At 60.1% G+C, this 56,840-nt stretch carries 49 protein-coding genes and 1 tRNA gene (2 of these 50 cut by a window edge); 38 read left to right on the top strand and 12 right to left on the bottom strand.

Translation table 11 applies throughout. From position 1 onward, the window contains the following. Both JFN90_RS06990 and JFN90_RS06985 read left to right on the top strand, forming a co-directional pair. On the top strand, positions 1 to 1,961 hold the 3' portion of the coding sequence (locus JFN90_RS06990) for a chemotaxis protein CheA (RefSeq protein ID WP_199394397.1). Its footprint begins 148 nt before the window's first position; only the last 1,961 of its 2,109 coding nucleotides appear in the window; its start codon lies beyond the left edge, outside the window; its stop codon occupies positions 1,959 to 1,961. A gap of 159 nt (positions 1,962 to 2,120) precedes the next feature. After that, a complete protein-coding gene (locus JFN90_RS06985; RefSeq protein WP_328755402.1) occupies positions 2,121 to 5,984 on the top strand; it encodes a PocR ligand-binding domain-containing protein in 3,864 nt (1,287 codons plus the stop codon). An 81-nt stretch (positions 5,985 to 6,065) separates the two neighbouring features. Here JFN90_RS06985 and JFN90_RS06980 read toward each other — a convergent pair whose 3' ends face one another. Together JFN90_RS06980 and JFN90_RS06975 are read right to left on the bottom strand one after the other, a co-directional pair. Further along, a complete protein-coding gene (locus tag JFN90_RS06980) occupies positions 6,066 to 7,031 on the bottom strand; it encodes a Tim44 domain-containing protein (protein ID WP_199394396.1) in 966 nt (321 codons plus the stop codon). A gap of 26 nt (positions 7,032 to 7,057) precedes the next feature. Further along, a complete protein-coding gene (locus JFN90_RS06975; protein WP_199394395.1) occupies positions 7,058 to 7,336 on the bottom strand; it encodes a ribbon-helix-helix protein, CopG family in 279 nt (92 codons plus the stop codon). Between the two features lie 417 nt (positions 7,337 to 7,753). Here JFN90_RS06975 and JFN90_RS06970 point away from each other — a divergent pair, with 417 nt between their 5' ends. The 3 genes from JFN90_RS06970 (at position 7,754) to JFN90_RS06960 (ending at position 8,988) form a co-directional block, all read left to right on the top strand. Then, a complete protein-coding gene (locus tag JFN90_RS06970) occupies positions 7,754 to 8,296 on the top strand; it encodes a class I SAM-dependent methyltransferase (RefSeq protein ID WP_199394394.1) in 543 nt (180 codons plus the stop codon). A 91-nt stretch (positions 8,297 to 8,387) separates the two neighbouring features. Then, entirely contained in the window at positions 8,388 to 8,765 is a 378-nt protein-coding gene (locus tag JFN90_RS06965; RefSeq protein WP_199394393.1) for a response regulator, read from the top strand. A gap of 148 nt (positions 8,766 to 8,913) precedes the next feature. Next, positions 8,914 to 8,988: transfer RNA gene (locus JFN90_RS06960), tRNA-Gly, on the top strand. Positions 8,989 to 9,077: 89 nt separating this feature from the next. Here JFN90_RS06960 and JFN90_RS06955 read toward each other — a convergent pair. Together JFN90_RS06955 and JFN90_RS06950 are read right to left on the bottom strand one after the other, a co-directional pair. Further along, positions 9,078 to 10,349, bottom strand: a complete 1,272-nt coding sequence (locus JFN90_RS06955; RefSeq protein WP_199394392.1) for an Arm DNA-binding domain-containing protein — start codon at positions 10,347 to 10,349, stop codon at positions 9,078 to 9,080. 85 nt (positions 10,350 to 10,434) lie between these two features. Continuing rightward, positions 10,435 to 10,710 (bottom strand): hypothetical protein, encoded by a 276-nt coding sequence (locus JFN90_RS06950; protein ID WP_199394391.1) that lies wholly within the window; start codon positions 10,708 to 10,710, stop codon positions 10,435 to 10,437. Positions 10,711 to 11,462: 752 nt separating this feature from the next. Here JFN90_RS06950 and JFN90_RS06945 point away from each other — a divergent pair. The 7 genes from JFN90_RS06945 to JFN90_RS06915 all read left to right on the top strand — a co-directional run bounded on the left by JFN90_RS06945 (position 11,463) and on the right by JFN90_RS06915 (position 16,475). Beyond that, entirely contained in the window at positions 11,463 to 11,711 is a 249-nt protein-coding gene (locus JFN90_RS06945; RefSeq protein ID WP_199394390.1) for a hypothetical protein, read from the top strand. Between the two features lie 467 nt (positions 11,712 to 12,178). Then, on the top strand, positions 12,179 to 13,024 hold the full coding sequence (locus tag JFN90_RS06940) for a phage integrase N-terminal domain-containing protein (protein WP_199394389.1): 846 nt from the start codon (positions 12,179 to 12,181) through the stop codon (positions 13,022 to 13,024). A gap of 357 nt (positions 13,025 to 13,381) precedes the next feature. Then, positions 13,382 to 13,969 carry a DUF6988 family protein gene (locus tag JFN90_RS06935; RefSeq protein WP_199394388.1) on the top strand — a complete coding sequence of 196 codons (588 nt, stop codon included), beginning with the start codon at positions 13,382 to 13,384 and terminating at the stop codon, positions 13,967 to 13,969. A gap of 42 nt (positions 13,970 to 14,011) precedes the next feature. Further along, on the top strand, positions 14,012 to 14,311 hold the full coding sequence (locus tag JFN90_RS06930) for a hypothetical protein (protein ID WP_199394387.1): 300 nt from the start codon (positions 14,012 to 14,014) through the stop codon (positions 14,309 to 14,311). After that, complete coding sequence (locus tag JFN90_RS06925) at positions 14,298 to 14,990, top strand: DUF4124 domain-containing protein (RefSeq protein WP_199394386.1); 693 nt, start codon at positions 14,298 to 14,300, stop codon at positions 14,988 to 14,990. The genes JFN90_RS06930 and JFN90_RS06925 overlap by 14 nt, the downstream gene beginning before the upstream one ends. Before the next feature lie 94 nt (positions 14,991 to 15,084). Next, entirely contained in the window at positions 15,085 to 15,840 is a 756-nt protein-coding gene (locus JFN90_RS06920; protein ID WP_199394385.1) for an endonuclease domain-containing protein, read from the top strand. 296 nt (positions 15,841 to 16,136) lie between these two features. Continuing rightward, entirely contained in the window at positions 16,137 to 16,475 is a 339-nt protein-coding gene (locus tag JFN90_RS06915; protein ID WP_199394384.1) for a zinc ribbon domain-containing protein YjdM, read from the top strand. A 171-nt stretch (positions 16,476 to 16,646) separates the two neighbouring features. Here JFN90_RS06915 and JFN90_RS06910 read toward each other — a convergent pair whose 3' ends face one another. The 3 genes from JFN90_RS06910 to JFN90_RS06900 are packed head-to-tail and all read right to left on the bottom strand — an operon-like array spanning position 16,647 to position 20,595. Continuing rightward, a complete protein-coding gene (locus JFN90_RS06910; protein ID WP_199394383.1) occupies positions 16,647 to 19,262 on the bottom strand; it encodes a DUF1566 domain-containing protein in 2,616 nt (871 codons plus the stop codon). A 40-nt stretch (positions 19,263 to 19,302) separates the two neighbouring features. Beyond that, positions 19,303 to 19,905 (bottom strand): hypothetical protein, encoded by a 603-nt coding sequence (locus tag JFN90_RS06905; RefSeq protein ID WP_199394382.1) that lies wholly within the window; start codon positions 19,903 to 19,905, stop codon positions 19,303 to 19,305. 57 nt (positions 19,906 to 19,962) lie between these two features. Then, positions 19,963 to 20,595 carry an Lcl C-terminal domain-containing protein gene (locus tag JFN90_RS06900; protein WP_199394381.1) on the bottom strand — a complete coding sequence of 211 codons (633 nt, stop codon included), beginning with the start codon at positions 20,593 to 20,595 and terminating at the stop codon, positions 19,963 to 19,965. Between the two features lie 352 nt (positions 20,596 to 20,947). Here JFN90_RS06900 and JFN90_RS06895 point away from each other — a divergent pair, with 352 nt between their 5' ends. The 9 genes from JFN90_RS06895 to JFN90_RS06855 all read left to right on the top strand — a co-directional run bounded on the left by JFN90_RS06895 (position 20,948) and on the right by JFN90_RS06855 (position 30,881). Next, complete coding sequence (locus tag JFN90_RS06895) at positions 20,948 to 22,174, top strand: tetratricopeptide repeat protein (RefSeq protein WP_199394380.1); 1,227 nt, start codon at positions 20,948 to 20,950, stop codon at positions 22,172 to 22,174. A 63-nt stretch (positions 22,175 to 22,237) separates the two neighbouring features. Further along, entirely contained in the window at positions 22,238 to 23,119 is an 882-nt protein-coding gene (locus tag JFN90_RS06890) for a prolipoprotein diacylglyceryl transferase (protein ID WP_199394379.1), read from the top strand. A gap of 196 nt (positions 23,120 to 23,315) precedes the next feature. Further along, positions 23,316 to 24,956 (top strand): c-type heme family protein, encoded by a 1,641-nt coding sequence (locus tag JFN90_RS06885; RefSeq protein ID WP_236018904.1) that lies wholly within the window; start codon positions 23,316 to 23,318, stop codon positions 24,954 to 24,956. Then, positions 24,899 to 26,119, top strand: coding sequence for a diguanylate cyclase (locus JFN90_RS06880; protein WP_199394378.1), 1,221 nt, complete (start codon positions 24,899 to 24,901; stop codon positions 26,117 to 26,119). The genes JFN90_RS06885 and JFN90_RS06880 overlap by 58 nt, the downstream gene beginning before the upstream one ends. Positions 26,120 to 26,206: 87 nt before the next feature. Further along, positions 26,207 to 27,574 carry a sigma-54 interaction domain-containing protein gene (locus JFN90_RS06875; protein ID WP_199394377.1) on the top strand — a complete coding sequence of 456 codons (1,368 nt, stop codon included), beginning with the start codon at positions 26,207 to 26,209 and terminating at the stop codon, positions 27,572 to 27,574. A gap of 152 nt (positions 27,575 to 27,726) precedes the next feature. Beyond that, positions 27,727 to 29,178 carry an ammonia-forming cytochrome c nitrite reductase subunit c552 gene (locus JFN90_RS06870; RefSeq protein ID WP_199394376.1) on the top strand — a complete coding sequence of 484 codons (1,452 nt, stop codon included), beginning with the start codon at positions 27,727 to 27,729 and terminating at the stop codon, positions 29,176 to 29,178. 243 nt (positions 29,179 to 29,421) lie between these two features. Next, the gene (locus JFN90_RS06865; RefSeq protein WP_199394375.1) at positions 29,422 to 29,988 is read left to right on the top strand and encodes an HPP family protein; all 567 of its coding nucleotides are present in this window, start codon (positions 29,422 to 29,424) and stop codon (positions 29,986 to 29,988) included. 102 nt (positions 29,989 to 30,090) lie between these two features. Next, the gene (locus JFN90_RS06860) at positions 30,091 to 30,477 is read left to right on the top strand and encodes a DUF6982 domain-containing protein (RefSeq protein WP_199394374.1); all 387 of its coding nucleotides are present in this window, start codon (positions 30,091 to 30,093) and stop codon (positions 30,475 to 30,477) included. Between the two features lie 8 nt (positions 30,478 to 30,485). Further along, a complete protein-coding gene (locus JFN90_RS06855; RefSeq protein WP_236018903.1) occupies positions 30,486 to 30,881 on the top strand; it encodes an HIT family protein in 396 nt (131 codons plus the stop codon). On the opposite strand, the gene JFN90_RS06850 is transcribed toward JFN90_RS06855, so the two are convergent. After that, positions 30,878 to 33,106 carry a thioredoxin domain-containing protein gene (locus tag JFN90_RS06850; RefSeq protein ID WP_199394372.1) on the bottom strand — a complete coding sequence of 743 codons (2,229 nt, stop codon included), beginning with the start codon at positions 33,104 to 33,106 and terminating at the stop codon, positions 30,878 to 30,880. The genes JFN90_RS06855 and JFN90_RS06850 overlap by 4 nt on opposite strands. A gap of 193 nt (positions 33,107 to 33,299) precedes the next feature. Between JFN90_RS06850 and JFN90_RS06845 the strand changes: the two genes are divergently transcribed. Next, positions 33,300 to 33,803, top strand: coding sequence for a MarR family winged helix-turn-helix transcriptional regulator (locus tag JFN90_RS06845; RefSeq protein ID WP_199394371.1), 504 nt, complete (start codon positions 33,300 to 33,302; stop codon positions 33,801 to 33,803). A 15-nt stretch (positions 33,804 to 33,818) separates the two neighbouring features. After that, complete coding sequence (locus JFN90_RS06840; RefSeq protein ID WP_199394370.1) at positions 33,819 to 35,087, top strand: MFS transporter; 1,269 nt, start codon at positions 33,819 to 33,821, stop codon at positions 35,085 to 35,087. 86 nt (positions 35,088 to 35,173) lie between these two features. Here JFN90_RS06840 and JFN90_RS06835 read toward each other — a convergent pair whose 3' ends face one another. Next, positions 35,174 to 35,728 (bottom strand): ferritin, encoded by a 555-nt coding sequence (locus JFN90_RS06835; RefSeq protein ID WP_199394369.1) that lies wholly within the window; start codon positions 35,726 to 35,728, stop codon positions 35,174 to 35,176. A 246-nt stretch (positions 35,729 to 35,974) separates the two neighbouring features. Between JFN90_RS06835 and ylqF the strand changes: the two genes are divergently transcribed. The 4 genes from ylqF to JFN90_RS06815 all read left to right on the top strand — a co-directional run bounded on the left by ylqF (position 35,975) and on the right by JFN90_RS06815 (position 41,773). Next, positions 35,975 to 36,889 carry a ribosome biogenesis GTPase YlqF gene (ylqF, locus tag JFN90_RS06830; protein ID WP_199394368.1) on the top strand — a complete coding sequence of 305 codons (915 nt, stop codon included), beginning with the start codon at positions 35,975 to 35,977 and terminating at the stop codon, positions 36,887 to 36,889. Between the two features lie 4 nt (positions 36,890 to 36,893). After that, positions 36,894 to 38,702: a transporter substrate-binding domain-containing protein gene (locus tag JFN90_RS06825; protein ID WP_199394367.1), complete on the top strand. Its 1,809-nt coding sequence runs from the start codon at positions 36,894 to 36,896 to the stop codon at positions 38,700 to 38,702. Then, positions 38,699 to 40,114, top strand: coding sequence for a sigma-54-dependent transcriptional regulator (locus JFN90_RS06820; protein WP_199394366.1), 1,416 nt, complete (start codon positions 38,699 to 38,701; stop codon positions 40,112 to 40,114). The genes JFN90_RS06825 and JFN90_RS06820 overlap by 4 nt, the downstream gene beginning before the upstream one ends. Before the next feature lie 327 nt (positions 40,115 to 40,441). Further along, complete coding sequence (locus JFN90_RS06815; protein WP_199394365.1) at positions 40,442 to 41,773, top strand: anaerobic C4-dicarboxylate transporter; 1,332 nt, start codon at positions 40,442 to 40,444, stop codon at positions 41,771 to 41,773. A gap of 152 nt (positions 41,774 to 41,925) precedes the next feature. Here the strand turns inward: JFN90_RS06815 and JFN90_RS06810 are convergent, their stop codons facing one another. Further along, on the bottom strand, positions 41,926 to 42,798 hold the full coding sequence (locus JFN90_RS06810) for a bifunctional 5,10-methylenetetrahydrofolate dehydrogenase/5,10-methenyltetrahydrofolate cyclohydrolase (protein WP_199394364.1): 873 nt from the start codon (positions 42,796 to 42,798) through the stop codon (positions 41,926 to 41,928). Positions 42,799 to 43,224: 426 nt separating this feature from the next. Between JFN90_RS06810 and JFN90_RS06805 the strand changes: the two genes are divergently transcribed. From JFN90_RS06805 to JFN90_RS06775, 7 genes are all read left to right on the top strand, one after another. Further along, complete coding sequence (locus JFN90_RS06805) at positions 43,225 to 43,770, top strand: helix-turn-helix domain-containing protein (RefSeq protein ID WP_199394363.1); 546 nt, start codon at positions 43,225 to 43,227, stop codon at positions 43,768 to 43,770. A gap of 19 nt (positions 43,771 to 43,789) precedes the next feature. Continuing rightward, positions 43,790 to 44,986: a saccharopine dehydrogenase family protein gene (locus JFN90_RS06800; RefSeq protein ID WP_199394362.1), complete on the top strand. Its 1,197-nt coding sequence runs from the start codon at positions 43,790 to 43,792 to the stop codon at positions 44,984 to 44,986. A gap of 24 nt (positions 44,987 to 45,010) precedes the next feature. Then, the gene (gene nspC, locus JFN90_RS06795; protein ID WP_215906730.1) at positions 45,011 to 46,141 is read left to right on the top strand and encodes a carboxynorspermidine decarboxylase; all 1,131 of its coding nucleotides are present in this window, start codon (positions 45,011 to 45,013) and stop codon (positions 46,139 to 46,141) included. 42 nt (positions 46,142 to 46,183) lie between these two features. Beyond that, the gene (gene speA / locus JFN90_RS06790; protein ID WP_199394360.1) at positions 46,184 to 48,091 is read left to right on the top strand and encodes a biosynthetic arginine decarboxylase; all 1,908 of its coding nucleotides are present in this window, start codon (positions 46,184 to 46,186) and stop codon (positions 48,089 to 48,091) included. 238 nt (positions 48,092 to 48,329) lie between these two features. Further along, complete coding sequence (locus JFN90_RS06785) at positions 48,330 to 48,524, top strand: GSU3473 family protein (protein ID WP_199394359.1); 195 nt, start codon at positions 48,330 to 48,332, stop codon at positions 48,522 to 48,524. 239 nt (positions 48,525 to 48,763) lie between these two features. After that, positions 48,764 to 49,372 (top strand): YceI family protein, encoded by a 609-nt coding sequence (locus tag JFN90_RS06780; protein ID WP_199394358.1) that lies wholly within the window; start codon positions 48,764 to 48,766, stop codon positions 49,370 to 49,372. Positions 49,373 to 49,735: 363 nt separating this feature from the next. Continuing rightward, positions 49,736 to 49,963 carry a hypothetical protein gene (locus JFN90_RS06775; protein WP_199394357.1) on the top strand — a complete coding sequence of 76 codons (228 nt, stop codon included), beginning with the start codon at positions 49,736 to 49,738 and terminating at the stop codon, positions 49,961 to 49,963. 96 nt (positions 49,964 to 50,059) lie between these two features. Here the strand turns inward: JFN90_RS06775 and ldhH are convergent, their stop codons facing one another. Both ldhH and JFN90_RS06765 read right to left on the bottom strand, forming a co-directional pair. Further along, on the bottom strand, positions 50,060 to 52,195 hold the full coding sequence (gene ldhH, locus JFN90_RS06770; RefSeq protein WP_199394356.1) for an L-lactate dehydrogenase (quinone) large subunit LdhH: 2,136 nt from the start codon (positions 52,193 to 52,195) through the stop codon (positions 50,060 to 50,062). Beyond that, positions 52,192 to 52,743: a LutC/YkgG family protein gene (locus JFN90_RS06765; RefSeq protein ID WP_199394355.1), complete on the bottom strand. Its 552-nt coding sequence runs from the start codon at positions 52,741 to 52,743 to the stop codon at positions 52,192 to 52,194. Before JFN90_RS06765 ends, ldhH begins: the two co-directional genes overlap by 4 nt. Before the next feature lie 438 nt (positions 52,744 to 53,181). Between JFN90_RS06765 and JFN90_RS06760 the strand changes: the two genes are divergently transcribed. From JFN90_RS06760 to JFN90_RS06745, 4 genes are all read left to right on the top strand, one after another. Continuing rightward, on the top strand, positions 53,182 to 55,131 hold the full coding sequence (locus JFN90_RS06760; protein WP_199394354.1) for an L-lactate permease: 1,950 nt from the start codon (positions 53,182 to 53,184) through the stop codon (positions 55,129 to 55,131). Positions 55,132 to 55,272: 141 nt separating this feature from the next. After that, the gene (locus JFN90_RS06755; RefSeq protein WP_199394353.1) at positions 55,273 to 55,638 is read left to right on the top strand and encodes a CidA/LrgA family protein; all 366 of its coding nucleotides are present in this window, start codon (positions 55,273 to 55,275) and stop codon (positions 55,636 to 55,638) included. Further along, positions 55,635 to 56,327, top strand: a complete 693-nt coding sequence (locus JFN90_RS06750; RefSeq protein WP_199394352.1) for an LrgB family protein — start codon at positions 55,635 to 55,637, stop codon at positions 56,325 to 56,327. Before JFN90_RS06755 ends, JFN90_RS06750 begins: the two co-directional genes overlap by 4 nt. A gap of 52 nt (positions 56,328 to 56,379) precedes the next feature. Then, positions 56,380 to 56,840, top strand: the 5' portion of a protein-coding gene (locus tag JFN90_RS06745; protein WP_199394351.1) for an FAD-binding oxidoreductase. 913 nt of this gene lie beyond the right edge of the window; only the first 461 of its 1,374 coding nucleotides appear in the window; it begins with the start codon at positions 56,380 to 56,382; the stop codon falls past the right edge of the window.

The following is a 56,840-nucleotide window of genomic DNA, read 5'->3' as shown; positions in this document are numbered from 1 at the left end:
CGGGGGCCATGTTCGGTTTCGAGGACATCGCCTCCTTCACCCACAACGTGGAGACGGTGTACGACCTGGTGCGCAACGGCGAGCTTTCGGTCAGCAAGGAGCTGGTCAACCTGAGCCTCGCTGCCCGGGACCGTATCCTCGCCATGCTGGAGGCCTCGGAGAGCGGCCTCCCCGCCGACGCGGGGAGAAACGACGAGGTCATCAAGGGGTTCCGCGCCCTGGTGCCGGCCGCCAAGGAAGCCGCCAAGTCGGGAGCGCCGGACGCGCCGGAGCCGGAAGCCGCGGCGCCGGCGCAGGTGGTGACCTACCGGATCCGGTTCAAGCCCGAGCCCGGCATTTTCGCAAGCGGCGTGAACCCGTTGAGCCTCTTGCGCGAGCTGCAGGATCTCGGCCCCTGCCATGTCGTGGCCAACACCTGCGACATGCAGCCCCTGGACGCGCTCGACCCGGAGCTCTGCTACCTGTTCTGGGACGTCATCTTGAGCACCAGCGCGGGCAGGGACGCCATCGACGATGTCTTCATCTTCGTCGTGGACTCCTGCGAACTGAGCATCACGGTCATCGACGACGGCAGCAGCGACGAGGCCGGGGGCGGCTACAAAAAGCTGGGCGAGATCCTGATGGAGCGCGGCGACCTGACGCAGCAGCAGATGGATGAGCTGCTGGGGAAACAGAAGAAGTTCGGCGAGCTGGCCCTGGAGGCGGGACTCGTCAACGCGGCCACCATCACTTCGGCGCTAATGGAGCAGCAGCGCGTCAAGGAGATCCGGCAGGAGCGGCAGGTGCAGAGCCAGGGGCAGGAAGCCGCCTCAAGCATCCGGGTCAGCGCCGACAAACTGGACCTCCTGGTGAACCTGGTCGGGGAACTGGTCACGGTGCAGGCGCGCCTGAGCCTGGTGGCCCAGGAGCTGAAACGCCACGGCGAGCTGGTCTCGGTGGCCGAGGAGGTGGAGCGGCTCACCAACGATCTGCGGGACAACGCACTCGACATCAGGATGCTCCCCATCGGCGCCACCTTCTCCAAGTTCAAGCGGCTGGTCCGTGACCTCTCCGCGGAGCTTGGCAAGGAGATCGAACTGACTACCGAAGGGGCCGAGACCGAACTCGACAAGACGGTGATCGAGAAGCTGAACGATCCCCTGGTGCACATCATCCGCAACAGCATCGACCACGGCGTGGAGACCCCGGAAGAGCGCCTGGCCAAGGGCAAGTCCCGAAGCGGCAACATCCACCTGGCGGCGGTGCACTCCGGCGACAGCGTGCTGATCACCATTCGCGATGACGGCGCCGGTCTGAACGTGGACGCCATCAGGGCGAAGGCCCTGGAGCGAAAGATCATCCCGCAGGGGGCGGAACTCTCCGACCGCGAGATCTGGCAGCTCATCTTCGCCCCCGGCTTCTCCACCGCGAGCAAGGTGACCAGCGTGTCGGGGCGCGGCGTCGGCATGGACGTGGTCAAGCAGGCCATCGAGGGGCTGCGCGGCAGTATCGACGTGAAGAGCGAGCCGGGCCGGGGCACCTGCATCACGCTGAAGATACCGCTCACGCTCGCCATCATCGAGAGCCTCCTGGTGCAGATCGGCAAGGACCGCTTCGTGATGCCCCTGGCCATGGTGGACGAGTGCATCCTGCTCACCGAGAAGGAGATCGAACAGGGGCACGGCCGCGACCTGCTCCTCGTGCGCGAGAAGCTGGTTCCGTACGTCCCGCTCCGGAAGATGTTCCGCATCGAGGGGAAGGCCCCCGCGATCCAGCAGGTGGTCATCTGCCAGCTGGAAGGGAAACGGGTGGGACTCGTGGTGGACTGGGTAATCGGCGAGCACCAGACCGTGATCAAGTCCCTGGGGCGGATGTACCAGCAGGTCGAGGGGATGTCCGGCGCCACCATCCTGGGCGACGGCTCGGTGGCCCTCATCCTCGATATCCCGGCGATCTTCAACGCGGCCGAAGGGAAACCCTGACGCTGCCGTGGCCGTCGCTCCCGGCCCCGTGGCTTTTGAGCTTGGAGCAGCCGTTTTTGAGGTGTACGATGCCCATTGTTTCGAACCGCTCCCCCGGTGAAGGGAGGGGGGACGGGAAGGCAGACCCGTCTCCCTGCGACTGGTTTATCCGGAGTTTGTGTGCATCGCGTTAGCCGCCGCCTTTTCATCCTCCTTGCCGCGTGCCTCCTCGGCATGCTCGGCATCCACATCACCCCTGTCGCCGCCCAGCAGACGGTGCGGATCGGCGCGTTCAATTTCTACCCCGGCATCTTCCAGGCGAAAGACGGCAGCATCCAGGGCTTCTACGTCGACACCCTCGCCGAAATCGCGCGCCGAGAGGGGTGGCGCGTCGAGTACGTCTACGGCGACTGGGCCGACGGCATCTCCCGCGTCAAAAACGGGGAGGTCGATCTCATCACCAGCGTGGCCTGGACCAGCGAGCGCGCCCAGTTCCTCGATTACGGCAAGGTGCCGCTACTTACCGTCTGGGGGGAGCTCTACGTCCCGCGCAACTCCAACCTGAACAGCATCAAGGAGGTCGAGGGGAAACGGGTCGCCGTGATGAAGCGCGACTTCAACGGTGCGAGCTTCCGCAACATGGTGCAGAAATTCGGCATCAACTGCCGCTTCGTGGAATACGGCAACTTCGAGGAGATCTTCCAGGCGGTGGTCGCCGGCAAGGTCGACGCCGGCGTGGTGAACAACACCTTCGGCGCTGCCAAGCAGTACCAGTACGGCCTGGTCTCTTCCGGCATCATCTTCAACCCCTTCGACATCTTCCTCGCCTCCGGGAAGGGGAGCAACGCGCAACTGCTCGCCACCCTGGACCGTTACCTGGCAAGCTGGCGCGGCACCGAAGGCTCTCCCTATCATAAAGCGCTGGACCGCTGGTCCCACGGGGATGCCGCTTCCCTGCACGTGGTCCCCCCCTGGCTGGCTCCCACCCTGATCGGCCTAGTCATTTTCCTGGCCGGCGCCGGCATCTTCATCATCCTGCTCCGCCTCCAGGTGGGCAAGAAGACCACCGAGGTGGTCCGGCAGGCGGCGGACCGGAAGATGATCGAGGAGACCCTTTTTTTCATCAACGAGTCCGGCGCCAAGCAGCGCGGCGACGAACTTCTCTACGGCATCAACCGTTACCTCGCCAACACCCTCGACGTCGACTTCGCCTTCGTCGCCCAACTCCACCCGGATGGGCGCTCGGCCCAAACCCGCGGCTTCTACGACCGGTCGGGCGGCGGCAAGGACGTGAGCTACCGCCTGGCCGGCACTCCGTGCGAAACGGTGGTGGGGAAGAGCTTCTGCATCTATCCGGAGGGGGCGACCGGCTTGTTCCCCGGAGACGACTTGTTGAGGGACATGGCGGTGCAAGGTTACGCGGCGGTGCCGCTTTGGGACGCCCAGGGCAAAGGGACTGGCCTGCTCGGTATCATGAGCCGCTCGCCGCTGCAAAACCGCGCCCTGATCGAGACACTGCTCAGCATCGCCAGCTCCCGTACCGCGCAGGAGCTGGAGGCGATGAATCATCTCGAGGTATTGAACCTCAAGAAGTTCGCCATGGACAACATGAAGGACGCCGGGTACTGGATCCGTCGCGACGGCAGTATCAGCGAGGTGAACGGGGCGGCTACCGCGATGCTGGGATATTCCGAGGTCGAGTTCCGGTCCATGTGCATCGGCGACCTGCGCCCGGGGTGCGACGAGGAGCTGTGGCGGGAAACCTGGGAGTCGCTCAAGCGGCATGGGAGCCTCCAGTTCGAGGCGACGCACCTGGCCCGGGACGGCCGGCTGGTGCCAGTGGAGGTTACCGCCAACTACTTCAGCTACGCGGGGACCGGGTACGACTACGCTGTGGTGCGCGACATCACCGAGCGGAAGCGGATGGAAGAGGCGCTGGAGCATCGGCTGGCCGTGCTGACCGAGCCGATTGTGCACATCGACGCCATCACCATGGAGGACCTTTTCGACCTGGACGAGCTGCAGGCGATCCAGGACTCCTTCGCTGAGGCGATTGGCGTGGCCTCCATCATCACCGACGCCGAGGGGCGCCCTGTCACCCGCCCCAGTAACTTCAGCTCCCTGTGCCGCGATATGGTCAGAAAGAGCGAGCGCGGTCTCGCCAACTGCATCGCGTCCGACGCTAAGCTGGGGCAGGCAGCGCAGGTCGGCCTTCGGATGCAGCGCTGCCTGAGCGCCGGACTTTGGGACGGCTGCGCCACCATCAGCGTCGGGGGGCATCATGTCGGCAACTGGCTGGTGGGGCAGGTGCTGGACGAGGACGCCGACCTGGAACAGATGGCGGCCTATGCCGACCAGATAGGCGCCGACCGCAGCGCCTACCGCGAGGCGCTCTCCCGCGTGAAGCGGATGTCCCGGGACCAGTTCGGCAAGGTCTGCGACGCGCTCGACCAGATCGCCACCCAGCTCTCCCGCATGGCCGTGCAGAACGTGCAGCAGGCGCAGCATATCTCCGAGAGGAAGCGCTCCGAAGAGCTGCTGCTCGAGTACCTCAAGGTGATCGAATGCTCCCGGGATCTCATCTGCGTGCTGGACCGCGACTACCGCTACCGCATGGCCAACGGGGCTTTCCTGCGCTACCGCAACCTCACCACGGAACAGGTGGTGGGGCGGACCGTGCCCGAAGTCGTCGGTGAGGAGCATTTCGCCCAGATCAAGCACCACCTGGACGCCTGCCTGGCCGGGCAGTCGGTGCGCTTCGAGATGGAACAAGCCTTCCCGGAACGCGGCATGCGTGCGGTGACGGTGACCTACACCCCGGTCGAGGATCAGGGAGGTAACACCAGGATCGCCTGCGTGATCAGCGACCAGACCGAGAAGAAACACCTCGAGGAGCAGCTCAGGCAGTCCCAGAAGATGGAGGCGATCGGGCACCTGGCCGGCGGCATCGCCCATGATTTCAACAACATCCTGACCGTCATCGTGGGGTACGGCAACTTCCTCGGCATGGACGACTCGCTCGGTACCCACCAGCACGAGCAGGTGGACCAGATCATCGCGGCCGCCGAGCGCGGCTCCCAGCTCACCGGTGGGCTGCTCACCTTCAGCCGCAAGCAGGTCATCAACCCGCGTCCCCAGGACCTGAACCTGCTCGTGGGGCAGGTGCAAAAGTTCCTGCTGCGCATCATCGGGGAGGACGTCGATCTGCAGTTCATCCCCGCGCAGGAGCCGCTGGTTGTCTTCGCGGACGGAAGCCAGCTGGAGCAGGTCCTGATGAACCTGGCCACCAACGCCCGCGACGCCATGCCCGACGGCGGCACCCTGACCATCGAGACCTGCTGGCAGCAGGTGGACGAAGCCTACGCCCGGTCCCAGGGGTACGGCGCGCCGGGGCGCTACGCCTGCGTCATCGTCTCCGACTCCGGCAGCGGTATGGACCGGGGCACCCGCGAGAGGATCTTCGAACCCTTCTTCTCCACCAAGGCGGTGGGCAAGGGGACCGGCCTCGGCATGTCCATAGTCTATGGCATCGTCAAGCAGCACAAGGGGTTCATCAACGTCTACAGCGAGCCGGGGGAGGGGACCACCTTCAAGATCTACCTTCCCGAGGCCTCCACCGCAGCCGGCACGCTTGCCGCGGATCCCGATCCGGCCGCACCGGCGCCCGGGACCGAGACGATCCTCGTGGCCGAGGACGACGCCAGCGTCAGGGGGCTGGTCGAGTCGCTGCTGAAGAAGTACGGCTACCAGGTCGTGCTGGCGGTAGACGGCGGCGACTGCGTACAGAAGTTCCTGGAATACCGCGGCAAGATCGACCTGATCCTGATGGACGTGATCATGCCGGGTAAAAACGGCAGGGAAGCCTTCGACGAGATCAGGAGGATCGATCCCGCCGCCAAGGTGCTCTACTCCAGCGGCTATACCGCCGACTTCATGAAAACCCGCGGCGTTTTCGACGACAGCGTCGACCTGATCATGAAGCCGGTGCAGCCGATGACGCTGCTGCACAAGGTCCGGGAGGTGCTGGATAGAAGGGCAGGTTAAGGTTAAGGTAGGCACGAAAAAAGGGCACCCTGATCAATGGGGTGCCCTTCTTTTTATCGTGAGGTTATCTCGACCTCAACCTTAACCTTGTTTTTGGTTTATGGCCGCCAGGCGCCAGCCGTTGTTGCCCACCGGCCTGGTGAAGGTCCAGTACTCCTCGAACTTCACCGGCTCGCTCTTGCTCCCCTCGATCACGGCGCCGCGCTCGTCGGTGGTGTAGTCGAGCAGGTTGGCGTAGATGAGGGTGGTGAGGTAATCCTGACCCGCCTCCTGCCACACCTCGGCAAGCTCAACGCTGCGCACCGCGATGTTCTCCAACCGGTTCACCCGCCCCTCGCGCAAGAGGCGCTCGACGTCCTCGCGGAAGACCCCCTGCATCTCCGGGGTCAAAAGCGGCGAGAGCGCCTGCAGGTCGCGGTTCATCCACCCTCCCTGGATCCTGAAGAAATTGTCCATGACCAGGTCCTTGAAGCGGGCCTCGTCGAAGCCCGGGTCCATCTGGCGCAGGTGCGACAGCCCGGTCTGGACGTCGTTGCCCGACGGCTCCTCGACGCGGTAGGAAGCCGGGATGCTCTGCTGCTGGTAGCTGCCGTACCCCTCGGAGCCGTAGCCGGTCGAGACGCTCTGCAGCGGGGTCTCGCTGCGACGCCTACGCACCATGCGGTAGATCATGTAGCCGATCCCCGCCAGCAGGATGATCTCGAAGAGTCCGATGCCACTGCCGCCGAAGCCCATCCCGCCCGCGCCGGCGAGCCCCCTGAAGAGCATGCCGCCCAGAAGGCCGCCCGCGATGCCGCCGGCCATGCTGCGCAGGAAGCCGCCACCAGCCGGCTGCTGCATCTGCGGTTGCTGCATCGAGGGGGTCGGCTGCTGGTACGGGGTGGACTGGCGGTACGTGGTCCCCGGGGTCGAGTAGCTGCGGGAGCCGCGGCTGCCGATGGAGCGCCCGCCGGCGGCGCGGGCATGTGCGCTTGTTTCCATCACCGTGGCGCTCAGCATGAGGACTGCGGCGAAGAGTGCGAAACATTTTGCGAGATTGCGTTTCATGTAGTTTCTCCTGTGTGGTGGTTGGTTCAGTTGCCGGCCAGTTGCAGCGGCTGCATGGGGATCTTTCCGGTCGATCCGCCGCGGATGCGCCCATTGCGCATCCCCTTGGCGAGCCAGAAGCCGATCGCCTCGCGCACCAGGTCCGATACGTTGAGCGAGGTCGCCCTGGTGAGCCGCTCCAGGAGGCGCTTCTCCTGGTCGCTCACTCTGAGCGATACCACGTTCTTCAGTACCGGCTCCCTGGTTTCCTTTTTCTTTCTCGCCGATTTTCTCTTCACCGGGGTCATGTATTGTTTCTGTTCCATGTTTTCCTCTCTTTCCGGGTGGTTACACGTTGCAAAAGGGCGCCGTCACAGCACGGCGGCGCCTGTGACGGTAAAAAAAAAGACCTTTACCCGGGGCGACTGCTCGCTACAGGTAAAGGTCTTGCTGTTAGATGAATTATCCTCGGGTCCGGGTGTTGCCACCGTCTTGACGAACCAGAAGTCGGCCATTTCTCCGGCCGATAGCTACTCCCCTTTACAGGGCATGATAATAATAACGCCCCCGCCTGCTGTCAACCCATTTTTACAAAAAATCGTAAACGGCGCCGACGCCAGAAATTAAATTGGAACCGGTTAATCTTTTGCCGGATTGTTATACAATTGTCCGGGTGCAAAACCCCACATCCGGCCGCGCCTGCGCGACAGCGACAGCAGCGGCAACAAGCCCGGGGGGACGACATGATCAGACCAGCCAACAGCGTGATCCGCTATGCGGGCTTTTTCAGGCTCGCCAAGGTGCAAAGGGTGCTCGACTACGGCACCGGATTGTTGCGCAACGCGCTTTATCTCACCGAAGAGGGCTTCGAGGTTTACGCCGCCGATGTCCCGGAACAGGTCAAGACCCTGGCGGCCCATCCCCAGGCCTCGAGGTTGGCGGGATTGTTGACGGTCGGGGATCTGGCCGAGGCGGGGCTTTGCGTGGACCTGGTGCTTTGCACCTTCGTCTTCAACATACTGGCCACGAAGACCCTGAAAAAGCAGTACCTGGAGAACGTGGTTGCCAACCTGCGCCCTGGAGGTTTGTTCCTGGTGGAGGTCAACAGCAGGCACGACGACACGGTCTGTGGATCGGTGCTGCAACACTATTACAGCTGTGACGGCAACGCGAAGAGTTACAGCCATGACGAACTGGACAGGCAGTTGGCGCCCTTTGGTTTCCAGCGCATTTGCCATTATTACAGCAGTCATGCACTGGCAGCGCTGTATCGACTTACTGAATGAAAAAAAATGAAACAGCATTTTTGACTTTTAACGATAAAAAAAGTATAAGAGGGTGCTAAATAGAGAACCGAGATCGCGTGCGGAGGTCTGCATGGCTTTGAAGGACGTGAAAATACTGATTGTCGATGACGAGATTTTTTTCCGCCAGGTGTTGCGTGCCGTGCTGGAGAAGATCGGTTTCACGGTGGTCGGTGAGGCAGGCGACGGTGCCGAGGCCCTGGAGCGCTACCGCGCCCTGCGCCCGCACATCGTCATCATGGACATTTACATGCCGGACATGAACGGCATCGACGCCACCAAAAACCTGCTCGCCTTCGACCCCAATGCGCGGGTGCTGATGGCCAGCGCCTCCGATTTCGACAGCGATACCCAGGCCGCTCTCGACGCAGGAGCGAAGGGCATCCTGATGAAGCCCTTCGTCCCCAAGGAGATCTACGAAATGATCAGGAAACTGCTCACCGGCAAGTAGAGGATACCGCGAAGCGGCCATGAGAGCAGATCCGCGAAAGACACCGACGCGGCGATCTTTTCCCCTTCCATTAAAAAAATTACCAGCCCGGGCAGATTTTTGGGTTGACTGCTCAAACGGGTTTTGCTATAAAACGGATCTCTGCTGAGCGGGAATAACTCAGTGGTAGAGTGCAACCTTGCCAAGGTTGAAGTCGCGGGTTCGAACCCCGTTTCCCGCTCCATTTATCTACATAGAATCCTTACTGATTCTCCGAAATACGCCCCGACTTTCGCTAAAGCTTTCGCTTTTCAAGGTCGGGGCATTGTGTTACTACCCCACGAAGTCCTCACCAAAGAAGGCCAGGATTTCTTCCCGGTCTTGCTCAAGCTTCTCGACATAATTGCCGTACACCTCGTAAACCATCTGCTTGCTTGCGTGTCCCATGAGTTGGTAAAGCCGCAGTGGCTTCATGTCGATGATCAGACTCCAGGCGGCAAAGGTGTGGCGCAGGCAGTACGGCACCCGGTGTCTGACGCCGGCGGCTTTTTCCGCTTTCACCCACGCTTTGTAGAACCCACCGGCAGTGAGGAATTTTCCTGATTTGCTGGTGGCTAGACGCCGCCCCCCCGTCGTTCTTTGATGAAGGACGTTCAGCCGCTCCTGGATGGCACGGGTGATCCTAATGTCCCGCCTGCGGAAGGCCGTCTTGTTGCCAATCTTCTCTACCCCCCTCGATACCGAGCGCCTCACCAGAATGTACCCCTCTTTCAGGTGCTGGCGGGTGAGGCCTGCCATTTCGGAGGCGATCATGCCGGTGAGGATCATGAGTTCCGCGACCGGTTGATACCAGGGATCGAGTTTTTCCAGGATCAGCTGGAACTCTCCGTACCTCAATGGGTCCCGGTCGTTCCTGATCAGCTCGGTCTCGCCGCTCTCGATGATCTCGAACTCACCCCCGCTGCTCTTCGCTGGAAAGGCTTCGTGGATTTTTTCGAAGGGATCGGGGAGATCCCAGCGATGTTCGTCGCATGCATCCCGCCAGATGGCTCTCAATGGGTGGCATATGTTGTCCACCCTCTGGCGCGAGAGGGGCTGCCCCTTCTTTTTGCCGCGCAGATGGCAGAGTTGCTTCACGAACGACTTCACGACGGTTCTGTTGATCTGGAAAAAGGTCATCCCCCTGAAAAAGGGGATGATCTGCGACTCGATAGAGCATTTGTAGTCGGTCTTTTTCGGTTCCTGGTACTCCGTCCAAACGGTTGAGTACCAACGCGCTAGGTACTTATCGAATAGGACGTGTTGCGGCTTTGCAGTTACCGTCGTGCCTTCCAGTCGCGAAAAGAGTTCCAGTTTTTCGGGTGTTGCGTTCGGAAAAGCTTCCCCGAAACGGAATGAACCGTCCCGCATCTTGTCCATCTGCCGGTCCAGCCAGTACCGGGCCTTCCGCAGGTTTTCGGGGGTGTTCTTGAGGCCGCTGGAAATCTCTACCCTTTGGCCGAGATAGTAAAAGTCGAAGTATAGCCGCCTTGACCCTTTCTTTTCGACGATATTACCGTCGCCCCACTGTGCTTCTACCGCTGTTACCGCAGATTTTCTTGCCATGTACTACTCCTTTTGTCCACCTCCTTTCTGCTGGTCTTGAGTCCAGCGCAACAGTACCAGAAGGCTATGACAACTGCAACGGCGATTAATAATCCCAATCCGGTCCGGCGTTTTGGGCCGATACTCTTTCTTGCCTGGCAACATATCCGCTTTGTTGTGCGATACGCTGTGCATTGGCGGCAAGTTCCGCTGGCAGCCCTTCGCGCCAGAGGAAGTAAAGCTTTCGGCGTATCTTCAAGAAGTGTTTGCCCTCAAGAAGAATCCCAGCCTGCTGCCAGTTGTACCTTGTTGATTTTTTGATGTGCATCCGTTCCTCGAACTCTGTTTGTGTGATTAGTGAGACATGTTCCTGTGCGGCCATGGGCGATTCCTCCACGCGAGATAGTGGTGCTGTATGAGGGATGCCTATGCGGGCAGATAAAATTGGACAGTTTGCAGGGATGGGGCCGGGAGTGCGCAAAAAAGAAAGCCGTTGTCAACGGCGCGAGGCGGCGAGGACAACGGCTTTTCTGAGATATTAATCACGAATAGAAGGTTCGGCACGCTGATGAGGAAATCAGGACTGTGTCTGTATCGGTCTGAATTGCTTCAACGCAGTGCGTGCCCGTCGGAGACCATATTCTGATTGCCTTAATGCCAGCGGCAGGTCTTAAACCGCGAGCGCTTTATACACACTTCTATGAGATTCAAATTCTGATTCCAGTTTTCCTGAAAATATCCGATATAGAATATTATTCTTCCCCTTGGGGTATTTCTTTAGCCAACGGCTAGAGATTCGCCGGTTCGTTCCGGACACAGATGGAGTTGAATTATACCTAACGCTTGGTCCGTGTTTTGGCGCTCGTTCAACTTCAGAAACGACCCAGAGCGATGGCAAAAAACTCCACTTGCGTCTTCTCGACTTAAACGATGGCGCTGGAGATGTTCGACAGCATTTAATTGGCTACTGTGTGTCTATCCTGGCCAAAGTTACCTCCTCATCCCCTCACCAAATCCCCGACGAAATTTTTTAAGCTGCTGTCGGAAAATTTCTTTAGTTCTCTCCCCACAAAATTGTCTGCCCTATATGGCATCCCTTAAAAAGCAGGCAATCTAACAACCGGAGGAGAACATATGAATTCAATGTACATGGATTTCAAAGGCACGTTGCCGACACGCGTAGAGGAACGGGCTCTAGCCGTTTCGTTGGTGATAGGGCTGCAGCCTGGTACTGTGGATGTGGTTTTAAGATTCCTAACGGTACTTTTAAATGACGATCCTTTGGCGTTAGTTCCGGTTTTGGCGGTATTGACGGCTGAAGAGTTTGAGGACATCAGCAACATGCTGATGGAAATTCTGGCGCACACCCAGAATAACGGATAAAGCCGCTGTCTGAATGGGTACAGGTAGGTGCCTCCAGCAATTAGTGTGGAGGCACCATTTTTATGCGGAAGGTTTACGCCGCTGTCTAGCGTGCGAGCGCGTCTCTTGCTGGTCCGCTCAGGACCACCAGCAAGAGACGCGCTCGTAACTCCACGAATTTATTCGTGTAAAAATAGCTTTAGCAAGAGATTGTCTGGAGACGGAATTCGCTAAGCACCCCATCCTGCCTAAAACTCCCTCCCACGTACTTCGCCCCACCGCATCCGGGAAGCTGCGGCTTCCGGTACCGTCACTCAATCGTTGCCGTCATAGACGCAAGCGAAATCCCTTGGGATTTTGCAGCTGATTGATGTTTGCACGAGATTCGGCACCTCGGGCCGTCGTCTCCGCAAACGCCCGTCACGGGCATGACACCTACACTCAACGCAGAATTGGCCGCATGCGGCGGCAATAAAGGGGGAAGCACTATGGGAAAAATGAGTTTAGAAAGGCAGGCATTGGAGCGCATTGGTAAAAACTGGTCGAAGGCGAGCGAAACCCGCGAGAAGTTGCTGAACAATGTGTCGCAGTTTACACGATTCATTGAGAATCGCTACCACCTAGAGCGTATCGAAAATCTGAAACCGGGCATGATAACCGCCTATGCAGCCGACATGGCTGTGCAGGGATTGTCAGCGTCTACGATGGCAAACAGGATGACAGCAGTTCGCCAAATCTGCGGTGCCATTGGCAAACAGGGAATCTGCTCCAAAGAGAATTTTGCGTATGGCATTGAGCGCGTCCGGGTTAATCCGCAGTCGGTGAATGTGGGAAAACTGGAAGAGATCCGTAGCGTGCTCGCAGAGCGCGCCGCATGCGGAAATCGGGTGGCTCAAATGATGGTCGCCGCGGATAGTCTCCGGTGTAACTTTGGGCTGCGCGCAAAAGAGAGTTTACTGACAACAAAGGTCATTGAACAGGACGGAAAGCCTTTTCTGAAGGTTGAAGGTGCCAAAGGAGGGCGAGTGCGCCTTTTGCCAGTAGACTCCCCTATAAAAGAAGCAGCAGTGAAGTTGGTGCAAGAAACAGCAATACAGCTCGGAAGTGGAACAGGCCGAATAATTCCGCCGGAGATGTCGCTAAAGGCGGCGTACGATGCCCAGCGCAATTTGTGGCGGGCATTAGGTGGAACGAAGGCGAGCAGCGCCAACATCCACGGTGAAAGACACCTTCATGCGAGAGAAATGCATGCCGATGGTGCTACACGAAAAGAGATAATGGTCGATCTCGGCCACGGTGAAAGTCGTTCACCTGCAGCCTATGGGGTGACATGATGTGAGAATGCAGATGTGCCGGGGGCGGGCGCATCTGCATTTTTTTTGAGCGAATGGTGGTACATGAAGGTGCGCAAGCTGAGGGCCGGTTTTAGATCGCCGGCGGGGGACAGGGTACTCTAGCAGCATATTACATGCTCAACAAGATGCAGGAGTGATTCCTCTTTGCCGGGATGAACTCTGTACTGACGAAAACACCGGTCTTCGGATTGGGATGCTGGAAATATGTTTGCAGTGTTTGTCAGTTCACCTTTGACATTGATTAGGACGCGATATATATTGCCGTTTAATGATTGTGTGGCGTATCGGTCGCCGATAGTACGGTTAAAAACCGAAAGTTCCGAGAGCTAGACTCCAATGTCAAATCTTATTCAAAAATCGAAAAGTATATCTGCTTTCATCGATGACTCGATTCATGGAGCAAGAATCTCAACCGGTAAACGGGACCTCATAGCCGGGGGGTGCTTCGATGTGGTCTTGGAGCACCAAAAGTCGATAACGTTGCTGGTTGAGGCACATCTCTTTGGCTCAGGCTTTGCGTTATTACGTGCGGTTTTTGAGGGCTACGTTAGAGGACTCTGGATTCTGTACGCTGCAAGTGATGAGGATGTCATCAAGTTCTTCGAAGATAAAGTTGACATCAGTGTCGCCCAAATGATCAATAAAATTGAAGAACTCCCTAGTTTTGACGTTCATGTACTATCCACAATAAAGGGATCCTCTTTTTCATCTATGTGCAGCTATACCCACGGTGGATGGAGCCAAATTGGACGTAGATTTAATAATAAGTATATAGAATCAAATTACTCGGAAGAAGAAGTTGACGAGGTTTTGGATTTTGCAAATATTCTTGCGCTGTTAGCGGCACATGAAATCTCGAAGATGACTAATAACCAGGATATCGTGAAGAAAGTGACAATGTTCTTCATGCAAAGCACCCAGTAGGCCTGACATAGTTGAAAGATATCAATATAAAGGAGTGTGCAAGTGACGGCCATATTAGAGATGTCGAAAAACAAAGAAGCATTTGGTGCTTCAACTGTAACAGAATATAAATTCTTCATACATGGTCTTCCAGACTTCATCCAAGGGCGCATTACGGAGATGCCAAATGCTGGCAATCTTCCTTTTTTATGGGAGGTAAGCCATTTTTGGGCGGCCAAGCCTGAAGGCCATTTCTACTACCCCAGCAGTCATGAATTTGGAACTTTTGAAGAAGCCTATGAATCTATGCACGCATATCTCGAAGGAATGACCCCCCACTTTAAAAGAAATGACAATTATTGAAGAAATATTAGAAATTAGAACACTTACTTGGGAGGATTGGGCCATGTTGGGCGGAAGGGATAAAGAATATTTAAATACTGCCTTAAGTTTCTTACTTGGGATCTGTATAATATTTGTACCTGTTGCGTATGGCGAAACCTATAAATGGGAAGACGAAAAAGGAACCCACTTCACAGATAATCTTTCTTCAGTACCTAAAAAATATAGAAAAAATGCAGCTGCTGAAGTGAGGGAGGATATATCTTCTACTCAATTTGAACTTGATGAGCAAACTGAGCATCTGAAAACAAAGGCGAAAGTAGAAACAAAAAGGACCGCACAAGAAGCTGTAGATAGAGCTAGAAGAGAGCTATCCAAAATACCGCCACTGAAAACTGCCGAGGATTTTGGAGGCAATGGTAGCAACTCCGCAAAAGACAATGCTGCCTTCATAAAGGCCAGAGAGTATAATGCAAAGATAGTAAGGGATAGAGAATTCAAATTACGTGAATTGGCTCTTGCTTTAAGAGACAGGGACGGACGCTCACAAGAAGCTGAGTCAATACTTGCAGATATCGAGGCTGACAGGCGTGAGAGGCGTGAACGGGAAGCAGATAATAGAAGAAATTTGAACAACTTTATGATGGAGCAACGATTAAATCAAAGAATTGATAACATAAAGAAAGGACGCGATTACTAGATAATTTCGACAACCCGCTGGTTGATCCCCGGCACTGTACTTTCTGTGTATTACTTTCGCCACCTTTCAGTAATGGACAGCGGTCAACATTAGAATGAAAATAATATACTCTGATAATGTTAAAAATTTGGCCAAAGAATGTAGCAAGCTAAGCTACTTGGCTGATAAATACGAGTTGAGAAATGTTGCATTGCCACTCAGACCAAATAAACCCAATGTTCCAAGGTTTGCACCCTGGTATTTTATAACTATAATATTACCTATATTGTTTGTATTTATGGTTGTATTTCATGTTTATCTTCATCTCAAATATATTAAAAGTTTAAATCATTATAATAATCTGCTGATTAAGTGGGAGTTAGATAAAGACAAAATCATATTTGAAAATTTGCGTAATAAAAACGCCCTGTCTATTTTATATGACTCTGCAATGATTGATAGTGAAGAATTTAATAATTACAGAACTAGCAAAATAATGAAGCATTTAAAACTACAACCAGAGACTACTGATAGTATTGAAGACGCAAGAAAGTTTGGCTATGTCACAAAATATGAAGACACATTATATGCCAAACTTTCACAAAAAATACGAATTGTGAGACAGGTTTTTACACCGACTGGACACTCAGTAGATTTCATTGCTTTCAACCTTTATAAAAACACTGCATGGGCCATTGAAGTTGATGGTAGTTATCACAGCACAGCAAAAATGATAGAAAAGGACAGACTAAGAGAAGCAGTGTTGCTAAACAATGGAATTAACATAATAAGAATTAGCAACTCAGAAATAACTAGCGACATAGATTCAATTGTCGCAGAAATTCAAAGGATTATGGATAGCGTGTTTTAGAAGTCCACTCAGATCATGTTACCCACACGCATCTCGCGGTTGTATCCTTTCGCGTTTCTTTCGCCAATTTGTTTGCACCTAACGGAATGGGATGGACTATTTTGGACTCTAGGCCAGCAGAAATTCCGGTTAAACATTTTGAATTCGTTGAAAATATCAACTTGTGCCCGTTGGGTTGTATTGGAGGGAGCGGGTTCGAACCCCGTTTCCCGCTCCAAAATTTCAGACCCCGGTGGCCACACGGCTGCCGGGGTTTTTTCGTTTCGGTCCCAATTTCACGTTTCACAAGGAGTCACATGTCCACCCTGCCCAAATGTCCTTCCTGCAGTTCCGAATACACCTACGAAGACGGCGCGCTCTACGTCTGCCCCGAGTGCGGCAACGAGTGGCCACAGGCCGCAGCGGAGGCCGCACCGGAGGAAAGCGTGGTGCGTGACGCCTTCGGCAACCAGCTCCAGGACGGCGACTCCGTCACCGTGATCAAGGATCTGAAGCTCAAGGGCTCCTCGCTGGTGGTGAAGGTCGGCACCAAGGTCAGGAACATCCGTCTCGTCGACGGCGACCACGACATCGACTGCAAAATCGACGGCATCGGCGCCATGCAGCTGAAGTCGGAGTACGTCAAGAAGGCGTGACCCCTGGTGTCGGCGGCGTGCACGCCAATGCCGCCATGTGGGGCGATCCGCACCTGAAGAACACCTGCATGATTGACAAGGTGGGGGGGTCTCGTCGAGCACATCCGAAGCTGAAAAAAGAAAACCCCGGTGGCCTCAAGGCCGCCGGGGGTTTTTAATATCATGCTTCAACTACCAGTTAACGGCCCCCACCAGCTTGCGGAGCATGATGATCAGATCGGCAAGGTCGATGGTCCCGTCGGGGACGGGCCTGCCGTCAGCGCCCAGCGGGGCCACGTCGAACAGCCCCTTGTCGGCGTCGGAGAGTTGCGCCTCTCCCTGCACTGACCGGTACGCCGCCTGCACCTCGGCCAGCGTATAGCTGTTGGCGGCGAAGCTCGCGGCGACCGTGTGCGGGGCGGTCACGTTGGTGATGACATAGTTGCTGTTGGCGACCAGGCCCAGGCTGTCGCTGCCGTTGTCGGTAAGGGTGGCGAGGTGAAAGCCTGCCTTGGGGGGCATGATGCAGGTGGCACTGCCGCCATGGATGGTTTCGGTGGTGCAGCTTATGGTGCCCATGTCGTCGGCGCTGGTGGCGGTTACCGGGTAGAAGATGGCGCTGAAAGTGACGGCGATGGCGCAGTCCGCGGTAACCGGGGAGGTGGCGTAGGTCGTGCCGGTGAGCACGCCTCCACAACCGCTAACGGAGGCGATGCGGTAGCCGGTATCTGGTGACAGGGAGAAGCTCGCCACGGTCCCGTACTCTACGGTCTGCGCCGTCGCCGGGCTGATGCCGCCATGGGCGGCTGCGGACGGGGTGACCTGGTGTGTGTCGATGCCAAAGGCCGCCGCCACGGTGACGTTGCCGGTAACACCGGTGAGAGCCAGGGGATTGGCGGTCGAGCTGAAACCGTTGCTCCCGGTCCAGCCCAGGAAATGGTAGCCGGTCGCGGGGACGGCCGTAACGGCCGTGGTGCTGCCGCCATGGTTGACGGTCTGTACCGCGGTTCCGGTAAGCGTGCCGTGGTCGCCTGCCGCGTAGCTGACGGTGTAGGTGTTGATCGCGAACACGGCGCGTAGATCATGGTTCGCCGTCACCGCGGTGAAGGGGTAGGTGTAGGAGGAGGTCCCGGCGGCGGCCGGTTGGTTCGAGGTGTCGACCGCGACAGCCGCGATGTGATAGCCGGTGTCCGCCAGCGCGGTGCAGGAGACGGTCCCGTTATAGTCGACCGCAGCGGCCGGGGTGCAGTCGATCCTCCCACCGCTGCTGCTGGTGGTGGCAATGGTGTACCTGATCGGCGTGAAGGATGCGGTGACGCCGCAGTCGGCGGTTATGGCCCCGGTGGTGTAAGTGGCACCGGTCAGGGTTCCGCCGCATCCTGCCGCAGAGGCCGGCTGGTAGCCGGTGTCGGGCGCCAGGGTGAAGGTGGTCACCCCCTGGTAGGAGACGGTCTGGGGCGACGATGGGATGAGCCTCCCGTTGGCCGTGCCGCCCGGCGTGACCAGGTGGGTGTCGAGGGCGAAGTGGGCGGTCACCACGAGCCCGGCCGAGACGTCGGTAACCGTCAGCGGATTTACGGTCGTGGTGATGAAGCCGTTGTTCCCGGTCCAATTGACGAAGTGAGAACCGGTGCCGGGGACGGCCGTGACCGCAGAGGCGGTTCTCCCATGATCGACGTTCTGGTTGCTGCTGCCGGTGATGCTGCCGTTACCGTCGACGGTGAAGGTGAGCTGGTAGTTGTTCAGGGCGAATGCCACTGCCATGGTATGGTCGGCGTTCACCGGGCCGAATGAATAGGTATAGCTTGTCCCGCCTGCTGTCGGTTGGTCGACGCCGTCGACGGTGACCGTGGCGACGTGGTTCCCGGCTGTCGCAGTCGCCGTGCAGGTGACGTCGGTGCCGTAGGTGACGGACGGCGCCGGCGTGCAGGTGAGGGAACCGCTGCCGGTCTTGCTGGTTGCGATGGTGCAGGTGAGCGGTGTGAAGGAGAAGTCCACCGAGCAATCGGCGGTGGCGACCCCAAGCTCGTAGACGTTGCCGTTGAACGACCCCGGCGGGCAGGTCCCGCTGACGTTGCCGGCCAGCAGGTAGCCGGTGTCCGGTGCAACCGTGAACGCTACAGGCGAGCCATAGGGCACGGTGAGCGGGTTCGTGGAGGTGATACTGCCGTTGCCGCTTGCTATGGCGGCGGTCAGGGTGACCTGGACGGGGTTGCGCACCAGCATCATCATGCGACCGGGGACGGGAGGGGTATTCCAGCTTTCCGGGTAGGCAGCCCCGACCGGGTGGACGATCCACTTGTAGGCCCCGGCGTAGTTGAGGTCGGTGTCCGAGGTCCAGTAATAGGTGTGCTGACCGTTCACGAAGCCCTGGCTGTTCAACCACGCCCCGCCGTCGGAGACGTTCTGGCTGCTGATGCTCAACAATTCCTTGCGGTTGGGGAGCCGCCAGTCCCCGGCCACGGAGCCGTCGGTGAGGCCGCACGAGCCGCTGGCGAAGGAGTTCGCCGTGTCCAGTGCCTGTTGCCATTCGAGGCTGCCAAAGCAGTTGGCATTCTGCAGCCAGACCAGCCCCGTCAGCGTGTCGGTCAAAGTGCCGTTGCCATTATCGGTAAAGCGCGGCGACGGCCACTCATGACCGAGCTGCGTCTCGCCATCCATGCCGGTGCCGGCGCAGTCTATTATGGTGGCGCTGACGTCCCAGCAAAGGGTCTGGCCGGTCCTGGGGAGTTGTATGGTCGCGGCGGGTGCCGCGGGCGCAGATAGTACCAGTACCAAAAAACATAGCGCTATATTGATGAGCCACATGACGACCTCCTGATCGGTTCCACGCCAAAATGGTCGGCGTCTACTCTATGGCCGCGCTGAAGGTGGGCGAGAGGCCGGTGATGGTGGCTCCCCGCAGGTCGACAGCCCGGAAGTCGGTGGTGGAGAAATCCGATGACTTGGGAAAACTTCCGTCGCTGATGCCGCAATAGATCTTGGCGAACTCGCCGGTCGTGAACCCGGCCGGGGCGCTGCTGGCCAGGACCACCTTCAGCGAACCCGGCGTGCTGGCCGTGGACGGGACGAGGGTGGTCAGCGTCACGGCGGTCTGGGCCGTGGTCTGTCCCGAACCGGTCACCACTCCGGCGGCTACGGCGCCGTTGGCGTCGGTGGCGACCGTTACCCCCGCGGGAATGCCCAAGGTTACCGTGAGCCCGGCGATGGCGGTATCCTGCGGCAGAGACCCCTGCGTCGACAGGGTCACTACCGCACTGGTCGGCTGTACCGGCGCTGGCGGGGGCGAGGGTGGGGTTACCGTGCCGCCGGTGCCGTTGTCGCCCGTCCCCCCCCCGGTTCCGCCGCCTCCTGTGCCGCCACTGCTGCTGCTGGTTCCGGCACTGCCACCTCCGCCCCCGCAACCGAGGGTCAGCAACAACAAGCACACCAGCAAAATGTATCGGACCATCTGGCACCTCCTGCCCTCCGGGCGCTTAGCGTCGGGCTGTCGATTATGCTCTCTTGGTTAGCGTCCTCCCCGCACCGGCCACACGAAGTGCGGATCCAGCGTCTTGCTGGCGCCGTTGACCGCACCGTCCGGAAAGTAGACGTAGCGGGCCCGCAGCGGGTGGAACGCATTGGTAGTCGAAGACAAGTAGCCGGTGTTCTGCACGTTAGTGAAGGGGTGTCCGGTGGGGAGAGCTGGGTTGATGTTGGAAATGTCCACCAGGCTCTCCAGTTCGAGAATGTTGGGCAGGCGCCAGTCACCGGCAACGGAGTTGTCGGACAGGCCACAGGTCCCGGAATGAAGGTTCTTGGCGAGGCTCAGCGCATCCATCCAGAGCTGGGGACCGAAGCAGTTGGCCTGCTTGAGCCAGATGAGCCCGGTGAGGTTGTCGGTGACGGTGCCGTCGTTGTGGTCGGTAAAGCGGGGGGATGGGGGCGCCAATCCCATTTGCAGTTCACCGTCCTGCCTGGTTCCCGCACAGGGTATCTCTGTCCCCGCCGTGTCGTAGCATGCCTTTTGCCCGGTCTTCGGCAGTTGAACCACGCCGGCGTCCGCATCCGGTAACAGTGTGACCACCAGGAGTAGGACAACCGCGAGGAAGCTGAACCACCTTTTGCTTACGTGACCGGTGATGATGTTTTTGCCTATCATGGTCTGCCTCCTTATGTTGCACAACTGGGTGGCAAGGGGACGGTGATGCGTGGTTAACGGAATCTAATGTTACTGGAGAAGGCGGATGCGGCAATGGTCACAGATCACAATTTAGGTAAGTAATTTCCGCACTTCACCGGGGAAATGGAGGTCCGGAAATTTAGTTTTACGAAAACAATTAACTGCTTTTCGTCGGTAGCTGTGAGTTACACTCTGAAGCCTTGGTGCCTCCCAGTGCTGATTCCCCTCGCCTGTCAGATACAGTCTTGCAAAAAGTTACAGAATCCTATACCTTTGCGGCGCGAGAATTCTCCCCGGCACCACGGAAAAGGGCCGGCAAAAGGATCACCACATGGGCATATTCGACAAGATATTTGGGAAAGACTCTACGCAGAGCAGGGCCGCCACCCCGGTCAGGGCCACCACACCTGTCAGGCAGATGACCTTCCTCACCGCGCTGTCGATGCATGCGCGCGGCGAACTGGAGCCGGTGCTCGCCGCCTATGCCGGCATGGTGGAACGGGACCCCGACGACCTCTTGGCGCTCTTTTTCACCGCCGCCGCCAAGGCGGAGACCGGGAACGTGGAGCAGGCGGTGCAGACTCTGCGGGAAGTGAGCGAACGGCTTGCCGAGAGGGAGGAGAGCATATCCCGCGCGGTGGTGGTCGAACTGTCCAACCTGCTGGTCGATGATTCGGTGACGGTGAAACGTCCCGCCATCAACGAGGTGGTGGTTGCCTTTGGGGACCTGCTCAAGAAGGAAGGGTACATCCGGGAGGGCGCCATCTGTTTCGAGATAGCCACCGGCCTTGCCCCCGACAATGCCCACATGCTGCACAAGCTGGGGGACGCCCTGCACGATCTGCGCTTGTACGACTACGCAGAGTCCGTGCTGAAAGAGGCGCTCAAGCATGCTCCTTACCACTTCGGCGCGCTCTACACCTATGCGGTCCTCTTGCAGGACCTTGGGCGCAACGACGAGGCCATCGCTCACTACGAGAAGGCGGCCAAGTTGGTCCCCACCCATGTAAGCTGCCAGAACAACTTCGGTGCTGCGCTGCTGCGGGCGAACCGGGTGGACGAGGCGCTGGAACACTGCAGCACCGCGCTGGAGCTGGACCCCAAGGCGCCGTTGGTAAAGATCAACCTGGGCTATATCTACCTGGTCAAGCAGGACTTCGCCGCGGCTGCCAAGAGCTTCAGCGGCGCCATCGAACTCGACGACCAACTCGCCCCGGCCTACTTCGGGCTGGCATCGGCTAAGCAGGCCCTTGGGGCAGACCCGCAGACGATCAGGGAACTCTACCTGAAAGTGATCGAGGTCAATCCCTCCATTGCAGAGGCCCATCACGCCTTGGCCAACCTTCTTGCGAGCCAGAGCGACCCCCAGGCGCTGGTCCACTACGCCAACGCCCTGCAACTGAACAGTTCGCTCCCCAACCTGCGCCGTGACTACGGCTACGCCTGTCTGCAGCAGGGGAAGCGGGACGAGGCACTGGAACAATTGAAGCTTGCAGTAATGCTGAACCCGGACGATGCCACGGCACGCGATCTCCTTGCACAGGTGCAGGCAACCTAAAGAAGACGGTTTCCTGGGCGTGCCCGGTTTTTCATTGTGATGATTATTTGAAGGAGGTGTGTGATGTACCGCTCGCTGTTTGTCCTTCTGCCACTTCTGGCTGCTGTCATGACCGGTCCCGCCTTTGCCGAAGAGTCGGGAGAAAAACAAGCCGAGGTGCCTCTGTGGCGCCAGACAACGAAGGGCACCGCTTCATCCCCGGATGCTAAACCGGAGGCCGTCAAACCTGAACTCAAGCCGGAGGCTGCACAGGAGGCTTCGCAAGAGGTGAAGCAGGAAGGGGCCCAGGAGCCCAAACCTGAAGCTCAGCCGGAGGCTGCACCAGATGCTGCACCGGAGGCCAAGCCAGATGCTGCACCGGAGGCCAAGCCAGATGCTGCACCGGAGACCAAGCCGGATGCTGCACCGGAGGCCAAGCCGGATGCTGCACCGGAGGCCAAGCCGGATGCTGCACCGGAGACCAAGCACGACGCTGCGCCGGGGACGAAGCAGGAAGCCAAGCAGGAAGGTGGGCAGCAAGCCCAACCCACTCAGGAGGCGGGCAAGGCCGTCGGCAAGGAAATTGATTTCGGTACCCAGGAGCAGTACCGCTCCTGCATGTATTCCGAAGATCACATCAAGGACCTGCGCAAGATGCTGGAAGAGCACATCGCCCAGAACAACGAAGCGATGATGGAGATAAAGAAGCAGGCCGCCGCGCTGCTCGAAATGCAGCGCAAAGTTGTGCTTTCGGATGACGCCCAAGTAGAGGAGTTCAACAGGCGCACCCAGGAACACAACCTGGTGGTCAAGGCTGCCAACGAGGCTTCCGACAAGCTGAAGCGTGAACTGGAATCCTTCAACGACAAGTCCATAGAGCACAATCAGAATTGCGCTTCCTTGATCGTCAAGATGTCAGACCGCGATGCGGTCATAAAAGAGCGCACCCCTGCCGTAAGCCAATAGCTCATGATGGCGGGCACCCTTTCGGGTGCCCGCCATCGGTTTTTGCCGTCTCTTCCAGCTCCCTCAACACCCCTCTCTTTTTAAAAAATTCTGTTTCTTGACTTGGGTCAATGAGTATCCCGCGTCCAGGCCATAGGTTCAGCGACTGTTACATCAATCGCGGCCGCTGCTGGTGGCCAGATAGTGGGGAACAGTCATGGAGCATTCCCAACAGCCGGCCGCTCTCAGTGCACCTCAGAGCTTGACCTGTTACAAGTGGGGACTCGTCCTCGGTTGGACCGCGGTCATAGCCCTCCTGCTGGTAATCAACTACGGCCACGAACGGTCTCAGGCCGTTGAGACCGCGCGCACCCAGGCCAGGAGCCAGTGCCAGCGGGATCTCACCTACAGGCATTGGAACGCCGCTTACGGCGCAGTCTACGTCCCCGTTTCCCCACAGATCCCGCCGAACCCGTACCTGGCCGAGGTCCCCGAGCGTGACCTCTTCACCACCGACGGTAAGCATCTCACCCTGGTGAACCCGGCCTACATGAGTCGGCTCGTCTTCGATCTCGCCGCCCGGTCCTACGGTGATAAGGGGCACATCACCAGTCTCAAACCCTTACGCCCGGAGAACAGCCCCGACAGGTGGGAAACCGCCGCCTTGAATGCCTTCGCCCGCGGCTCCCAGGAAGAAAGCTCGGTGGTAGAGATGAACGACGGCAGCTTTCTCAGGCTGATGGAACCGCTGAAGACGGAGGCCGAGTGCCTCAGGTGCCACGGCAAGCAGGGGTACCGAATCGGCGAGGTGCGCGGGGGGCTCAGCGTTGCCGTGCCCATGGCGCCCCTCATGGCCATCGCCATGCAGAACTGCCTGGTCAATGCCGCAAGTTTCGCGCTGCTGTGGATACTTGGACTTCTCGGCATCGAGATCGGGGCAAGGAGCCTGCGCCGCACCATCGAGGAACGGGATCAGGCGGAGCTCAGGCTGATCGCGCTCAACCGCGACCTGACTGCCCGAGGCAGGGAACTCGAGGCCCTCAACCGCGAGCTCGATGCCTTCTGCTCGACGGTGTCCCACGACCTGCGCACGCCGCTCACAGCGGTGTCCGGCTACTGCCAGTTGCTGAAGTACATCCCGGCACAAAAACTCGGCGACTCGGAAGGGTACATCAACGCCATCCTCACCTCCGTCGACAAGATGGACGAACTTATCACCGCCTTGCTCAGGTTCGCGCGGGTGAGCACCAATGAACTGGTCCTTGCGGAGGTGGATGTCACGGCGCTCGCCGACGATGTCGCCGCCGGCCTGATGGCCCGGGAACCGCTGCGGCCGGCTATTTTCAGCATCACCAAGGGGATGAGAGCGCGTGCCGACGCTGCGCTTTTGCGGGTGGTAATGCAGAACCTCATTGGGAACGCCTGGAAGTACAGCGCACATGTGCCGGAGACGTGCATCGACGTGGGCGTGCTCCGCCGTGGGGGACGGGAGTTCTTTTTTGTCAGGGACAACGGCATCGGTTTCGACAACAGCAACGCCGAACGGGTCTTTGAGGCGTTCCAGCGGCTGGCAAACGCCGAAGCGTTCGAGGGGAGCGGCATTGGGCTCGCCACGGTTAAGAGGATCGTTCAGCGTCATGGAGGCCGGGGTCGGCTGCGAGGGAGAAGTGGGCAAAGGTGCAACCGTATATTTCTCACTGCCATAGGTCGGTCAGGGACGCAGCGGACGAGGGCGCACCAGGTCCTTGTGCAAGCTCACCCCCTCCGCGGAACCGGGACCACTCGCGGACCTACTCGCTTATGCTCGCGCTGGTCTGGACCATGGTATTCGCTCTCTCGGCGACGGCCAGCATCGTGAGCCTGCGGCACGAGGCCGACGCAATAGCGCAGAACATCGCGCGGGCTTACATCGACAAAGACATCCTGTACCGCAACTGGAACGCCCTGCACGGCGGCGTCTATGTGCCGCTGGACCAGGGGCTGGTGCCCAGTTCGCACTATCCCGCCACCATGCAGGAGCGCGAGGTGACGACACCTTCGGGACGGGTGCTGACCTTCGTCAATCCGGCCTACATGATGCGCCAGATCTACGAACTGGCGAGCAAGCAGAAAAATATCTCCGGACACCTGACCAGCCTGAAACCGCTGTGGCCGCAAAACGCTCCCTCCGTCTGGGAGGCCCAGGCCCTGCAGGCGTTCGAGCGTGGTGAGACGGAGGCGAGCAGCGAAGTCAGGGAGGGGGGGCGAAGCTACCTGCTGCTCATGCGTCCCCTTATCACCGACGAGAGCTGCCTTAAGTGCCATGCCGGGCAGGGGTACCGCAAGGGAGACGTGCGGGGCAGCATCAGCATCAAGCTCCCCCTGGAGCTGGTCCAGCCTGGCTTGCGCCAGCATTACATCCTGGTGTTGGCGGCGCACGGGGGGGTGTGGTTGCTGGGGCTTGGAGGGCTGTACGGAGGGTACCGGGATCTCAGGCGTCGCACCATTGAGCGCGACCTCGCCCTGGAGGAACTGACCCGGGTGAACACCCTCCTGGAAGACCAGGCGACAGTCGATCCCGTTACGGGAACCTTCAACCGGAGGAAGTTTAGGGAACTGCTCCAGGCCCGGTTGGCGGAGTTCAGCAGGTACCGCATCCCCATGGTGCTGGTTTTCTTCGACGTCGACCACTTCAAGTCGATCAACGACAACTACGGCCATGAAATCGGCGACGCAGTCCTGGTTCAGCTTGCCCAGGTGGTGAGCGGGATGATCCGCAAGACCGACGCCGTGGCCCGCTACGGCGGCGAGGAATTCGTCATCCTGCTTAACCACAACGACGTCGAAAGGGTGCGCAACCTCGTCGAGAGGATCAGGTGCCTTGTGGAAGATCATCCTTTCCCCCGGGTCGGCCGGGTGACCTGCAGCTTCGGGATCACCCAGTTTCAGCCCGGCGACACCGAGGAGACCGTGATACGGCGGGCGGACCAGGCCATGTATGCAGCCAAGCACTCCGGCAGAAACCGGGTCGAGGTCAGCTGACTCTTTGGTCAATTTTGACCTGGGTCATGGCCCGCGGCGCGGGATGGACTATCATCGCCGTTACCAAACGGTAACAGGAGGCGGTGCATGGCAGCTGCGGCAATGGATACGGAAGGAGTCTTCAGGGCCATCCTGACCAGCATGGGCGAGGGGATCATCTTCGCCGACCATACCAACAAGATCGTCTGCGTCAATGCGGCGGCCGAACAGATCCGTGGCATCGACGCCGCCAACTACCTCGGGCGTGACCTCCTTGCGATCCACTCGCCGCCGGCCCGGCCACGCATCGCTGCCATCCTGGCAAGCCTCAAAAGCGGAACCCTCGCCTTTCACACGCGTCCCCTGGAGGTCAAAGGACGCATCTTCGAGAACAGCTACTATCCCATCAAGGATGGCGAAGACAGCTTCGTCGGCACCCTCATGGTCAGCCGCGACATCACCGAGCGTGAACATCTAAAGGAAGAGATCTCGGTGCTGCGCGACCAGTTGCTGAGCGAACACTCCTTCGGCGGCATGATCGGCCGCAGTCCCGCCATGCAGCCCGTCTTCCAGATGATCCGCTCCACTGCCCCGCTCGATTCCACCATACTGATCACCGGAGAAAGCGGCACCGGCAAGGAGCTGGTGGCGCGCGAGCTGCACGGCAAGAGCCGCCGCAGCGGCTCCCCCCTCATCAAGATCAACTGCGCCGCCCTCCCAGAAAACCTCTTGGAATCTGAACTCTTCGGTTTCGAAAAGGGGGCGTTTACCGGCGCCATCAGGGAGCGCCAGGGCAAGTTCGAACAGGCCCACCGCGGCACTCTCTTTCTGGACGAGATCGGCGAACTCCCCCTTTCGGCACAGGCGAAGCTTTTGCGCGTCCTGCAGGAGAAAACCGTGGAGCGCATCGGGGGGAACCGCGAGATCCAGGTCGACGTGCGCATCGTGGCCGCCACCAACCGCGACCTGCGCCAGGACGTCGCCGCGGGACAGTTCCGGGAGGATCTCTTCTACCGCCTCAACGTGATCCCGATCGAGCTTCCTCCTTTGCGGGAGCGCCTGGAGGACATCCTGCCGCTGGCGACCATCTTCCTGTCCCGTTTCGCAGCGGATATGGAACGCCCGGAACTGAAGCTCTCCCGGGAGGCGAAGGAAGCCCTCTTGAGCCACCGCTACCCAGGCAACGTCAGGGAGCTCAAGAACGCCATGGAACGCGCCACCGCGCTTTGCAGCGGCGATACCCTGATGATCGATGACCTCCCTGGGGAATTCCGGCATGGCGCCCTAGCCGCGCAAGAAGCAGGGCCGGCGCGCTCACCTGCCCAAGGCTCGGTCCTCGCCAGCAAGTTGGATCACCGGGAGGCGGAGCTGATCGAACAGGCGCTGGCGGTTACCGGGGACCGGCGCGCCGAGGCCGCCCGCCTGCTGGGGATCTCCCGCAAGACCCTCTGGAAGAAGATGAAACGTTACCGGTAGGTAACGCCACGTTACCCAGCCACCACCATTTCTCCGGATACCCGCTCTCGAAAAGAACGATATTCTCATGATTTGCGGCTGAAGCTCGTCGTGGCACGCTCCCTGCTCAAGGTAATGTCACATCGTTACCAATCAGAACAGAGGAGAATGTGATGAAGATGCTGCGAGGATGTGTGGTCATGGCGGTGGCGGGGGTGGCCCTGGCGGGAGCCGGCTGCTCCCCGAAGAAGATCGAGGTTTCCGAGGTGCGCCCGGCCATTGCGGACGGGACCGTGGACCCGGCCGAGTGGGGCAAGCTCTACCCGAAGCAGTACCAGCTCTGGAAGCAGACCTCGGAACCGACCCCGGCCGGCAAGAGCAGGTACAAGAAAGGGTGGGACGTCGGCGAGGAGAACCCGGACAAGATCGACGAGTACCCCTTCCTCGCGCTTCTGTACAACGGCTGGGCCTTCGGCACCGAGTACAAGGAGCCGCGCGGGCACTTCTACATGGTGCAGGACCAGCTCGAGGTCGATCCCGGCCGCTACAAGGCCGGCGGCTCCTGCCTGACCTGCAAGACTCCCTACGCCTCGACCCTGCAAAAGCAGCTCGGCCGTGACTACTTCGCCAAGCCCTACCAGGAAATCCGCGCCAAGATCCCCAAGGGAGACCAAACCCTCGGCGTCGCCTGCATCGACTGTCACGACAACCGTGACCTCTCGCTCAGGATCTCGCGCGGCTTCACCTTGGGCAAGGGGCTGGAAAAGCTGGGCGTCGATCAGTCCAAGCTGACCAAGCAGGATCTGAGGACCCTCGCCTGCGCCCAGTGCCACGTCACCTACAGCATCCCCAAGGATGCCGATATGAAGTCGACCGACGTCTTCTTCCCCTGGGACGGGAGTAAGTGGGGTGGCATCACCATCGAGAACATCATCAAGAAGCTCAGGAGCAACAAGCCGAGCGGGGAGTGGACCCAGAGCGTCACCGGCTTCAAGCTGGCCTTCATCCGTCACCCCGAGTTCGAGCTCTTCTCCAACAACAGCGTACACTGGCAGGCGGGTGTCACCTGTGCCGATTGCCACATGCCGGCGGCTGAAGTCAACGGGCAGAAGGTGTCGGACCACCGCATCATGAGCCCGCTCAAGAACGACCTGAAGGCGTGCAAGCAGTGCCATGAAGAGTCCCCGGAGCAGATGCGGGAGAAGATCTTCGCCATCCAGGACCGGGTCATGTCGCAGTTCATCCGCTCCGGCTACGCCACTGCCACCGACGCGAAGCTCTTCGAGATGGCACACAAGGCACGGGCTTTCGGCAAGCAGCTCGATGAAACGCTGTACGCCCAAGCCAAGGACCACTACGAGGAAGCCTTCTACCGCGTGGTCTTCATCGGGGCTGAGAATTCGGTCGGCTTCCACAACCCCGAGGAGGCACGGCGGGTCCTGACGGATGCCCTGTCCCACGCGGCGGCCGCCGAGCGACTGTTGCGCGAGCTGCTTGCCAAGGCAGGGGTGGAAGTACCTGCCAAGGTTGACCTGGAGTTAGCGAAGTACCTGAACAACCGCGGCGTGAAGAAGCTGATGTTCAAGCCGGAACAGGAGATAAAGGATCCATTCGCTGGCAAGTAGCCGGCAATTACGGGGGCGGCGCCTGGGTGGGCCGCCCCTGTTTTAATCCAGGGCTGTTTACCGCTGTCCCTTCCGATGTTTTTACCAAGATGCAGGCACGTACCCCTCGCCCTTTGGGAGAGGGTGGCCGAAGGCCGGGTGAGGGCGCTGCCATCGCCAATGGATGTTGCCAGATCGACTCCCTTACCCCGACCCTCTCCCGGGGGGAGAGGGTCGGGGTAATTCAATGACAGGAGGAAAAGTTTGAAACGACGTCTTTCCGTGGTGATGCGGAGAAAAGTGGCTATCCGCAAGAGGCTGGCGCGGGTGCCGCGGCGCTGCCGGGCCCCCATTCGCGGTACGCGCGCTCCCATGACGCTGCGCTACGCGGCTTGGAGCTTTGTCAGCGCCATGGCCGCCCTCCTCGTCATCAGCGAACTGACCATCCTGCTGGGCCATCCCCTGCTGATCGGTTCCCTGGGCGCTTCGGCGGTGCTCCTGTTCGGGGCGAACGAGTCTCCGCTGGCGCAGCCGCGCAACCTGATCGGCGGCCACGTCGTCTCCGCCCTGGTGGCGGTGGTCGTGGTCGCGCTGTTAGGGTCGACGCCGGTTAGCATGGCCGTTGCCGTCTGCACCTCCATTTTCCTCATGAATCTGACCCACACCACCCATCCCCCCGGCGGGGCGACCGCCCTGATCGGTGTGCAGGGGGCGGTGGGGCCGTCGTTCGTGCTGCTCCCGGTCCTGACCGGGGCGCTGATCCTGCTCGTGGTGGCCTGTTTCACCAACAACGTCGTCTATCACCGTTCCTATCCGCGCCACTGGCTGTAACCCAAGCAAAACTACTTCTAATTGTTCACAGTTTGTGATAGTAGGAAGTGTCTTTGGTTTACAACATGAATCTGCATTGATGTACGAAGGGAGAGGTTGCCGGTGATAGCAAAGATCGTGGTTCGTTATGCCGATGGCAATGTCGTTAAGGGTACCACCGAGGACCTTGCCGCCAACAAGATGCTATTTCATCTCACTGAAGCTGAGACCGCTAAACGCTATGAAGTGAACGTGGAGCAGTTGAAGGCCATCTTCTTCGTCAAAAGCTTTCAGGGGAATCAGGAATACCAGGAGCGTCTGGACGTGGAGAGGGTGGGGCTGGGGAAGAAGATCAAGGTTTCCTTCAAGGACGGCGAAACCCTGGTCGGCTACACCCAGGGCTTTTCACCGGCACGCGCGACCTTCATCGTTTTCCCTTGCGACCCCGACAGCAACAACGAAAAGGTTTTCGTGGTGACCGCCGCTGCCGAAAAGGTGGAATTCGTATAGAGGGGATGATGACCGAAGCAACTTGTCCTTTCTGCCGGATCGATCCCGCGCAGGTCCTGCTGGAAAACGAGCTGGCGTTCGCCTTCCACGACGGCTTCCCGGTCACCGTGGGGCACACCCTCGTCATTCCCAAACGGCACGTCGCGTCATTCTTCGAGACCACGGCGGAGGAGCAGGCCGCTCTCTTCGACCTGGTGGGGAAGATGCGGGAACTGCTCCTGGAGCAACATGCCCCGGACGCATTCAACATCGGCGTCAACGATGGGGTGGCGGCAGGGCAGACGGTGCCGCACCTGCACATCCACCTCATCCCCCGTTATGCCGGCGACACTGAGGATCCCCGCGGCGGGGTCCGTTGGATCATGCCGGTGAAAGCCCCCTACTGGAAAAAGGACCAGCGCTAGCCCGTTTCCTTAAGCTGCCGGTAGAACTCCTCCGGGTCGCTGGTCGGGCGCTGGCAACTCCTGTTCTTGCACAGATACGCCACCGCCCGATCCCCTTCCGCAACTTTCCCCTCTAGAAGCGGAATCAGCCGCTCCGCCTGCCGCAACTCATCTCCCTCACATACGACCACCAGCACCCGGTTCGGGAGGAACACCCGCCGGAACCCGGCCAAGAACGGCTCGGCCATCTCCGGCCTCCCTACCGGCGCCACGATCACCACCTCCTTGGGCGTCTGCTGCTGGTAATCGACGGCCAGGAGCATTTCCGAGAGGGCTGCTGGGGATCTCGCCAACTGCGTGGCGAAGGCGGACAGAGCACGTTCCGCCTGCTCCTGCAGGCGCACAGCACCGGTAAGGGTATTCAGGCGCAGCAGGTTCCTCACCATCACGGAGTTACCGGAGGGAATCACCCCGTCGTAGGCGGGCTTTTCCCGCGAGATGAGCTGTTCGTGGTGCGGACCGGTCATGAAGAAGCCACCCCGCTCGCGGTCTTCGAACTGCTCCACCGCCGCCGCGCAAAGTTCAAGCGATCGCTCCAGCCAGCGCAGATCTCGGCCCGCCTCGGAGAGGTCGATGAGCCCAGCAATCAGGAAAGCGTAGTCATCCAGGAACGCCTCCCCTCTGGCGATCCCCTCCTGGTAGCTATGGCGCAGTCTCCCGTCATGCATCATGTTCTGCATCAGGAATCCCGCCGCCTTGGCCGCGGTCTGGACCAGCTCGGGGTTGTTCAGCACGAGCCCGGCGCGGGCGAAGGCGGAGATGGCGAGACCGTTCCACGATGCCAGGATCTTCTCGTCCCTCAAGGGGAGCGGCCTCTTGGCGCGGGCGCGGTACAGGAGTTCCCGGCAGTCCGCCAGCGTGAGCTCGAGTTCCTGCTCGGGGCGCTTCAACTCGGCCGCCAGTTCCGCCACGCTCAGGTCGCGGTGCAGAATGCTGCGCCCCTCGAAGTTCCCTCCTCGCGTCACCCCGTAGCAAAAGGCCACCAGGTTGCCGCGCTCCTCACCCAGCGCGTCGATCAGCTCTTCCGGAGTCCATGTGAAGAAGACGCCTTCCTCGCGGTGACCCTCGGGGCTCAGGCTGTCGGCATCGGTCGCGCTGTAGAAGGCTCCATCTGGCGCCTGCATGTCGCGCTGCAGGTAGCGCAGGATCTCGCGCGCCACCTTGGCGAACTCGGTGCGCCCGGTCGCCTGGAACCCCTCCAGGTAGCTCACCGCGAGCAGGGCGTTGTCGTAGAGCATCTTCTCGAAGTGGGGGATCTGCCAGGCGGTGTCGGTCGCGTAACGGTGGAAGCCGCCTCCGGCCTGGTCGTATATCCCCCCGGCCGCCATCTGCTGCAGGGTCAACTCCGCCATGGCGAGCAGCTGACGGTCGCCGCCGGTCTGGTAGCGGCGCAGCAACAGCCCGAGCGGCAGGGAACTGGGGAACTTGGGCGCGCCGACCAGCCCGCCGTTTCTGTCGTCGAACCGGTCCCGGTACAGCCGTGCCGCCTGGTCCAGGGAAACCTCCTGCCAGGACTCCTCTCCTTCGGTCGGCGCCAGCATGGTGCGGATCGCCTCGGTGAGCTGCACGCCGGCGCGGCTGATCCTATCCGGCGCGGCGACGAAGCTTTCCCTGATCCGCATCAACAGGGACAAAAAGCCCAGGCCGCCAGGATAGTCATTGGGTGGGAAGTAGGTGCCGCCATAGAAGGGTTTGCGGTCCGGGGCGACGAAGACGTTCAGGGGCCATCCCCCCTGCAGCCCCATGGCGTGCACTGCGGTCATGTAGACCGTGTCCACGTCCGGCCGCTCTTCCCTGTCCACCTTGATGGCGATGTAGTGGCGGTTCATGAACTCGGCGATGGTTTCGTCCTCGAAGGATTGCTCCTCCATGACGTGGCACCAGTGGCAGGTCGCGTAGCCGATGCTGACCAGGACCGGCCGGTCCAGTTGCCGCGCCAGCTCGAAGGCCTCCTCCCCCCAGGGGAACCAGTTCACCGGGTTGTGGGCGTGCTGCAACAGGTACGGGCTTGTTTCCAGGAAGAGGCGGTTGGTGTACTTGGCCCACCCCTCCGGGAGCAGGTGCCGGGTGCGCGGGCTGTAGGCGGAGCCGCGGCGCTGGCGCAGAATTTCATATTGTTCGAGCGGGGGGGCGGGGACGCCATCGGTTCCCGGGAGCTGCTGGTAATGATCGGCGAAGTTGGACATGGTTTTGCTCCGTCATGTTTGGGCTGTTGCGGGCTCTAGGCTTCCGGCACGGCGTGGTTCCCGGCGCGAAAGGTTTAACTTTATCATGTTTCATGGCAGCGGCGATGCCAGCGCGGCCAGCGCGGAGCAAGAAACAGTTGACCGGATGATGCGCGAATGTTATATGCGTGTATATGCACGCATAGGAGGCGTTATGGATGCGATGACTCAAGCACCTTCCGTCAGGACCAAAAAGAGACCGACCGACCAGCCCAGCGTCTGCAGTTGTGTCAACCTGCGCCGGGCCTCGCGCGCCATCACCAAGGTGTACGACGACGCCCTGCAGTCGGCTGGGCTCAAGGTGACCCAGTACTCGGTGCTGGTGAACCTCTCCCGTTCCGGCTCGGTCAGTGTTAGTGCGTTAGCCAGGATGCTCAGGCTGGACCGGACCACGCTGGTGCGCAACCTAAAGAGCCTGGAGCAGGCCGGCCTGGTCGAAGGGGCAGCATCGTCCGATTCGCGGGAGAGGGGGGTGAGCCTGAGCGAAGCAGGGCGGGCGGCGGTGGCGCAGGCGCGGCCGCGCTGGACCGAGGCGCAGCGGTTGATCGAACAGCGGCTGGGCGTTGACGGCGTGCGGCAGCTCGGGGAGTTGGTTGTGGCGCTGGAAGGAATGGCCGGTCAGGATGCGGTGACGGCGGACTCCGTCGAGTCCGAGTAGGGGAGGGAAGTAGAGATGGCAGCCTCGAGAAAGTTGCACTACGCCTGGTTTATCATGGCCATTACCTTCCTGACCCTCCTTACCACGGCCGGGATCAGGTCGACACCCGGTATCCTCATCGTGCCCCTGGAGCACGAATTCGGCTGGTCACGCGCCACCATCTCGCTGGCGGTCTCGGTGAACCTGCTCCTCTACGGCTTGATGGGACCCTTCGCCGCCGCCTTCTTCGATAAGATCGGCGTGCGACGCACCATGGCCGTCGCGCTGTTTCTGCTCGCCCTCGGGGTCAGCGCCACCACCTTGATGACCCGCCCCTGGCACATGGTGCTGATCTGGGGCGTGGTGGTGGGGTGCGGGGCGGGCATGACCGCGTACAGCCTGAGCGCCACCGTGGTGAACAGGTGGTTCAAGGAGTCGCAGGGAACGGTGATGGGGGTATTGACGGCCAGTGCCGCGACCGGGCAGCTCCTCTTCCTGCCGCTGCTGGCCCAGCTGTCGCACCACCATGGCTGGCGCGCCGCCGCCTTCGCCACCGCCGGGGCGGCCCTCGTGGTGTTCCCCCTGGTGCTTTTCATCATGCGCAACCATCCGCAGGAGGTGGGGACCTCGCGCTACGGCGCCGAGGCTGACGAGCCGGTGCCGGTGGCTTCTGGGGAAAATCCGTTTCGGGTAGCGCTGTCGGGGCTGCAGCGAGGCGTGCGCAGCACCGACTTTTGGCTCCTCGCCGGGAGCTTCTTCATCTGCGGCGCCAGCACCAACGGCCTCATCGGCACCCACCTGGTGCCTGCCTGCGTCGACCACGGCATCCCGGAGGTCCAGGCGGCGGGACTGCTCGCCTTCATGGGGATCCTCGACCTCTTCGGCACCACCCTGTCGGGATGGCTCTCCGACCGTTACAACAGCCGCTACCTCCTTTGCTGGTATTACGGCCTGCGCGGGCTGTCGCTTTTGGGACTTCCCTTCGCGCTCTCGGGGCCGCAATGGAGCCTCTCCGCCTTCGCCATCTTCTACGGCCTGGACTGGATCGCCACGGTGCCTCCCACGGTGCGGCTCACCGCCGAGGCCTTCGGCCGGGACAAGGTCGGGGTGATGTTCGGCTGGATCTTCGCCAGTCACCAGGTGGGAGCCGCGCTCGCCGCGACCTTTGCCGGCACCGTGCGCACCTACCTCGGAGACTACATGATCGCGTTCCTGCTCTCGGGAATGATCTGCCTGCTTGCGGCGGGGTTGGTGCTGAGGATAAACAAGAACAGGCTGCCGGAGCTTGCGCCCGAGGCAGCCTGAGAGGGGACTGGCTCCGCAGGTGCCGGTCCCCCTTCGTCTGCTGAGGTTGCCTGAGGCAGCCGAGATCGGCTGAGGCGGCTTGAGGATCAGCCGATGCGGGACTGTCTGCCGCAGTCCTGCATGGCGAAGAATAGCTGGGTATGGCGGTTGGGGAGGCGCTGGGGGAGTTCGCCCCGCTGGTGACTGCGCCGCGGAGGAGAGGCAGCAGCAACCTCGGTCCGCCCTCCCTTAAGGTATTCGGCGGTGATCTGCTTGAACTCTCTGCGGGCGACGGCCAGCGCGGCATCGAAGAACCGGCACAGAGCGGGCTCTTTGAAGCATCGGCAAAAAGTGGCGTAGAGGTCGATGCTGAAACGCTTGTCGAGCAGGGCCTGGTGCAGGTGGTTGCCCGGCGCCGCGCTCCGTTCCATGGCGGCTGGGACCCGCACCTGCGGTCCCCCCGGATCGATTTCCCTCGCCTCCCGGTGGGGCAGCTGCTGCAGCAGGGCTTCGATGTGCCGCGACTCTTCCTGCGCGAGCCGCTCGAAGAAGGTTTTTTGCATCAGTTCCGTTGCCGCCATGGCGCCCCTGCGGTACAGCATCTCGCTGTTCCGTTCCATGTTCACCGCCAGCCTGATCGCCTCTGCCAATAGCTCTTTCATCGCTCGTTCTCCTGCTGCGGCGTCTTGTCGCCGCCGTTAAACCTGCTCCTTTCCAAAGATGTGAAATTTTTAACATTTGCAATGCTAGCGTTGCTGGCAACCTGAGTCAATCGGGTTAATATTAATGCGTGGACCCTGTGATCCACATGAGAGGGAAAGGTAGCGCAAGCGGTGTGGTATTTTGAGCGGCAACTGTGCTATGGTGTCGCGTTGTGTCGTGATTTCAGTATTGCCAAGGAAATATAGATGACGATTAAATGGTACCCCGGCCACATGAGCAAGGCGCTCGAACAGATCTCGGAACTGGTCCGCAAGATCGACCTGATCATCGAGGTCCTCGATGCACGCCTCCCGTACTCCAGCTCGAACCACCTGCTGGAGCAGGTGCGCCGGAACAAGCCCTGTATCAAGGTGCTGAACAAGAACGATCTCGCCGACCCGGCCGTAACGAGGGCGTGGGTGCAGCATTTTCAGAAGAGTGCGGGCGTGCGCGCCCTGCCGCTGGTCGCAAAGAATATCCCCGAGGTGAAGAGCCTCGTGAAGCTGTGCAAGCAGATGGTGCCGCAGCGCGGCAACCCGGGCTATCCGATTCGCACCATGGTGGTGGGGATTCCCAACGTTGGCAAGTCGACGCTGATCAACACCCTCGCGGGGAGAAGCATCGCCAAGGTCGGGGACCGCCCGGCCGTGACCATGCGTCCGCAGCAGATCCCGCTCAACAACGGCATCCTCATCTTCGACACCCCCGGCCTGCTCTGGCCCGCCATGGACGATCAGGGGGGCGCCTACCGTCTGGCCGCCAGCGGCGCCATCGGCGCCAATGCGCTTGACTACACCAATGTCGGGGTCTTCGCCGCCGCGTACATGATGCGTCGCTACCCGGAACTTTTGAAGGAGCGCTACAAGCTGGCCGAGCTCCCGGAGGGTCCCCACGAGGTGGTCGAGGCGGTGGGACGCTGCCTGGGCTGCATCATGAGCGGCGGCGTAGTCGACGTGCACCGTGCCGCCGAGACCTTCCTGCGCGAACTGCGGGCGGGCAAGGCGGGGCGGATCAGTTTCGAGGAGCCCGGGACCCCGGAGGATGTCGAGGCGGAGTTGCTCCGTTTCGCGGGCATCGAGGTCGCAGAGCGGCACCAGCAGGCACTGACTGTGCCGGAATAAGACCATGCCAGACCGTCCGCTTCGGACCAGCCTCGTGCGCATCGCCATAGGGCGGCTCCTCCTGGCACCCCAGCCGGGGAGGGGCTGCCTCCTCCTTGCCCTTGTCGTCCTCTGTTTTCTTGCTGCCCCCTCCCTGGTTGTCGCGGCCGGTTCGGCCGCCGCCGCACAAGTCCGCACTGTCGTTGTCGGCGGCGACCGGGATTACCCCCCCTACGAGTTCATCGACCGCTCCGGCCAGCCCGCCGGCTACAACGTCGACCTGACCCGCGCCATCGCCGAGGTCATGGGGATGAAGGTGGAATTCCGCCTGGGGAACTGGGCGGAGATGCGCGACGCGCTCCAGGCCGGGCGCGTGGACGTGCTGCAGGGGATGTCCTACTCCGCGGAACGCTCGGACGAGGTCGATTTCTCCGTCCCGCACGCCGTCGTGAATCACGCCATCTTCGGCCGCAAAGACAACCCTTCTGTCAATTCCTTGGAGGAACTCAAGGGAAAGACGGTTGCGGTACATCGCGGCGGTATCATGCACGACTACCTGATCCGGCAGGGAGTGGGAGGGAAGCTCACCCTGACCGATACCCCCGCCGATGCCCTGCGCCTGGTCGCCTCGGGCAAGGTCGAGTACGCCGTGGTGGCCATCGTCCCCGGCATGTACATGATCCGCGAGCTGAAACTCACCAACCTGGTGCCGGTGGTGCGCAACGTCGCAACGCAGCGCTACTGCTACGCGGTCGACAAGGGAAACGCGGAACTGCTGTCGCGCTTCAACGAAGGACTCGCCATCCTCAAGAAGACCGGTCAGTACGACGCGATCCACAACAAGTGGCTCGGGGTGGTCGATACCACGCCGATCGACTTGTGGACCATCATAAAATACGCCGCGGTCGTAGTTGTGCCGCTCTTCCTCCTTTTAAGCGGCTTTGCCCTCTGGTCCCGCACCCTGCACCGGCAGGTGGCCCTGCGCACGGCGGACCTGACCCGGGAGATCGCGGAGCGGCGCCAGGTCGAGGAGGAACTCCGGCTCAACCAGCAGCAGCTGGTGCAGGCGGACAAGATGGCGGCGCTGGGCGTGCTCGTTTCCGGCGTGGCGCACGAAATCAACAACCCGACCGGGATCATCCTGCTGGAAGCCCCGATCCTGAAGCGCTTCCACACTGACGCCACCAAGATCCTGGAGCGTTACTACGAGGAAAACGGCGATTTCATCTGCGGCGGGCTGCCGTACTCCAGGATGCGCCAGGAGGTGCCCAAGTCGCTGGAGAAGATCCAGGATGCCGGGAAGCGCATCAAGCGGATCGTGGACGACCTGAAGGACTTCGCCCGCCAGGACAGCACCAGCGGCAACGAGGTCATCGATCTGAACACGGCGGCACAGGCCGCGGTGCGGTTGGTGGAGCCGACCATCCGCAAGGCGACCCGCAACTTCAGCGTCGGCTACCGCAAGGGCCTTCCCCGGGTGCGTGGCAACCGGCAGCGCATCGAGCAGGTGCTGGTCAACCTGATCCTGAACGCCTGCCAGGCGCTCCCCGACCCTGAGCGCGGCATCGAGCTCATCACCTGGCACGACGCCTTCCGGGACACCGTGGTGCTCAGGCTGCGCGACGAGGGGGCCGGCATCGCGCCCGAGCACCTGTCGCGCCTGACCGATCCCTTTTTCACCACCAAGCAGGACCAGGGCGGCACCGGTCTCGGGCTTTCCGTCTCCGCCGGCATCGTCAAGGAGCATGGCGGCACCCTGGAGTTCCAATCCGACGAGGGCGGCACCACGGTCACCCTGACCCTGCCCGCCCATCACAAGGAGGCTACTGCGTGACCGAGACCCTCTACCCCGATTTCGGCGTCCTTTTGGTCGATGACGAACCCGACTGGCTCGGTTCCCTGACCCTCACCCTGGAGACCGCCGGGGGGATCAACAACATCACCACCTGCAGCGACAGCCGGCAGGTGCTCTCGATTCTGGAAGAGAAACGCATCGGCCTAGTCATGCTTGACCTCACCATGCCGTTCCTCTCCGGAGAAGAAGTGCTGGCCCAGATCGCGGAACGCTACCCGGACATCGCGGTGATCATCCTGAGCGGCCTGAACCAGCTGGAGACCGCGGTGCGCTGCATGCGCCTGGGCGCCTTCGATTATTGCGTCAAGACCGACGAGGAAGAGCGCATTGTCGGGAGCGTCTTGCGGGCGATCCGGATGGTGGAGATGAGAAGCGAATTCCAGGAGGTGTCGAGCCGCTTGATCTCGCGCGAGCTGTCCCACCCGGAGGCCTTCTCCGCCATCGTCACCGCCGACCGCGGCATGCTCGACGTGTTCGCCTATATCGAGGCGGTGGCGAAAAGCCCGCAGCCGCTGTTGATCACGGGGGAGAGCGGGGTAGGGAAGGAGCTGATCGCCCAGGCGGTGCACCGCCTGAGCGGCTGCCGCGGCAAGCTGGTCACGGTGAACGTGGCGGGGCTCGACGACACCGTCTTCGCCGATACCCTGTTCGGACACGTGCGCGGCGCCTATACCGGTGCGGATCAGGCCCGGCGCGGCATGGTGGAAGAGGCCAGCGATGGCACGCTCTTTTTGGACGAGATCGGCGACTTGAGCATTCCCTCGCAGGTGAAGCTGTTGCGCCTTTTGCAGGAGCGCGAGTATTTTCCGCTGGGGTGCGACCTCCCCAAGCGCCTCAAGGCCCGCATCATCGTAGCGACGCACCAGAACCTGTCCGCCAAAGAAGGGGAGGGGAAGTTCCGCCGCGACCTGTACTATCGCCTGCGCACGCACCGGGTGCAGATCCCGGCGCTCAGGGAGCGCCGCGGCGACATCCCGCTTCTCTTGGACCACTTCCTGGCCGAGGCGGCCGAGGCGCTGGGCAAGAAGAAGCCGACGCCCCCCAAGGGGCTTGCGCAGTTTCTCTCTACCTACAGCTTTCCCGGAAACGTCAGGGAGCTGAGGGCGATGGTGTTCGACGCCGTCAGCGTGCACCGCGACCGGATGCTCTCCATGGACAACTTCGTGAAGGCGGTCGAGTCAGCGCAGGCCGAGGCGGGCCCCTCCGCTGCGGCTCCCCCAAAACAGAATCCCTTCAGCGGCTTCGACGAGCTTCCCACCTTCAGCGATGCAGCCGCATTCCTGGTCCAGGAGGCGCTGGCCCGCGCCAACGGCAACCAGACCCTCGCCGCTCGGCTGCTGGGGATCTCCCAGCCCGCCCTCAGCAAGCGGTTGAAGATGATGCACTCGTAAATTTAGGGCGGTTCCAGAAACTGCCGGCGCCACCGCTGCCACCCCTCATGAAGAGGCATAACCTTCGGTTATAATGATAACCGCGCGTTATATCCGCGCTTAAACTATTGAAAACACATGTATTTCACCCTGCAGATATGAGATGCCATAGCCTCCGGTTATGGCATTTTTGTTTTCGGGTTGCGGCGTTGCAAGGGATATTCCCTGTATAACCGAGGACTTATATGAAATGTGAATCTTGGCATCATGCCTGCTCTACCACGGTTAGATAACGACGCGAGGCATCATCCTCGCCAAAGCTAACCAGGAGCAACATAGGAGGTCGTCATGGCAGCGATGTTCTGGATCCAATTCATACTCGTACTCGGCGCGGTGCTGATAGGTATCCGCAAAGGCGGCGTGGCGCTCGGTCTGATCGGCGGCCTGGGCGTATCGGTGCTGGTGCTCGGTTTTCGCAGCGCCCCCTCGGAGCCCCCCATCGCCGTCATGCTGATCATCCTCGCGGTGGTCACGGCGTCGGCAACCCTGCAGGTGGCGGGTGGCCTGGATTATCTGGTGCAGTTGACCGAAAAACTGCTTCGGGCCCATCCCAAGTACGTCACAATTCTGGCCCCGCTCTGTACCTTCTTCCTGACCGTCTGCTGCGGCACCGGGCACGCGGTCTACGCGCTGCTGCCGGTCATCTCTGACGTCGCCATTAAAACCAAGATCCGCCCCGAGCGCCCGATGGCGATTTCCAGCGTCGCCTCCCAGATGGGGATCACCGCGAGCCCGGTGGCCGCCGCTGTTACCTTCTTCCTGGGCTTCGCCGCCAAGGCCGGTCACCCCGTCACCCTGATCGACATCATCTCGGTCACCATGCCTGCCGGCATCATCGGCGTGCTGGCCGCCGCAGCCTGGAGCTTCAACCGCGGTCTCGAACTCGACAAGGACCCCGAATTCCAGGCCCGCCTGCAGGATCCGGAATTCCGTAAGAACCTCGATGCCGACGTGACCACCCTGGACAAGAAGATCTCAACCGTCGCCAAGGTTTCCGTGGCGCTGTTCTTCGCCGGCGTGGGCACCATCATCCTGATGGCCAGCTGTCCGTGGCTGCTCCCGCTGGCCGCCGACAAGAAGCCCATTCCGATGACCACCGTCGTGCAGTTCATCATGCTTGCCTACGGCGCCTTCATCCTCTTCGCCGCCAAGGTCAAGGCCAAGGACATTGCCCACTCGAGTGTCTTCATCGCCGGCATGATCGCGGTCGTCTCCATCTTCGGTATCGCCTGGATGAGCGATACCTTCATCAGCGCCAACAAGAAGTACCTGATCGACAACATCGGCATCATGGTCAAGATGGCACCCTGGACCTTCGCCATCGCCACCTTCTGCATCTCCGCTTTCGTCAAGAGCCAGGCGGCTACCCTCGCCATCACGCTGCCGCTGGGCCTTGCCCTGGGGCTTCCGATCCCGCTGCTGCTCGGGCTTATGCCTGCTAGCTACGCCTACTTCTTCTTTGCCTTTTACCCGAGTGACCTGGCCGCCATCAACATGGACCGCACCGGCACCACCAGGATCGGCAAGTTCCTGTTGAATCACAGCTTCATGATTCCTGGTCTGATTGGCGTAGGCGTCTCCACGGTGGTCGCCTACACCATCTCGCAATTCATTCTCTAAAGCGCTTAACAGGGATAAAAGGGATAAAAGGGATAAAAGGCAAGATAAGAAACATAAATAGGTAGTCTGCTACAGAAAAGGGTCCTGGCGCAAATGCCGGGACCCTTTTCGTTTTCAACGTAGAACATAGAACGCGGAACGTAGAACCTGTTTTAGGCCAGCTCGAAGTTGTTTTGGTAGGCGGCGAGCGTGTTGATCATGAGGGCAGCCACGGTCATGCGTCCCACGCCGCCGGGGACCGGGGTGATCCACTCGCACTTGGGCGCCACGGCGGCGAAGTCGACGTCGCCGACGAGCTTGCCGCTTTCCAAGCGGTTGATGCCGACGTCGATCAGCGTTACGCCATCCCGCACCATGTCCGGGGTGACGAAGCCGGGGATGCCGACGGCGACAATGACGATGTCGGCGCGGCGGGTTTCCTCCAGCAGCAGTTCGCGCGGGGTTTCGATGTGGGTAAGGGTCACCGTGGCGTTGCCGATGTCAAAATCGTTGGAGAGCATGATGGAGATCGGCTTGCCCACGATGTTGGAACGCCCGATGACAACGCAGTGTTTGCCTGCTACCGGTACCTGGTAGAACTGCAGCAGTTTGCAGATGCCGTAGGCGGTGGCAGGACGAAACGCCTTTTGCCCCAGCGCCATGCGCCCGAAATTGGTGGGGTGGAAGCCATCGATGTCCTTGTCTGGGGATATGGCGTTGATGACGCGCTGGGCGTTGATCTGCTTGGGAAGCGGCAGCTGCACGATGACGCCGTCGGTGGAGTTGTCCTCGTTGATCTCGGCGATAAGCGCCAGGAGTTCCTTTTCCGACACCGTTTCGGCGAGGCGGATCAGGTTGCTGTCGAAGCCCGAGAGCGAGCAGGTGGTGATCTTCGATTTGACGTAGGACTCGCTGGGCGCGTGGTTTCCCACCAGGATCACCGTCATATGCGGTTTCCTGAGCCCCGCGTCGACGTGGCGTGCCACCTGTTTCGCGATGCCCACAATCAGGCTATCAGCGCACTTCTTGCCATCTAAAAGGTTCATGCTGTGTCCTCTGTATGGAGTTAGCCTCGGCCAGGGAGAGGGAAAAGGGCCGATCTACGAGTAGTAGCACAAAAAAAGTCTCGGCTCAACAGCTAGTTAGCGTGAATCGGTATACGTTAAGCCAGGTTCAGTAGGGGGGCGGGGAGACCTCGCTCCGCGCATGTCATGGCCAAGTGCCGCGTCATTGGTGGCGTCGGTGTTTCGGTACCCGGGTGGCTAAAGGAAGGATGTGTATACGCATTGTTGATGTGCGTGCATTACGTAAACCCACGATAGATCGGTAGGTTGCAAAATCAGGAAGATTAATTAGTGTTAAAGGTTAAACAGGAAGTATACCATTACTAAACTTTTTGTTGACAAAAAAGGGGCAACGCAATACATTGCAAAAATACAAAAGGTTTACTGTTACTAAACCGGGGAGGACACTTGAAAATCGGTGAGAGGTTGAAGAGGCTCAGGATGGCCAATTCACTGACTCAGGAAGAGCTGGCCAGCCGCGCCGATCTGACCAAGGGCTTCATATCCCAGTTGGAGAACGATGCGACGTCTCCGTCCATCGCGACGCTGAAGGACATCGTCGACGTCCTCGGCACCAGCATGCAGGAATTCTTCAGCGAAGAAGTCGACCAGGACATCGTGTTCGGAAAAGATGCCCGGGTGCAGGCGACGGACGACGGCGACAACGTCAAGGTGGAACTCCTGGTGCCTGGCGCGCAGAACCGTGAGATGGACCCGGTGCTGGTGACGCTCGATCCCGGAGGGGAGATGGACGAACAGCCCATCCACGAGGGCGAGGAATTCGGCTTCGTCATCTCGGGCAAAGTTCAGTTGCGCCTGGACGACAAGCTGTACACCGTGGACAAGGGGGAGTGTTTTTATTTCTCCTCCGACCGAAAACATGCCGTTAAGAACGTAGGAAAAAGCGCGGCGAAGCTGCTCTGGGTTGTTACACCTCCAACGTTTTACTATTGATGAGAGGAGAAGAAGTCAAATGAGCAAAGTATTGATTATCGGGGCAGGCGGCGTAGGTGGGGTTGTTACGCACAAATGCGCTCAGGCAACCGGCGTGATCACCGCTATTACCCTCGCTTCCCGTACCGAGTCCAAGTGCCGTGCCATTGCGGACCAGATAGAGTTCCCCATCGCCACCGCGCAGGTGGATGCCGACAACGTGCCTGAACTGATCCAGCTGATCAAGCGCGAGCAGCCCAAGCTCGTCATCAACGTGGCACTGCCGTACCAGGACCTGACTATCATGGACGCCTGCCTGGTCTGCGGCGTGGACTATCTCGATACTGCCAACTACGAGCCGCTGGACACCGCCAAGTTCGAGTACAGCTGGCAGTGGGCCTACCAGGACCGCTTCAAGGAGAAGGGGCTCATGGCCCTTCTGGGCTCCGGCTTCGACCCGGGCGTCACCAACGTCTATACCGCTCTCGCTGCCAAGAACTACCTGGACGAGGTGCACGAGATCGATATTATCGACGCCAACGCCGGCAACCATGGCCAGCCCTTCGCCACCAACTTCAACCCGGAGATCAACATCCGCGAGGTGACCGCTCCCTGCCGTCACTGGGAGAACGGCGACTGGGTCGAGACCGCGCCGCTCAACACCAAGCGCGTGTTCGACTTCCCGGACGGTATCGGCCCGATGAACATCTACCGCATGTACCATGAGGAGATGGAGTCGCTGGTGAAGCACATCCCGACCATCAAGAAGGCCCAGTTCTGGATGACCTTCTCCGACAACTACCTGAAGCACCTCGAGGTGCTGCAGAACGTCGGCATGACCCGCATCGACGAGGTGGAGTTCAACGGCCAGAAGATCGTGCCGCTGCAGTTCCTGAAAGCGGTGCTGCCGGACCCGGGGAGCCTCGGGCCGCTCACCAAGGGGCGCACCTGCATCGGCGTCATCGCCCGCGGCATCAAGGACGGCAAAAGGAAACAGGTCTACATCTACAACATCTGCGACCACGAGGCGTGCTACCGCGAAGTGAAGAGCCAGGCCATCAGCTACACCACCGGCGTGCCCGCTGTCGTGGGCGCCATCATGATGCTGACCGGCAAGTGGCGCGGCGAAGGCGTGTTCAACATGGAGCAGTTCGATCCGCAACTGTTTATCGAGCAACTGGGCCCGATGGGCCTCCCCACCGTGGTAGTCGACGGTGGCGACTGGGCGGAACTGTAAGTGACCAAACTGCACGTAGAAGAAATGACGCGGCTCGCCCCGTCCCCGGCCTTCGTGGTCGACCTGGGGCGGCTGCGTCACAATTTGGCCATACTCGACGAGGTGCAAAAGCGCAGCGGCGCCAAGATCCTGTTGGCGCTCAAGGCATTTTCCATGTGGAGCGTCTTCCCGGTCATCGCGCAGACGCTGCACGGGATCTGTGCCAGTTCCCCCTGGGAGGCGCGTCTGGGGTGCGAGGAGTTTGGAAAAGAGGTGCACAGCTTCTCCGCCGCCTTCAAGGAAAGCGACGTGGCGGAGCTCCTCACCACCTCGAACCACCTGGTGTTCAACTCGTTCAACCAGTTGGAGCGCTTCCGCCCCATGTGGGAACAGTACGCGGGCCGCGTCTCCGTTGGTCTCCGGGTCAACCCCGGGCATTCCGAAGGGCACACGCCGATCTACGACCCGGCGGCCCCGAAGTCGCGCCTGGGCATCCTGCGCTCCGAGTTCGAGGGTAAATCGCTGGCAGGCGTAGAGGGGCTCCATTTCCACACCCTGTGCGAGCAGCTCTTCGACCCCCTGGAGCGCACCTCCAAGGTCTTCGAGGAGAACTTCGGCGAGTTCCTGCCGCAGATGAAGTGGCTGAACCTGGGCGGCGGGCACCACATCACCCGCGAGGGGTACGACATCGACGCCCTGGTGGAGCTGGTGCGCTACTACCGCGAGAAGTACGACCTCGAGGTTTATCTCGAGCCGGGCGAGGCCATCGCCATCGGCACCGGCATCCTGGTCTCCGAGGTGCTGGACGTGGTGCACAACGAGGCGGACATCGCCATCCTGGACGTCTCGGCCACCTGCCATATGCCCGACATCCTGGAGATGCCTTATCGTCCCGACATCGAGGGAGGCTTCCTTCCCGGTGAAAAGGCGCATGACTACCGCTTGGGCGGGCCTTCGTGCCTGGCTGGCGACGTCATCGGCGACTGGTCCTTCGACCATGAGCTGGTCCCGGGGGAGAAACTTGCCTTCCTGGACATGTCGCACTACACCATGGTCAAGACGACCACGTTCAACGGCATTCAACTGCCGCATATCTGTACCTACGAGCCGGAGACCGGGGCATTGCGCGTCGTGCGCAGCTTCGGCTATGAAGATTTTAAGAACCGTCTGTCGTGATGACTGTCAACATCCCACTTTGCTGAACATGGTGAACTGAATATGGCTAAATGGACCATCAACGATTCCTCCAAGATCTATAACATCGACAACTGGGGCGCCGAACTCTTCTCGGTCAACAAGAAGGGTAACGTCTGCGTACATCCGACCCCCAATTCAAAATACTCCATAGATCTCAAGGTGCTGGTCGACGACCTGATCAAGAGAAAGATCAAGCCGCCGATCCTTCTGCGCTTCATGAACATCCTGGAGGGGCGTATCGCCTCGATCAGCCGCGTGTTCAAGAACGCGATTCACGACAACAACTACCCGGCCAAGTACCAGACCTTCTACCCGATCAAAGTGAACCAGCAGCGCCAGGTGGTAGAGGCGATTGCCAACTTCGGCAAGAAGTACAACATCGGCCTCGAGGTCGGCTCCAAACCGGAGTTGGTGGCTGCCATCTCCATGGTGACCGGGAGCAACCTCCCCATCATCTGTAACGGCTACAAGGACACCGAGTTCATCGAAACTGTCCTCTTCGCCACCCGCGTCGGCTACGACATCACTATCGTGGTGGAGAAACTCTTCGAACTGGAGAAAATCGTCGAGGTGGCCAAAAAGACCGGGATCACGCCGAAATTGGGCATCCGTGTCAAGCTCTCCTCCAAGGGGATCGGCAAGTGGTCCACCTCCGGCGGCGACGACGCGAAGTTCGGCCTGCGCATCTCGGAGATCATCGCGGCCATCGACATGCTGCGTGAAAACGGCATGCTGAACTCCGTGAAGCTGCTCCACTTCCACGTTGGCAGCCAGATCACCAAGATCGACAAGATCAAGAACGCCCTGATCGAAGGGACCAGGATTTACGCGGAGATGCGCAAGCTCGGCGTCGACCTCGAGTTCCTGGACATTGGCGGCGGCTTAGGCGTCGACTACGACGGCTCCAAGTCGAGCTACTTCTCCAGCGTCAACTACTCGCTCGATGAGTACGCCAACGACGTCATCTACCAGGTGAAGAACATCTGTGACGACGCCGGCGTCCCTTGCCCGAACATCATCTCCGAGTCGGGCCGCGCCACCGTCGCGCATTACTCGGTATTGATCACCGACGTTTTGAACAACAACACCCAGACGCTCATGCCGGACTTCGAGTTCATCCTGACCGAGACGGAGAAGCTCTCACCGACGGTCAAGAAGCTGGTCGACATCTACAAGAGCATCGACAAGCATTCGCTGCGCGAGGACTACCACGACACCATCCAGCTGATCCAGGAGTCGGTGAGTCTCTTCAACCTGGGCTACCTGAACATGGCCGAGCGCGCCAACGCCGAATGGATCTACTCCAAGATCATCAGGAAGATCAACTCCATCGTCGAGAAGATGAAGCCGATCCCGGACGAGTTGCAGAACTTCCAGCTGAGCCTCAGGCAGACCTACTTCGCCAACTTCTCGCTGTTCCAGTCCATCCCGGACTCCTGGGCCATCGATCAGCTCTTCCCGATCGTGCCCATCCAGCGCCTGGACGAGAAGCCGGACGTCCTGGCCTCCATCGCCGACATTACCTGCGACTCCGACGGCGAAATCACCAGCTTTGTGGGTGAGAACGGCAGGACCAAGGCGCTGCCGCTGCACAAGATCAAAGGGGACGAGCAGTACTACATCGGCTTCTTCCTGATTGGCGCCTACCAGGAGATCCTGGGCGACATGCACAACCTGTTCGGCGACACCAACGCGGTGCACATCACCTTCAACAAGAAGACCAACTACAAGATCGACACGGTCATCACCGGTGACGCCACTTGGGAGAGCCTGAAGTACGTGCAGTACGACGCCCAGGAGATACTGAAGCGGGTCAGGAATAACCTGGAGAAGGACGTCTCGCTGCAGAAGGTGTCCATCGAGGAGAGCAGCCACTTCCTGGAACTCTTGGACAAGACGCTGCAGTCCTACACCTACCTCGGTGAATAGTTCCAGCTTTTTTTAAAGTTTCATTTTTTGCTGTCGATACTGTACAGGGGAAAGCCGATTGGTTTTCCCCTGTTACTGTTTTAGGGCACGCCACCTGTCTCTCAGCGTTGGCCGCTCCCGCTGTCTAAAATTTGGACTTATTCAGTAACCTGTGCTAAAGTTTGAAACCGGTAGTAAAAGCAAGGAAGGTTGTTTCAACCGCGGCTTGCCGCGCGCATCTCGAGTTATGGAGGACGTAATGCTTATTCAAGTGAGCTACGACGACAACAAGTACGACTACGTCAAAGACTTCATGCTGGAGAAACTGATCCAGTCCGGCGCCATAGCCAGTTTCAAGCGCAGGTCCGGGTGGGTTCGCATCGGCGTGGACCCTGTTCGCGCGCCGCGCCGCAAGCCGTACATTGGCGAGGAGAGAAGGGGAGCCGCTGCCTGATCCGACCCATTGCGCTTGCCGCTGCCTTGTCCCGGCTGAGGCTTGACTGAACCAGTCCGCTGTCCCTTTCAACACACCCTTCCGACTCCCTTCCCATGCCTGGCACGTCTGCCACCATCCTCTCACTCCCCCCGCGTAATTCTCATTATGGACAAACAGGACCTTAATGGTATGATTGTGCTGTTACACGACATCATATCGTCGTTTGGTTGTACCAAGTGACAAAGAGGAGGATCACCATGATCAGATTGACAGTGACCCGGGTAGCAGGTTTGTTCACGGCGGTGTTTCTTTTCGCAGCACCTGTGCTTGCCTCGGCTGCCACCTGGAACATAGACTCCGACCACAGCAACATAGGTTTCAAGGTCCGCCACTTGATGGTTTCCAACGTCAAGGGGGTGTTCGGCAAGGTTTCGGGCAGGGTCAACATTGATGACAGCGACCTCAGCAGGTCATCGGTCACGGCCACCATCGATACCACGTCAATAGACACAGGGGTCGTCAAGCGCGACGCCCATCTCAAGAGCCCCGACTTCCTGGACGTCGCCAAGTACCCCACCATGAGCTTTGTTTCCACCGGACTGACCAAGGGGAGCGGTGGTAGTTTCAAAGTCTTGGGCAATCTCACCCTGCACGGGGTGACCAGGCCGGTGGTTCTCGATGTGGAAGGGCTCTCGCCTGAGATAAAGGATCCTATGGGGATCCCCCGGCGTGGCGCCACGGCCAGCACCACCATCAACAGGAAGGACTTCGGGCTGACCTGGAACAAGATGATGGAAGCGGGAGGAGTAGCGGTTGGCGACGAGGTGAAAATAAGCATCGAGGTTGAGTTGACCAAGGCCAAATAACACCCGAGTCACGGGACAGGTCGATCAGGGGGCGTCTCCGCAAGGGAGGGGCCCCCTTTCCTTTTTAAACCTTGAGCAGTGGCCGCATGCGGCGTTTATACACCCGGCTTATGTACGACAAAGGCAGTGTTTTTAAGGTGTTGAAGCAAAGCGTTGAGGCTGACGGCGGCAAGCGGGGGCGTGGGTGTATGAAAAAAACATACTATCAGTACCGCCGCAGGATCGCCCCGCAACTGCCTCCATGTTTAGAAGTGCTGCGATTTCAGTGTGTTGGGGCTGAATCCAGGCAGACGCCCGGTCTGGCATGGATGATGCTCTTCATGAATCCAGCAGGCTAACAACCGATCCTAAAAGGAGGATGTCATGAGAGCGAAAGCACCTATCACCTCGATCATCGCAACAGTCGCATCGGCAACGTCGGCTTTTGCCGCTAACGGTGCGCAGGCGGATGAGCCTGGCATCCTTGTCTGGGCTTTCATGGGCTTTGCCGCAGTCATCGTCGCGGGCCAGATGGTTCCTGCAGCCATGCTGGTCATCGGCGCGATGAAGGCGCTGTTTGGCAAAACGGAGGCTGCCAAGATGAAGGCGTAACAAGGGTGTGGTAGTAGTCGGCTGCAACGAGAAAAGCCGCTCTTTCGAGCGGCTTTTCTTTTTTTACCTGTTCCTTCTTGGGGACCTGTTCTTACGTCAGTCTTTGAGCCGCTCCGCCAGCAGTTCCGCCGTGTGCTTGACCCGCACCGGCTCACCGTCCTGGTCGAAGCCCCCGCTGATCTGCAGCACGCACCCCGGGCAGTCCATCGCCACTAGCGGCGCACCGGTGTCCTTGATGTTCTTCAGCTTCCTCTGCAGGATCGGCGCGGAGATCTCCGGCAGCTTCATGGAGTAGGAGCCCCCCATGCCGCAGCACATGTCGCACTCGAACATCTCCTCGACTTGGTAGCCTGCCTGCTGCAGCAGTTCGCGCGGCTCTTCCGACACCTTCAACGTCCTCTTCAGATGGCAAGAATCGTGGTAGGTGATCTTCCCGAGCTCGGCCCCTTCCTGAAAGCTCAGGCGCCCTTCGTCCACCAGGCGCTTGACCAGAGTGGCGAGGTCGACGGTCTTCTCGGAAAGCTTCTTTGCCTTGTCCAGCCACTCGTTCCGCCCGACCGCCTCCAGTGTCTTGGCGAAATCGTGGGCGAGCGCCACGGTACAGGTGGGGCAGGCGGAAACCACGTAGTTAGCATCCTGTTGCAATAGAGCCTCAATGTTGTCGGCGGCGTTTTGAGCCGCAACCTCGTAGGCGCCGCTGTAGAGCGCCGGCGCTCCGCAGCAGGTCTGCTCCTCCGGGAAGATCACCTCGATACCGGCCTTGTTGAGGAGCTTCACCAACGCGACGCCGGTCTCCGGGTAGGCGAAGTCGATCAGGCAGCCGGCGTAGAAGACCGCCTTTTCCTTCCCCTTGGGCTGCTCGATCTCGGCGTAGATGTCGCGGAACGGCTTTTCGGCGATAGCCGGGAGACTGCGCCCGTCGGTGAGCTCAGATAGGAACAGCGGCAGGTGCCGGATGAACTTTCCCGAGGTGAAGGGCTTGCCGGCGACGGAGGCGGCGCGCAGCATGCCGTGGAAGAGCTTCCGGTTGTTCACGACGCTGAAGATCGCCTTTTGCACCAATGGCTGACCCTTTTCAAGGACCAGCCTGCGTCTGATCTCCATGATCATCTCGGGGATGTCCAGCTTGCCGGGGCAGACCTGGGTGCAGTTGCCGCACTGGATGCACAGCCCCTGGATCTCCTCGGATTTTTTCAGCTCGTCGAACCAGGCGGTGAGGATGGTGCCGATGCCGCCGGTGTAGACCTTGCCGAAGACGTGTCCTCCCACCAGGCGGAAGATGGGACAGACGTTGAGGCAGGAGCCGCAGCGGATGCACTGCAGTGCCTGCTTGAACTTCGGGTCCTTGGCCATCTCCGTGCGCTGGTTGTCCATCAGGATGATGTGTAGCTCTTTGGTGGAGCCGTCGTCGTTCTGTGTCGGTCCGGAGATGATGGAAACGTAGCTGGTGAGAAGCTGTGCGGTGGCGCTCCGGGGGAGCGCATCGAGGATCGGGACCACCGTCTCAAACTTCTCGACCAGCTTCTCGACGCCGATCAACGCGACGTGGATGCGGGGCAGGGTGGTCACCAGGCGCGCGTTCCCCTCGTTGGTCACTAAGACGATGCTGCCGGTCTCGGCAACGGCAATGTTGCCGCCGGAGATGCCCATGTCGGCTTCCAGGAACTTCGGGCGCAATTCGTTTCTAGCGACCTTGACCAGACGCGGGATGTCGGTGTCCAGCCGCTCGTTCACTTCCTTACTGAAGATGTCGGCGACCTCTTCCTTGGTCATATGGATGGCCGGCATCACCATGTGGGACGGGGTCTGCCCGGCGAGCTGGATGATCCATTCACCGAGATCGGTCTCGGCGACGGAAATTCCCTGCTCCACCAGTGCCTTGTTCAGGTGGATCTCCTCGGTGGCCATCGACTTCGACTTCACCACGTTCTTCACGCCGTTTTCGCGCGCCACCTTGAGGATGTACTGTTTCACCTCTTCAGGATCGCGGGTGCGAAAAACCTTGGCGCCGAGGGCCTCGGCGTTTGTGCGGAAGGTTTCCGCAACCTCGTCCAGGTGACAGGCCGCCGAGGATTTGGCCTCCGCGATGCGCCCACGCAGTTCCTCGAAGTCGATTCCCTCGTACGCCTTGGTACGGTTCACCTTATAGGCTTCGGAAAACTTCCCCAACGCGCCGGTGAGGTTGGCGTCGTTCAAAGCCCTCTTTATCGATGCCTTGAATTCCTGTTTCATTTCTTCTCCCCTCCCAGCTCGTCGACAAACAGTATGATGAGCCGCTCCGGCCCGTGCACGCCGATGGTCAGCACGCGCTCGATGTCGGCGGTACGGCTCGGCCCGGTGATGAAGGCTATGTAACGGCTGTTACCGGGATTGATGCGGGAGAAGAGGGCAGCCTTGTCGGGGACGATGTTGTCTGAAGGTACCAGCGCGATGTGAATGCTGGTCAGGGCTGAGGCCAAGCGCTGGTCCGGCGCCGCCTGGTCCTGTACCAGGGAACCGGTGTCAGCCACCGCGAAGGACATGTCGCTGATGCCGACCTTGGCCTGCGCCGCGCGCTCCCTGGTCACCTCGAAGCCGAGCCCGGGAACCCCGGCCAGCGACTCTTGGCCTACCGCCTCCAGGAAAGGACCCTTGGCCCACACTGCGTAGCTCCCCGAAGTTTCGGCAACGCTTTCCTGTTTTAAAAACGAGAGGACGAATTCGACTGCGTCACGGTAGGTGTCGACCCGGTGCACTTCCGCCCCGACCGCGACTGCCCTGGCCTTGAATTGCTCGTACATAGCTGTTCTTCCTCCATCACTTTTGGCATTACCCACTGAAGCGAAGGCCGGCCTCGTGAGAGCTAGCCGTTTGATCAGGGTAAAGCTGTTTTAAATCTCTTGGAACCCGTTTGTTTTTTCTGTCATACGTTCGTTCGGTGAAGCGGGTTGTAGGTATATGCGAAAAAAGATATTACCATATGGCCTAAATATCCTAGTTGAAAAAACCGCATGAGTAAAGCCATTTATATAGCGTATGCAAAATAACTTGACACTGTTCTGAAAAGGTGGTTAATTGGCCTTACCAAAATGTATAACTTGGTTTGATTGCCCTGTTCTCCGCATGTCAGGTCTTGGGCGTCACCAGTAGGGGCAGTTCCGAACGTGTTCGATTTGAATTAAGATAGCCATCTTTTTGCCGCCCATACCAGCATCACGAACCAAAGGAGAACATCAGTCATGCCATGGATTCAGAGCTACACCCCCGTTGCGGGAAGCCTCGCTATGTCCGCGCTGGTTGCCGCCATTCCCCTCGTTGTCATCTTCGTCTGTCTGGCCGTATTCAAGATGAAGGCCCACAAGGCCGGCCCGCTTGCGGTCGCTTCCGCCATTGCCATCGCCATTTTCGGGTGGCAGATGCCGGCGAAACTTGCGGGTCTCGCCACCCTGCACGGCGCAGCCTTCGGTCTCTTCCCCGTGTTCTACATCGTGGTCACCACCATCCTCCTCTATAACATCACCGTGAAGGGTGGGCAGTTCGAGATCATCCGCGCCTCGCTGGCCGGTCTCACCGGTGACCGCCGTTTGCAGGCCCTCTTGATTGCCTTCTGTTTCGGCGCCTTCATCGAGGGGGCTGCCGGCTTCGGCACCCCGGTCGCCATTGCCGGCGCGACCCTGGTCGGTCTCGGTTTCCGCCCCTTCTACGCGGCGGGTGTCTGTCTCATCGCCAATACTGCTCCCGTCGCCTTCGGCGCCATCGGCATCCCGGTCGTCGCGCTGGCAGGCGTCATGGGTTACGACGACGCGGGGCTCATGAAGCTCTCCACCATGGTGGGGCGCCAGCTCCCCTTCATCTCTGTGTTCATTCCGTTCTACGTCATCATGATCATGGTCGGCTGGAAAAAGACAATCGAAGTGCTCCCCGCCATCATCGTCTGCGGCGTCACCTTCGCCTTCGCCCAATGGGGTACCGCGAGCTACCTGGGACCCTACCTCCCGGACGTCACCGCTTCGCTTTTGACCCTGGCCGCCCTGGTCATCCTGCTCAAGTTCTGGCAGCCGGCCACGGTCTGGACCTTCGACCACGAGCCGGAGTTCACCGGGAAGGAAAGCCATGACTACACCGGAGCGCAGGTGTTCCGCGCCTGGGCTCCCTACCTTGCACTTACCATCATGGTCCTGGTCTGGGGCATCCCGTCGGTCAAGACATCTCTGGACAAGAGCAAGGTCGTGATCCCGATCTCCGGCCTGGACAACGCCATCGTGAAGAAAGTCTCCAAGCCGGAAGACGGCATCAAGAAAGTTGCGGCCGTCAAGGCCGAAGCTGCCAAGCAGGCGGCGCTGCTCTCCCCGGCGGACCCCAAGCAGGCCGCACTGGCCGTCGGCCTGACCGAGCTGCAGGCACTCGAGGACAAGGTGCTGGTGGTCGAGCAGAGCCTCCCGGCCGGCAAGGCTGTGGTCACCGCCGAGCGGCTGGCCGCGTACGACGCAGTCGATAAGAAGCAGAAGGATCTGCAAAAGGTAGAGAAGGAACTGGTTGAGGCGAAGGCCGTGGACAAGGCTCAGTTCAAAGCGCTGGACAAGGCGGTAGGCGACCAGCTTCCGGCCAAGGTGGCTGCTAAGTTCACCTTCAACTTCATGTCCGCAGCCGGTACCGCCATCCTGATCGCGGCTATCCTCTCCGCGCTAATCTGCGGCGTCGGCATCGCCGACTTCTTCCAGGTGTTGGGCAAGACCCTGTTTGACATGCGCTGGCCGGCGGTCACCGTCGCCTCCGTGGTAGGTCTGGCCTTCGTCATGAATGCCTCGGGCATGACCACCAGCATGGGGATCTCCTTCACCAAGGCGGGCGCCATGTTCCCGTTCCTCTCTCCGTTCCTGGGCATGCTAGGCGTGTTCCTGACCGGCTCGGACACCTCCAGCAACGTCCTCTTCGGCGGTCTGCAGAAGGTGACCGCCGAGCAGCTCGGCATGAACCCGCTCCTGACCGGCGCCGCCAACACCAGCGGCGGTGTCATGGGCAAGATGATCTCGCCGCAGTCCATCGCCGTCGCCTGCGCTGCCACCGGCCTGGTCGGTGAAGAGGGGAACCTGTTCCGCTTCACCCTGAAGCACGCCCTGTTTCTTACCACCGTCATGGGCATCATCGTCACGCTGCAGGCCTATGTCTTCCCCTGGATGATTCCGTAACCGTAGCGGTACCACCCTGACGCCGGCAGCCCGGGAGTTTATCTCTTGGGCTGCCGGTACCTCCAGAAACCGACTCTTTTCCTCAAGCGCACCTGCCCCTCCTCAAAGAACAAGGAGGGCAGGGCAAAGCGGTGCAGGCTCATGGCAAGAAAGCTGTTCGACATCTGCTGGCAGATCGCGCTCCTGTGGCTGGTATTTCGCTGCGGGGTGTGGCTTGTCGGTGCGTTGCACCTCTCCCTGCCGGGCAATGTCGCCGGGATGCTGATCATGTTCGCCCTCCTTGCCAGCGGCACCATAAAGCCTGTTCTTATCGAGACCGGCAGTGGATTCCTGCTCAAACATTTCGCCTTTTTCTTCATCCCGATCTCGGTAGGCCTCATGTCCTTCGGCGACCTGATGCGACAAAGCGGGCTGGAACTTATGGTGATCCTGGTGGTAAGCGCGATGATCGGCGTCGCGGTCACCGGAGCCACCGTGCAACTGCTGCAGCAAAGGGGGGAGCGATGAGCGGCGCCGTTTTGTTCTCCTTCTTTGTCGTCCTTACGGTGACCAGTTATCTGGCGACGCGGCAGCTCTTCCTGACCTACCGGCACCCGCTACTGAATCCGGTCTTCCTTAGCACTATCGTCATTATTGCGGTCCTGAAGGTTACCGGCTACGGACTGGAGGATTACCGCCCGGCCAAGGAGGCGATGACCTTCCTGCTGGGGCCGGCTACGGTGGCGCTGGCCCTGCCTTTGTACCACAACCGCAGGGTGCTGATGCAACATACGCTGCCGGTGCTAGCCGGGGTGATGGCGGGCTCTCTTACCACCATGGCGGCCGCGCTGCTCGCCGGTCGAATTTTGCAGCTTGATCCTACTGTCCTTCTCTCGCTGGGCCCCAAGTCGGTCACCGTGCCGATCGCCGTGGAGATCTCCCGGCTCGCCGGCGGGGACGCGAGCCTGACCGCCGCCTTCGTGGTGGCGACGGGCATGATCGGGTCCATCATGGGCCCCTCGCTTTTGACGCTGTGCCGGGTGCGCAGCCAGGTCGCGCGCGGGCTGGCCCTAGGAACGGTGTCGCACGGACAGGGGACCGCAGTGGCCCTTCTGGAGAGCGAAACGGCGGGGGCGATGGGCGGGGTGGCGATGGCCATCGCCGCAGTCTTCACTGCACTGGTAGCACCGTACTATCTGCCCCTGTTCCTGTACTAGCGGCCAAAGGGCGGCCACGGACAATCACACAGCCAAGAAAGGAATCATCGTCATGGAAACGAGTTTCATAAAATCGCTCTCGGAGATAGTGGGGGCGCAGTACACCCTTTCCGACCCGGAATCACTTGCCTGCTACGGCTACGACTCGACCCCGGAGCTGCAAAGCCGCCCGGGCGTGGTGGTCCTTCCCGGCAGTTCCGAGGAGATCGCCAAGGTGCTGGCGCTGTGCAACGGTGCCGGCGTGCGCGTCACTCCGCGCGGCTCGGGGACCAACCTCTCCGGCGGCTCCATCTCCTTCGACGCCGGCGTCGTGCTGCAGACCAGCAGGATGAACCGCATCATCGAGATCGACGAGGAGAACCTGACCGCGACCGTCGAAACCGGCGTGATCACCTCGACGCTGCATCGCGAGGTGGAGGCCAAGGGACTGTTCTACCCCCCTGACCCTGGCAGCATGAACATCTCCACCATGGGGGGGAACGTGGCCGAGAACTCCGGCGGACTGAGGGGACT

The organism is Geomonas propionica (genome assembly GCF_016458235.1).
GTDB lineage: Bacteria > Desulfobacterota > Desulfuromonadia > Geobacterales > Geobacteraceae > Geomonas > Geomonas propionica.
This window is presented reverse-complemented; position numbering and strand designations above follow the sequence as displayed.

What these genes read in the sequence shown, in the direction of transcription:
- nspC (WP_215906730.1), top strand. Translation starts at nt 45,011, where the DNA reads ATGACGCGGCTCGCCCCGTCCCCGGCCTTCGTGGTCGACCTGGGGCGG.
- JFN90_RS06895 (WP_199394380.1), top strand. Translation starts at nt 20,948, where the DNA reads ATGGGCATATTCGACAAGATATTTGGGAAAGACTCTACGCAGAGCAGG.
- JFN90_RS06775 (WP_199394357.1), top strand. Translation starts at nt 49,736, where the DNA reads ATGAGAGCGAAAGCACCTATCACCTCGATCATCGCAACAGTCGCATCG.
- JFN90_RS06970 (WP_199394394.1), top strand. Translation starts at nt 7,754, where the DNA reads ATGATCAGACCAGCCAACAGCGTGATCCGCTATGCGGGCTTTTTCAGG.
- speA (WP_199394360.1), top strand. Translation starts at nt 46,184, where the DNA reads ATGGCTAAATGGACCATCAACGATTCCTCCAAGATCTATAACATCGAC.
- JFN90_RS06785 (WP_199394359.1), top strand. Translation starts at nt 48,330, where the DNA reads ATGCTTATTCAAGTGAGCTACGACGACAACAAGTACGACTACGTCAAA.
- JFN90_RS06750 (WP_199394352.1), top strand. Translation starts at nt 55,635, where the DNA reads ATGAGCGGCGCCGTTTTGTTCTCCTTCTTTGTCGTCCTTACGGTGACC.
- JFN90_RS06935 (WP_199394388.1), top strand. Translation starts at nt 13,382, where the DNA reads ATGTCAAATCTTATTCAAAAATCGAAAAGTATATCTGCTTTCATCGAT.
- JFN90_RS06825 (WP_199394367.1), top strand. Translation starts at nt 36,894, where the DNA reads ATGCCAGACCGTCCGCTTCGGACCAGCCTCGTGCGCATCGCCATAGGG.
- JFN90_RS06870 (WP_199394376.1), top strand. Translation starts at nt 27,727, where the DNA reads ATGAAGATGCTGCGAGGATGTGTGGTCATGGCGGTGGCGGGGGTGGCC.
- JFN90_RS06980 (WP_199394396.1), bottom strand. Translation starts at nt 7,031, where the DNA reads ATGAAACGCAATCTCGCAAAATGTTTCGCACTCTTCGCCGCAGTCCTC.
- JFN90_RS06755 (WP_199394353.1), top strand. Translation starts at nt 55,273, where the DNA reads ATGGCAAGAAAGCTGTTCGACATCTGCTGGCAGATCGCGCTCCTGTGG.
- JFN90_RS06840 (WP_199394370.1), top strand. Translation starts at nt 33,819, where the DNA reads ATGGCAGCCTCGAGAAAGTTGCACTACGCCTGGTTTATCATGGCCATT.
- JFN90_RS06925 (WP_199394386.1), top strand. Translation starts at nt 14,298, where the DNA reads ATGACAATTATTGAAGAAATATTAGAAATTAGAACACTTACTTGGGAG.
- JFN90_RS06800 (WP_199394362.1), top strand. Translation starts at nt 43,790, where the DNA reads ATGAGCAAAGTATTGATTATCGGGGCAGGCGGCGTAGGTGGGGTTGTT.
- JFN90_RS06885 (WP_236018904.1), top strand. Translation starts at nt 23,316, where the DNA reads ATGGAGCATTCCCAACAGCCGGCCGCTCTCAGTGCACCTCAGAGCTTG.
- JFN90_RS06760 (WP_199394354.1), top strand. Translation starts at nt 53,182, where the DNA reads ATGCCATGGATTCAGAGCTACACCCCCGTTGCGGGAAGCCTCGCTATG.
- ylqF (WP_199394368.1), top strand. Translation starts at nt 35,975, where the DNA reads ATGACGATTAAATGGTACCCCGGCCACATGAGCAAGGCGCTCGAACAG.
- JFN90_RS06880 (WP_199394378.1), top strand. Translation starts at nt 24,899, where the DNA reads ATGCTCGCGCTGGTCTGGACCATGGTATTCGCTCTCTCGGCGACGGCC.
- JFN90_RS06900 (WP_199394381.1), bottom strand. Translation starts at nt 20,595, where the DNA reads ATGATAGGCAAAAACATCATCACCGGTCACGTAAGCAAAAGGTGGTTC.
- JFN90_RS06875 (WP_199394377.1), top strand. Translation starts at nt 26,207, where the DNA reads ATGGCAGCTGCGGCAATGGATACGGAAGGAGTCTTCAGGGCCATCCTG.
- JFN90_RS06890 (WP_199394379.1), top strand. Translation starts at nt 22,238, where the DNA reads ATGTACCGCTCGCTGTTTGTCCTTCTGCCACTTCTGGCTGCTGTCATG.
- JFN90_RS06810 (WP_199394364.1), bottom strand. Translation starts at nt 42,798, where the DNA reads ATGAACCTTTTAGATGGCAAGAAGTGCGCTGATAGCCTGATTGTGGGC.
- JFN90_RS06855 (WP_236018903.1), top strand. Translation starts at nt 30,486, where the DNA reads ATGACCGAAGCAACTTGTCCTTTCTGCCGGATCGATCCCGCGCAGGTC.
- JFN90_RS06975 (WP_199394395.1), bottom strand. Translation starts at nt 7,336, where the DNA reads ATGGAACAGAAACAATACATGACCCCGGTGAAGAGAAAATCGGCGAGA.
- JFN90_RS06845 (WP_199394371.1), top strand. Translation starts at nt 33,300, where the DNA reads ATGGATGCGATGACTCAAGCACCTTCCGTCAGGACCAAAAAGAGACCG.
- JFN90_RS06920 (WP_199394385.1), top strand. Translation starts at nt 15,085, where the DNA reads ATGAAAATAATATACTCTGATAATGTTAAAAATTTGGCCAAAGAATGT.
- JFN90_RS06905 (WP_199394382.1), bottom strand. Translation starts at nt 19,905, where the DNA reads ATGGTCCGATACATTTTGCTGGTGTGCTTGTTGTTGCTGACCCTCGGT.
- ldhH (WP_199394356.1), bottom strand. Translation starts at nt 52,195, where the DNA reads ATGAAACAGGAATTCAAGGCATCGATAAAGAGGGCTTTGAACGACGCC.
- JFN90_RS06835 (WP_199394369.1), bottom strand. Translation starts at nt 35,728, where the DNA reads ATGAAAGAGCTATTGGCAGAGGCGATCAGGCTGGCGGTGAACATGGAA.
- JFN90_RS06950 (WP_199394391.1), bottom strand. Translation starts at nt 10,710, where the DNA reads ATGGCCGCACAGGAACATGTCTCACTAATCACACAAACAGAGTTCGAG.
- JFN90_RS06765 (WP_199394355.1), bottom strand. Translation starts at nt 52,743, where the DNA reads ATGTACGAGCAATTCAAGGCCAGGGCAGTCGCGGTCGGGGCGGAAGTG.
- JFN90_RS06945 (WP_199394390.1), top strand. Translation starts at nt 11,463, where the DNA reads ATGAATTCAATGTACATGGATTTCAAAGGCACGTTGCCGACACGCGTA.
- JFN90_RS06965 (WP_199394393.1), top strand. Translation starts at nt 8,388, where the DNA reads ATGGCTTTGAAGGACGTGAAAATACTGATTGTCGATGACGAGATTTTT.
- JFN90_RS06910 (WP_199394383.1), bottom strand. Translation starts at nt 19,262, where the DNA reads ATGTGGCTCATCAATATAGCGCTATGTTTTTTGGTACTGGTACTATCT.
- JFN90_RS06940 (WP_199394389.1), top strand. Translation starts at nt 12,179, where the DNA reads ATGGGAAAAATGAGTTTAGAAAGGCAGGCATTGGAGCGCATTGGTAAA.
- JFN90_RS06955 (WP_199394392.1), bottom strand. Translation starts at nt 10,349, where the DNA reads ATGGCAAGAAAATCTGCGGTAACAGCGGTAGAAGCACAGTGGGGCGAC.
- JFN90_RS06780 (WP_199394358.1), top strand. Translation starts at nt 48,764, where the DNA reads ATGATCAGATTGACAGTGACCCGGGTAGCAGGTTTGTTCACGGCGGTG.
- JFN90_RS06850 (WP_199394372.1), bottom strand. Translation starts at nt 33,106, where the DNA reads ATGTCCAACTTCGCCGATCATTACCAGCAGCTCCCGGGAACCGATGGC.
- JFN90_RS06815 (WP_199394365.1), top strand. Translation starts at nt 40,442, where the DNA reads ATGGCAGCGATGTTCTGGATCCAATTCATACTCGTACTCGGCGCGGTG.
- JFN90_RS06915 (WP_199394384.1), top strand. Translation starts at nt 16,137, where the DNA reads ATGTCCACCCTGCCCAAATGTCCTTCCTGCAGTTCCGAATACACCTAC.